This window comes from Pedobacter paludis, assembly GCF_003173575.1.
Lineage (GTDB): Bacteria > Bacteroidota > Bacteroidia > Sphingobacteriales > Sphingobacteriaceae > Pedobacter > Pedobacter paludis.
In genome coordinates this window covers 1-57,671 of the sequence record NZ_QGNY01000004.1, presented here as the reverse complement: position 1 = coordinate 57,671, position 57,671 = coordinate 1, and the positions used below count along the sequence as shown (strand labels likewise).

The 57,671-nt window shown below is 35.4% G+C and carries 56 protein-coding genes and 2 tRNA genes (1 of these 58 running past the window's edge); 38 read left to right on the top strand and 20 right to left on the bottom strand.

The features are described from left to right. From DF947_RS11430 to DF947_RS11365, 14 genes are all read left to right on the top strand, one after another. A protein-coding gene (locus DF947_RS11430) for a hypothetical protein (RefSeq protein ID WP_109929886.1) crosses the window boundary here: on the top strand, positions 1 to 146 show its end. It extends 247 nt beyond the left edge of the window; 146 of the gene's 393 nt are visible here — the last part of the coding sequence; its start codon lies off the left edge, out of view; its stop codon occupies positions 144 to 146. 8 nt (positions 147 to 154) lie between these two features. After that, positions 155 to 853, top strand: a complete 699-nt coding sequence (locus tag DF947_RS11425; RefSeq protein ID WP_109929884.1) for an ABC transporter ATP-binding protein — start codon at positions 155 to 157, stop codon at positions 851 to 853. A 240-nt stretch (positions 854 to 1,093) separates the two neighbouring features. Further along, complete coding sequence (locus tag DF947_RS11420; RefSeq protein WP_109929882.1) at positions 1,094 to 3,463, top strand: ABC transporter permease; 2,370 nt, start codon at positions 1,094 to 1,096, stop codon at positions 3,461 to 3,463. Between the two features lie 78 nt (positions 3,464 to 3,541). Further along, positions 3,542 to 5,920 carry an ABC transporter permease gene (locus DF947_RS11415; RefSeq protein ID WP_109929880.1) on the top strand — a complete coding sequence of 793 codons (2,379 nt, stop codon included), beginning with the start codon at positions 3,542 to 3,544 and terminating at the stop codon, positions 5,918 to 5,920. Positions 5,921 to 5,973: 53 nt separating this feature from the next. After that, a complete protein-coding gene (locus DF947_RS11410; protein WP_109929878.1) occupies positions 5,974 to 8,394 on the top strand; it encodes an ABC transporter permease in 2,421 nt (806 codons plus the stop codon). Between the two features lie 44 nt (positions 8,395 to 8,438). Next, complete coding sequence (locus DF947_RS11405; protein ID WP_109929876.1) at positions 8,439 to 9,116, top strand: ABC transporter ATP-binding protein; 678 nt, start codon at positions 8,439 to 8,441, stop codon at positions 9,114 to 9,116. Positions 9,117 to 9,267: 151 nt separating this feature from the next. Further along, positions 9,268 to 10,065 carry a helical backbone metal receptor gene (locus tag DF947_RS11400; protein ID WP_109929874.1) on the top strand — a complete coding sequence of 266 codons (798 nt, stop codon included), beginning with the start codon at positions 9,268 to 9,270 and terminating at the stop codon, positions 10,063 to 10,065. Between the two features lie 61 nt (positions 10,066 to 10,126). Then, on the top strand, positions 10,127 to 10,432 hold the full coding sequence (locus tag DF947_RS11395; RefSeq protein WP_109929872.1) for a hypothetical protein: 306 nt from the start codon (positions 10,127 to 10,129) through the stop codon (positions 10,430 to 10,432). Positions 10,433 to 10,584: 152 nt separating this feature from the next. Next, a tRNA-Leu gene (locus DF947_RS11390) sits at positions 10,585 to 10,666 on the top strand. A 176-nt stretch (positions 10,667 to 10,842) separates the two neighbouring features. Next, complete coding sequence (gene tig, locus DF947_RS11385) at positions 10,843 to 12,192, top strand: trigger factor (RefSeq protein ID WP_109929870.1); 1,350 nt, start codon at positions 10,843 to 10,845, stop codon at positions 12,190 to 12,192. A gap of 162 nt (positions 12,193 to 12,354) precedes the next feature. Continuing rightward, complete coding sequence (locus DF947_RS22690; protein WP_205940794.1) at positions 12,355 to 12,498, top strand: four helix bundle protein; 144 nt, start codon at positions 12,355 to 12,357, stop codon at positions 12,496 to 12,498. A gap of 170 nt (positions 12,499 to 12,668) precedes the next feature. Further along, positions 12,669 to 13,376, top strand: coding sequence for an ATP-dependent Clp endopeptidase proteolytic subunit ClpP (gene clpP / locus DF947_RS11375; RefSeq protein WP_109929869.1), 708 nt, complete (start codon positions 12,669 to 12,671; stop codon positions 13,374 to 13,376). Next, the gene (gene clpX / locus DF947_RS11370; RefSeq protein WP_109929867.1) at positions 13,360 to 14,598 is read left to right on the top strand and encodes an ATP-dependent Clp protease ATP-binding subunit ClpX; all 1,239 of its coding nucleotides are present in this window, start codon (positions 13,360 to 13,362) and stop codon (positions 14,596 to 14,598) included. The genes clpP and clpX overlap by 17 nt, the downstream gene beginning before the upstream one ends. 137 nt (positions 14,599 to 14,735) lie before the next feature. After that, entirely contained in the window at positions 14,736 to 15,599 is an 864-nt protein-coding gene (locus DF947_RS11365; protein WP_205940786.1) for an AMP nucleosidase, read from the top strand. A gap of 98 nt (positions 15,600 to 15,697) precedes the next feature. Here DF947_RS11365 and DF947_RS11360 read toward each other — a convergent pair whose 3' ends face one another. After that, positions 15,698 to 16,558, bottom strand: coding sequence for a sigma-70 family RNA polymerase sigma factor (locus DF947_RS11360; RefSeq protein ID WP_010601359.1), 861 nt, complete (start codon positions 16,556 to 16,558; stop codon positions 15,698 to 15,700). A gap of 421 nt (positions 16,559 to 16,979) precedes the next feature. Here DF947_RS11360 and DF947_RS11355 point away from each other — a divergent pair, with 421 nt between their 5' ends. From DF947_RS11355 to DF947_RS22235, 3 genes are all read left to right on the top strand, one after another. Then, positions 16,980 to 17,819, top strand: coding sequence for a DUF2975 domain-containing protein (locus tag DF947_RS11355; RefSeq protein WP_109929865.1), 840 nt, complete (start codon positions 16,980 to 16,982; stop codon positions 17,817 to 17,819). A gap of 92 nt (positions 17,820 to 17,911) precedes the next feature. Further along, complete coding sequence (locus DF947_RS11350) at positions 17,912 to 18,115, top strand: helix-turn-helix domain-containing protein (protein WP_109929864.1); 204 nt, start codon at positions 17,912 to 17,914, stop codon at positions 18,113 to 18,115. A gap of 97 nt (positions 18,116 to 18,212) precedes the next feature. Then, positions 18,213 to 18,566 (top strand): hypothetical protein, encoded by a 354-nt coding sequence (locus tag DF947_RS22235; RefSeq protein WP_158526264.1) that lies wholly within the window; start codon positions 18,213 to 18,215, stop codon positions 18,564 to 18,566. Between the two features lie 551 nt (positions 18,567 to 19,117). On the opposite strand, the gene sucC is transcribed toward DF947_RS22235, so the two are convergent. The 7 genes from sucC to DF947_RS11310 all read right to left on the bottom strand — a co-directional run bounded on the left by sucC (position 19,118) and on the right by DF947_RS11310 (position 24,822). Then, positions 19,118 to 20,317, bottom strand: a complete 1,200-nt coding sequence (gene sucC, locus DF947_RS11340; protein WP_109929860.1) for an ADP-forming succinate--CoA ligase subunit beta — start codon at positions 20,315 to 20,317, stop codon at positions 19,118 to 19,120. 308 nt (positions 20,318 to 20,625) lie between these two features. Continuing rightward, positions 20,626 to 20,934 carry a hypothetical protein gene (locus tag DF947_RS11335; protein ID WP_109929858.1) on the bottom strand — a complete coding sequence of 103 codons (309 nt, stop codon included), beginning with the start codon at positions 20,932 to 20,934 and terminating at the stop codon, positions 20,626 to 20,628. A 126-nt stretch (positions 20,935 to 21,060) separates the two neighbouring features. After that, entirely contained in the window at positions 21,061 to 21,828 is a 768-nt protein-coding gene (locus DF947_RS11330; protein WP_109929856.1) for a ferritin-like domain-containing protein, read from the bottom strand. A 116-nt stretch (positions 21,829 to 21,944) separates the two neighbouring features. Then, complete coding sequence (locus DF947_RS11325; RefSeq protein ID WP_109929855.1) at positions 21,945 to 23,513, bottom strand: DUF4153 domain-containing protein; 1,569 nt, start codon at positions 23,511 to 23,513, stop codon at positions 21,945 to 21,947. A 17-nt stretch (positions 23,514 to 23,530) separates the two neighbouring features. After that, the gene (locus DF947_RS11320) at positions 23,531 to 23,842 is read right to left on the bottom strand and encodes a hypothetical protein (RefSeq protein WP_109929854.1); all 312 of its coding nucleotides are present in this window, start codon (positions 23,840 to 23,842) and stop codon (positions 23,531 to 23,533) included. Positions 23,843 to 23,887: 45 nt separating this feature from the next. Next, complete coding sequence (locus tag DF947_RS11315) at positions 23,888 to 24,184, bottom strand: winged helix-turn-helix domain-containing protein (protein WP_109929852.1); 297 nt, start codon at positions 24,182 to 24,184, stop codon at positions 23,888 to 23,890. A 2-nt stretch (positions 24,185 to 24,186) separates the two neighbouring features. Further along, on the bottom strand, positions 24,187 to 24,822 hold the full coding sequence (locus DF947_RS11310) for a hypothetical protein (protein WP_109929851.1): 636 nt from the start codon (positions 24,820 to 24,822) through the stop codon (positions 24,187 to 24,189). Positions 24,823 to 25,034: 212 nt separating this feature from the next. On the opposite strand from DF947_RS11310, the gene DF947_RS11305 reads away from it, so the two are divergent. The 7 genes from DF947_RS11305 (at position 25,035) to DF947_RS11275 (ending at position 31,579) form a co-directional block, all read left to right on the top strand. Beyond that, positions 25,035 to 25,685 (top strand): ABC transporter ATP-binding protein, encoded by a 651-nt coding sequence (locus DF947_RS11305; RefSeq protein WP_109929849.1) that lies wholly within the window; start codon positions 25,035 to 25,037, stop codon positions 25,683 to 25,685. An 89-nt stretch (positions 25,686 to 25,774) separates the two neighbouring features. Then, complete coding sequence (locus DF947_RS11300) at positions 25,775 to 26,248, top strand: ATP-grasp domain-containing protein (protein WP_109929847.1); 474 nt, start codon at positions 25,775 to 25,777, stop codon at positions 26,246 to 26,248. Between the two features lies 1 nt (position 26,249). After that, positions 26,250 to 26,858: an HAD family hydrolase gene (locus DF947_RS11295; protein WP_109929845.1), complete on the top strand. Its 609-nt coding sequence runs from the start codon at positions 26,250 to 26,252 to the stop codon at positions 26,856 to 26,858. 8 nt (positions 26,859 to 26,866) lie between these two features. Then, on the top strand, positions 26,867 to 28,372 hold the full coding sequence (locus DF947_RS11290) for a S41 family peptidase (protein ID WP_109929843.1): 1,506 nt from the start codon (positions 26,867 to 26,869) through the stop codon (positions 28,370 to 28,372). Between the two features lie 143 nt (positions 28,373 to 28,515). Next, entirely contained in the window at positions 28,516 to 28,782 is a 267-nt protein-coding gene (locus tag DF947_RS11285) for a hypothetical protein (RefSeq protein ID WP_109929841.1), read from the top strand. Positions 28,783 to 28,841: 59 nt separating this feature from the next. After that, a complete protein-coding gene (dprA, locus tag DF947_RS11280) occupies positions 28,842 to 29,936 on the top strand; it encodes a DNA-processing protein DprA (protein WP_109929839.1) in 1,095 nt (364 codons plus the stop codon). A 281-nt stretch (positions 29,937 to 30,217) separates the two neighbouring features. Continuing rightward, entirely contained in the window at positions 30,218 to 31,579 is a 1,362-nt protein-coding gene (locus DF947_RS11275; RefSeq protein WP_109929837.1) for a pyridoxal-phosphate dependent enzyme, read from the top strand. A gap of 392 nt (positions 31,580 to 31,971) precedes the next feature. On the opposite strand, the gene murA is transcribed toward DF947_RS11275, so the two are convergent. From murA to DF947_RS11245, 6 genes are all read right to left on the bottom strand, one after another. Further along, complete coding sequence (gene murA / locus DF947_RS11270; RefSeq protein WP_109929835.1) at positions 31,972 to 33,297, bottom strand: UDP-N-acetylglucosamine 1-carboxyvinyltransferase; 1,326 nt, start codon at positions 33,295 to 33,297, stop codon at positions 31,972 to 31,974. Positions 33,298 to 33,386: 89 nt separating this feature from the next. Continuing rightward, positions 33,387 to 34,070: a DUF4290 domain-containing protein gene (locus DF947_RS11265; protein ID WP_109929833.1), complete on the bottom strand. Its 684-nt coding sequence runs from the start codon at positions 34,068 to 34,070 to the stop codon at positions 33,387 to 33,389. 359 nt (positions 34,071 to 34,429) lie between these two features. After that, positions 34,430 to 34,927 carry a SixA phosphatase family protein gene (locus DF947_RS11260; protein ID WP_109929831.1) on the bottom strand — a complete coding sequence of 166 codons (498 nt, stop codon included), beginning with the start codon at positions 34,925 to 34,927 and terminating at the stop codon, positions 34,430 to 34,432. Then, entirely contained in the window at positions 34,920 to 35,951 is a 1,032-nt protein-coding gene (locus DF947_RS11255; protein WP_109929829.1) for a glycosyltransferase family 9 protein, read from the bottom strand. Before DF947_RS11255 ends, DF947_RS11260 begins: the two co-directional genes overlap by 8 nt. A 78-nt stretch (positions 35,952 to 36,029) precedes the next feature. Then, on the bottom strand, positions 36,030 to 36,632 hold the full coding sequence (locus DF947_RS11250; RefSeq protein WP_109929827.1) for a DUF4254 domain-containing protein: 603 nt from the start codon (positions 36,630 to 36,632) through the stop codon (positions 36,030 to 36,032). Between the two features lie 74 nt (positions 36,633 to 36,706). Continuing rightward, the gene (locus tag DF947_RS11245; RefSeq protein WP_109929825.1) at positions 36,707 to 38,395 is read right to left on the bottom strand and encodes a DNA polymerase/3'-5' exonuclease PolX; all 1,689 of its coding nucleotides are present in this window, start codon (positions 38,393 to 38,395) and stop codon (positions 36,707 to 36,709) included. An 88-nt stretch (positions 38,396 to 38,483) separates the two neighbouring features. On the opposite strand from DF947_RS11245, the gene DF947_RS11240 reads away from it, so the two are divergent. Beyond that, positions 38,484 to 39,113, top strand: a complete 630-nt coding sequence (locus DF947_RS11240; RefSeq protein ID WP_109929823.1) for a hypothetical protein — start codon at positions 38,484 to 38,486, stop codon at positions 39,111 to 39,113. Here the strand turns inward: DF947_RS11240 and DF947_RS22230 are convergent. Continuing rightward, entirely contained in the window at positions 39,086 to 39,241 is a 156-nt protein-coding gene (locus tag DF947_RS22230) for a hypothetical protein (protein ID WP_158526263.1), read from the bottom strand. The genes DF947_RS11240 and DF947_RS22230 overlap by 28 nt on opposite strands. Positions 39,242 to 39,267: 26 nt before the next feature. After that, positions 39,268 to 41,034: a signal peptide peptidase SppA gene (sppA, locus tag DF947_RS11235; RefSeq protein WP_109929822.1), complete on the bottom strand. Its 1,767-nt coding sequence runs from the start codon at positions 41,032 to 41,034 to the stop codon at positions 39,268 to 39,270. Positions 41,035 to 41,085: 51 nt separating this feature from the next. Between sppA and folK the strand changes: the two genes are divergently transcribed. Then, complete coding sequence (gene folK / locus DF947_RS11230) at positions 41,086 to 41,580, top strand: 2-amino-4-hydroxy-6-hydroxymethyldihydropteridine diphosphokinase (protein ID WP_109929820.1); 495 nt, start codon at positions 41,086 to 41,088, stop codon at positions 41,578 to 41,580. A gap of 17 nt (positions 41,581 to 41,597) precedes the next feature. Then, on the top strand, positions 41,598 to 41,975 hold the full coding sequence (locus DF947_RS11225; protein ID WP_109929818.1) for an Hpt domain-containing protein: 378 nt from the start codon (positions 41,598 to 41,600) through the stop codon (positions 41,973 to 41,975). Between the two features lie 6 nt (positions 41,976 to 41,981). Here DF947_RS11225 and pssA read toward each other — a convergent pair whose 3' ends face one another. Together pssA and rho are read right to left on the bottom strand one after the other, a co-directional pair. Further along, positions 41,982 to 42,671: a CDP-diacylglycerol--serine O-phosphatidyltransferase gene (gene pssA, locus DF947_RS11220; protein WP_109929816.1), complete on the bottom strand. Its 690-nt coding sequence runs from the start codon at positions 42,669 to 42,671 to the stop codon at positions 41,982 to 41,984. Between the two features lie 79 nt (positions 42,672 to 42,750). Continuing rightward, on the bottom strand, positions 42,751 to 44,460 hold the full coding sequence (gene rho / locus DF947_RS11215; RefSeq protein WP_109929814.1) for a transcription termination factor Rho: 1,710 nt from the start codon (positions 44,458 to 44,460) through the stop codon (positions 42,751 to 42,753). Between the two features lie 423 nt (positions 44,461 to 44,883). On the opposite strand from rho, the gene pyrF reads away from it, so the two are divergent. The 5 genes from pyrF (at position 44,884) to DF947_RS11190 (ending at position 48,907) form a co-directional block, all read left to right on the top strand. Beyond that, positions 44,884 to 45,714 carry an orotidine-5'-phosphate decarboxylase gene (pyrF, locus tag DF947_RS11210; RefSeq protein ID WP_109929813.1) on the top strand — a complete coding sequence of 277 codons (831 nt, stop codon included), beginning with the start codon at positions 44,884 to 44,886 and terminating at the stop codon, positions 45,712 to 45,714. Positions 45,715 to 45,852: 138 nt separating this feature from the next. Continuing rightward, positions 45,853 to 46,761 (top strand): DMT family transporter, encoded by a 909-nt coding sequence (locus DF947_RS11205; protein ID WP_109929811.1) that lies wholly within the window; start codon positions 45,853 to 45,855, stop codon positions 46,759 to 46,761. Between the two features lie 245 nt (positions 46,762 to 47,006). Then, positions 47,007 to 48,290 carry a DUF2851 family protein gene (locus tag DF947_RS11200; protein ID WP_109929809.1) on the top strand — a complete coding sequence of 428 codons (1,284 nt, stop codon included), beginning with the start codon at positions 47,007 to 47,009 and terminating at the stop codon, positions 48,288 to 48,290. Positions 48,291 to 48,325: 35 nt separating this feature from the next. Beyond that, positions 48,326 to 48,556: a hypothetical protein gene (locus DF947_RS11195; RefSeq protein ID WP_109929807.1), complete on the top strand. Its 231-nt coding sequence runs from the start codon at positions 48,326 to 48,328 to the stop codon at positions 48,554 to 48,556. Between the two features lie 132 nt (positions 48,557 to 48,688). Further along, positions 48,689 to 48,907, top strand: coding sequence for a PspC domain-containing protein (locus tag DF947_RS11190; RefSeq protein WP_109929805.1), 219 nt, complete (start codon positions 48,689 to 48,691; stop codon positions 48,905 to 48,907). Positions 48,908 to 49,023: 116 nt separating this feature from the next. Here DF947_RS11190 and DF947_RS11185 read toward each other — a convergent pair whose 3' ends face one another. After that, on the bottom strand, positions 49,024 to 49,677 hold the full coding sequence (locus DF947_RS11185; RefSeq protein ID WP_109929804.1) for an ankyrin repeat domain-containing protein: 654 nt from the start codon (positions 49,675 to 49,677) through the stop codon (positions 49,024 to 49,026). Between the two features lie 383 nt (positions 49,678 to 50,060). Between DF947_RS11185 and DF947_RS11180 the strand changes: the two genes are divergently transcribed. The 5 genes from DF947_RS11180 (at position 50,061) to DF947_RS11160 (ending at position 54,886) form a co-directional block, all read left to right on the top strand. Continuing rightward, positions 50,061 to 52,652, top strand: a complete 2,592-nt coding sequence (locus tag DF947_RS11180; RefSeq protein WP_109929802.1) for an FtsK/SpoIIIE family DNA translocase — start codon at positions 50,061 to 50,063, stop codon at positions 52,650 to 52,652. Positions 52,653 to 52,712: 60 nt separating this feature from the next. Further along, positions 52,713 to 53,363 carry a LolA family protein gene (locus tag DF947_RS11175; RefSeq protein ID WP_109929801.1) on the top strand — a complete coding sequence of 217 codons (651 nt, stop codon included), beginning with the start codon at positions 52,713 to 52,715 and terminating at the stop codon, positions 53,361 to 53,363. A 297-nt stretch (positions 53,364 to 53,660) separates the two neighbouring features. Next, positions 53,661 to 53,933: a hypothetical protein gene (locus DF947_RS11170; RefSeq protein WP_109929799.1), complete on the top strand. Its 273-nt coding sequence runs from the start codon at positions 53,661 to 53,663 to the stop codon at positions 53,931 to 53,933. Between the two features lie 49 nt (positions 53,934 to 53,982). Beyond that, positions 53,983 to 54,747, top strand: a complete 765-nt coding sequence (locus DF947_RS11165) for an MBL fold metallo-hydrolase (protein WP_109929798.1) — start codon at positions 53,983 to 53,985, stop codon at positions 54,745 to 54,747. Between the two features lie 55 nt (positions 54,748 to 54,802). Beyond that, positions 54,803 to 54,886, top strand: a tRNA-Leu gene (locus tag DF947_RS11160). Positions 54,887 to 55,277: 391 nt separating this feature from the next. Here the strand turns inward: DF947_RS11160 and DF947_RS11155 are convergent. Continuing rightward, complete coding sequence (locus DF947_RS11155; protein WP_109929797.1) at positions 55,278 to 56,048, bottom strand: AAA family ATPase; 771 nt, start codon at positions 56,046 to 56,048, stop codon at positions 55,278 to 55,280. 136 nt (positions 56,049 to 56,184) lie between these two features. Between DF947_RS11155 and DF947_RS11150 the strand changes: the two genes are divergently transcribed. After that, entirely contained in the window at positions 56,185 to 56,961 is a 777-nt protein-coding gene (locus DF947_RS11150; RefSeq protein ID WP_109929796.1) for a hypothetical protein, read from the top strand. Positions 56,962 to 57,671 lie beyond the last annotated feature (710 nt).

Genomic DNA, 57,671 nt, shown 5'->3' with positions numbered 1-57,671 from the left:
TAGAATTGAAAACCGAGACTACTGAGATACCATTACAACCCGGTGTTTATAAATTTAAAATCTACCATAAAAAACTAGGTGAAAAGCATTTTGAAGTAGAACTAAAAAAGGCACAAACGAATAATATTAAACTTACTATCAAATAAATCGCTTCATGATAAAAATAGAAAACTTAGAAAAAGTTTATAAAACTGAAGAAGTAGAAACTACTGCGCTAAACGGAATTAATCTTTATGTTAAAGAAGGCGAATTCGTTTCCATCATGGGCCCATCAGGCTGTGGGAAATCTACCTTGCTGAACGTAATGGGTTTATTGGATAAGCCTGAAAGCGGAAGTTACAAGTTTATTGATACCGAACTTTTAACCTTAAACGACAGAGAACGTTCTAATTTCCGTAAAAGAAACATGGGATTTGTTTTCCAGAATTTTAACTTAATTGATGAGTTAACCGTTTTCGAAAATATAGAATTACCATTGATTTACAATAAAGTTCCAACAGGCGAGCGCAAGAAACTGGTTAACGAAATCATCGAAAGAATGAATATTGTAAACCGTAGTGGGCACTTTCCGCAACAACTTTCTGGGGGACAGCAACAGCGGGTTGCGGTTGCAAGGGCTTTGGTCACCAAACCGAAATTGGTTTTAGCCGATGAGCCTACAGGTAACCTGGATAGTTCTCACGGCAACGAAGTTATGGAATTGCTCTGCGAGTTGAACGAAACCGGAACCACAATCGTAATGGTTACGCACTCAAGCCACGACGCGAGTTTTTCAAACAGAATCATCAACCTTAAAGATGGTCATGTGATTTCTGAAAAGATAAATAAAAGCAGAAACGAGGAATTGATATAAGAAAGGTTTAAGAGGAAAGGTTTAGTTATAAGGCTAAAATACACTAACCTTTCTGCTTTCCATCCATCAACCTCAAAGAATAATTTTAGTTTAATGTTAAGCCTCCGAATCTTTCCGGATGGGAAGATTCGGTTAAGGCGCTTAAATAAAGCATAAAAACTAACGCGATTTGTAAGATCTGGATACCTGATACAAAAAACTTGATATTAATATTTGCTATTAACAACCTTATACTACAACATGTTCAAATTAAACTTAAAAATCGCTTTGCGAAACCTTTGGAAAAATAAAGGATTTTCCTTGATTAATATCGGAGGCTTGGCTATTGGCTTGGCCAGTTGTATGATATTGCTCTTGTATATAGCATATGAGTGGAGTTATGATAAGCAATATACCAATGCTGATAAAACTTACGTGGTCTATCAAAATGCACCAGCAAACGGTAAAATTTTCAGTTGGGCATGGACACCGAATATTATGGCCAACGAAATTGCTGTCAAAATTCCTGGTGTTAAATATGCATCACATGCGAGTTATACAAGCTCGAAGTTAATTTCTGTAGGAAATAATAAAATAAGCTCGAGGCTAAATTTTGCAGACCCCAACTTTATAAAAATTTTCGATTACAAATTTATTAAAGGAAATCCCGATCAGGTACTTAAAGATGTAAATACCATAATTCTAACAAAATCTTTGTCAGAAAAACTCTTTGGAAACGAAGACCCGATAAATAAAACCATAAAGCTAGAAAACCAGGAGGTATTAAAAGTAGAAGCCGTAATTGAGGATGTGCCCGTAAATAGCAGCATCACCTTTGAATGTTTGGCGCCATGGTCACTTTTTATTAAGCGAGAACCGTGGGCCCGCGAACCAAATTGGGGAAATAATATGTGCCTTACCGTTGTACAGCTTAAAGATAATAAGTTTTTAGCTGAAGCAAATGCCGATATGAAAGGCATTTACAAGCGCAACCAACAAGGCAATACAGCAGAGGCGTTGTTGTTTCCATTAACGAAATGGCATTTATACGATGATTTCCAAAATGGAAAATCGGTAGGTGGAAAAATTGAACAACTTAAAATATTTTTACTACTTGCTTTTTGTATCCTTTTAATCGCCTGTGTAAATTTTATGAATTTGTCTACGGCACGCTCCGAACGACGATCTAAGGAAGTAGGTATACGCAAGGCAATAGGTTCTAGCCGTAAATCTTTGATAGGCCAATTCTTGCTTGAATCGGTATTTATCACCTTAATTTCTACCATTATAGCTTTTATTTTGGTTGAAGTTAGCTTACCTTATTTCAACAACTTGCTAAACATAGGTTTACAGATCGATTATAAAAGCATCAGTTTTTGGGGAACACTTTTAATGCTAATGATATTTACAGGTTTCATGGCAGGAAGTTACCCAGCGTTATATCTATCATCTTTCGAACCGATAAAAGTATTAAAAGGATTGAAGATAAAATCTGATGCATCGGTTTCGATCAGAAAAGTTTTAGTCGTTGTCCAATTTGTCTTTGCAGCGTGTTTAATTGTTTGTACTTCAGTAATTTATCAGCAATTAAGATACGTTAAAAATAAGCCCATTGGTTATAATAAATCGAATCTTGTTCAAATTGCGGTTCAAGGTAAAATGGGCAATAACAGCAAGCTTGATTTATTGAAAACTCAGATGATAAATTCTGGCGCTGTTACTGGAGTAACTTTTTTCAGTAAAGACATTACTGAAAGCGGAAATAATACAACAGATGTACATTGGCAAGGAAAGCCAGCGGGAGAATCTATTTTATTCAATAATAGAGGGATTGGAAGCGATTTTATCAAGACCATTGGTACTGAGCTAGTTGCTGGGAGAGAACTTTCAACAATAACCAAAAAAGACAGCAACAGCATTATGTTAAATGAGGCTGCTGTTAAGATGATGAATCTTAAAAATCCTATTGGTGCTAAAATTGGATATTGGGGTGTTGAAAAAACAAATATTGGTGTAGTAAAAGATTTTGTTGTAGAGAGTGCTTACCAAAAGGTAGCTCCGATGATTTTTTACCCAAGTTATATGGATGATGTACAAGTTATCATTGCTCGCTTGAACCCCAATCAAAATATAAGTTCATCGCTCGAAACAATAGATAATTTAGTTAGGCAGATTGAACCAGATTATCCCGTAAACCGAAAATTTGTAGATGAGGCTTTTGAAGGAAAATTCCAGAATGAAAAGCTTTTAGGTACGCTATCCAACTGGTTTGGTGGTTTTGCAATATTTATTTCCTGCTTAGGATTATTAGGATTAGCGCTCTTTATGGCAGAACAGCGCAAAAAAGAAATCAGCATTCGAAAAGTTTTAGGCGCAAGCACGGCAAATATTCTTACACTATTAAATAAGGATTTTATCAAGCTGGTAGCAATTGCCAATGTAATCGCATTTCCATTAGCTTATATAATCATTAATAGATGGCTTTCTGCGTTTGAATACCGCATTTCGATTTCTGCTTTGCCTTTTATTATTGCCATTAGCTTATCAGTTTTGATTGCCATTTTAACAGTCAGCATACAATCGGTAAAAGTAGCAAAAGCTAACCCTGTTGATGCTTTGAAATACGAATAGAAAAAGTAAAAAGTTATACGTTCTAAATTATAAGTATAAAGACTTACAACTTAGAACTTACCACGTAAAACTCTGACAATGTTCAAATTAAACTTAAAAATCGCCTTGCGAAACCTTTGGAAGAATAAAACTTCTTCTTTTATCAACGTAATTGGTTTGGCTATTGGCCTTTCCGCCTGTTTGATGTTGTTGTTATATGTATCATACGAATGGAATTTTGATAAACAGGCTAAAAATTGGAAGAATGTTTATACAGCCATGACGAATGTTCCTGGCGAGGGAAATAAAATTGCCGGCACGTTTAACGGCACTACAACTGCTCTGGGCCCGCTTTTGAAACAAAATTTACCAGAGGTTAAATACGTTGCCCGTATGGATTACGGCAAAAAAAGCTTAATCGCCAACGGACAAAACAGCTTTAAAAAAGATTCGAAGTTTGCGGAGCCTAATATACTGAAGATGTATGATTATGAGTTTATTTCGGGCGATGCTAAAACAGCACTAAGCAACCCACTTTCGGTTGTTTTAACAGAAAGCACAGCAAAAACCTTATTTGGAACGGCTGATGTGCTGAACAAATCAGTTCGTTATCAGGATAAAGAGAATCTTACCATTACAGGAGTAATTAAAGATTTGCCTGAAAATAGTTCTAACCGATTCGATTTTTTAATGCCATGGTCGTTTTACGAAATTCTTGACCCGAGTGTTAAAGATTTAAACTGGAATAATTACAGTTTTGTAACCATGGTTATGCTGAATCCTGATGCCAACATTGATTTGGTGAACCGTAAGGTAGAGGCTTTGGTAAAGGCAAATACGCCACAAACCCCACAATCTCAGCCACATTTTCTATATCAAGCCAGCAAGCTACACCTGTTCGGCAAGTTTGAGAATGGACAGCCCGTGGGAGGAAACATTGAACAAATCTGGCTTTTTATGGGTTTGGCCTTTGGAATATTGTTAATCGCCTGCATTAACTTCATGAATATGGCCACAGCCAAATCAGAGAAACGAGCCAAAGAAGTTGGCATTAAGAAAACAATAGGTGCAAACCGGACTTCACTAATTTTTCAGTTTTTAACGGAGTCGATGGTGCTCACATTGGTTGCAGTTGTACTGGCAATTGCCTTACTCGAAATCTGCCTCCCTGCATTTAACGGACTTTTAAGCATCAATTTAGGCATTTCGTATTTCAATGCCGCAAGCTGGATTGGTATTTTGGGAATTGTTGTTTCCACAGGTTTAATTGCTGGCAGCTACCCTGCATTCTATTTATCATCTTTTAACCCGATACAAACATTAAAAAGAAAAATTAAATCAAGGGGAATTTTAACTGTTAGCTTGAGGCAAGTTTTGGTTATCGGTCAGTTTTGTTTTGCTATAATCCTCATCATCTCCACTTTGGTTATCTATCGCCAAATACAGTACATTAAAAATAAACCGGTTGGCTTTGATGTAAATACTTTGGTAGAAATTCCGCAGGATGGCGAATTAAAAACCAAGTTCGAATTATTCAAAACTGAAATGCTAAAATCGGGTGCTGTTGCCTCCATGTATCAATCATCAGTTAGCCTTTCTCATCACGGCCGCAATTTTATGGATATGAAGTGGGATGGAATGACGAAGCCAGAAAATACCGTGATGTTTAATCAGGTGGCCACTTCTTACGATTTTATCAAAACCAATGGCATTAAATTATTACAGGGAAGAGATTTTTCAAAAACCTTCGCTTCCGATACGAGTGCGGTTATGGTGAGTGCCTCGGCCGTAAAAGTTTTTGGCTATAAAAATCCGATTGGAAAAAAGGTAACAATATTTGGCGATAACGCTTACATTATCGGTGTATTTGATGATTACGTTTGGGATTCACCATATAAATCGAACAACCCACAAGTTGTATTTTTAAATCAGAAACAAACGGGTACAATTACCATGCGCCTTAATAATTCGAATAATTTACAAAGCAATATCGAAACCATTACGAGGATTACAAAAGCTTTTAATCCTGCATATCCAACCGAAATTACATTTATAAACTCACTATATCAGGAGAAATATAAATCAGAAAAAACACTGGGCATCCTTTCCAACCTCTTCGGTGGACTGGCGATTTTCGTGTCGTGTTTGGGTTTATTTGGTCTTGTTGCCTATAGTGCCGAACAAAGAACAAAAGAATTTGGCGTTCGGAAAGTACTTGGCGCATCGGTAGCGAATTTGATGCAATTGCTTTCATTTTCATTTATTAAAATGATTATTATCGCAATCATCATCGCTGTGCCTATAAGTTATTTTGCCATGGGCAAATGGCTAAACAACTTCGAATTTCATACAGAGATAAGTTGGTGGATAATTCCTGTTGCTGCGTTGGGAACATTATCTATGGCTTTAATTACCGTTAGTTTCCAAGCTTATAAAACCGCAAAGGCAAATCCTGTTGATGCCCTAAAATACGAATAATGGATTAAGTAAAAGGCGTATTTTATACGCCCAAACCCTAAACCTTACACCTTATGTTCAAACTAAACCTTAAAATTGCACTGCGAAACTTATTGAAAAATAAAGTTTATGCTATAATTAATATTGGTGGATTAGCGCTTGGGTTAACAGCTTTTGTATTAATGCTTTTATACATCAATCACGAAGAAAGCTATGATACTTGGTCGCAGGATTTGAAAAATGTTTATCAAATTAGAGAAAGGCACAGCTTTTTTACTCCTGATAATAAAGAATATTGGCAGGATTTGAGTAACTCCAGGGTAGCCGGTATTATAAAATCTAATGTGCCACAGTTTAAGGCAATTACCAAGATTGATAAAGAATGGGGGAATGGTTTTTCTGTTAAAATAAATAAAAATGAACCCGTACTTATAAAGTCTATCAAAGATGCTGATTCTGCATTCTTCCACGTTTTTCCGTATAAGTTTATAAAAGGCAATTCAGAAATTGCACTTAAAGAACCCAATTCGGTAGTATTAAAGCAAAGTTTAGCAACAAAACTTTACCATACAACCGATGTTATTGGAAAAGCGTTTAGACTGGTTAGATGGCTAGGCGACAAAGGCATACCCTTAAAAATTACTGGAGTTGTAGAAGATGTAAATACACCCGAAAGTGTGGTTTTTAATGCAATTAGCCACACTGGCGATCAAGATCATGACCCAACAGATCCTGGAAACTCTCATTATGGCGAAATTTATGCAAAATCAGAAAGTTTACTTGATACAACTCTACTCAATAAAAATTTACAAAAGGTTTATGTAGATTTTAAAAAGAAATCATTTTCTGAGCAAAAACTCAACTTTAAAGAAGTTTACGCAGATGGAAAAATGCCTGGTTTAAAGGCAATAACCTTAAAAAGTGTCCATTTAAATCCTCCTTTTGCAACAAACTGGATCGAGAAAATAAAACCTGTTATTGGTATTTCAGTTTTCTTGCTCTTGGTATCCATCATCAATTTTGTTAATTTATCTACTGCGCAATCGGTACAACGTGCTAAAGAAGTTGGCGTAAAGAAAGTTTTAGGTTCCTATAAAAAACAGTTGTTAACACAGTTTTTGTTAGAATCGGCAGCACAAGGTGTTATTGCATTATTTTTAAGTATCATTTTAGTAGAAATGCTAATACCTGCGTTCAATCATCAATTTGATGTTAAATTAAGTTTCTGGCAAAGCGAGCAACTCTTAACCATATTTTCTGAACTACTTTTAGTGTTTGTGTTGATAACACTCTTAGCGGGTTTTTATCCTGCCTGGGTTTTATCGGGTTATAATCCTATATCGGTTTTAAAAGGGAATTACGAAAATGGTTTAAAAGGTATTGCCTTAAGAAATGTATTGGTGGTTTTCCAATTTGTTATTTCTGTAACATTTATTATTGCTATTGGAGTTATGGAAATGCAATCCCGATATATGAATAATAAAGATTTGGGATTTGAACGTGATAAGGTAATTAATCTTAAAACTGGTTATGAAGAAAATTTTGTAAAGAGAATAAAACAAATCCCAGGTGTGAAATATGTTTCGACAACTACACAGGTAATGGGAAATGCCTTTAATACCAGTACTAAAATTACCTTTAAAGGAAACGATATTGAATTGAATAGGGTAAGTGTTACAATGGATGCCTTACAGACATTGGGGGTAAAGGTATTATCAGGAAGGTTATTTTCAAAAGAATACAAGCAGGATACTGTAAACTCGGTAGTATTAAATGAAGCTGCAGCAAATTTGCTGGGTAAGAATTTGGTCGGACAATCTTATGGCTTTAAGTCGTATGATAATAAAATAATCTCCTTTCAAATTGTAGGTATTATTAAAAATTACCATAACGAAGGTTTCGATAAAACTGTATTGCCAACAGTTTATAAGGTTAGCAATTTGGGTGGCAGTGCGAATACCAACAACCTATTGATCAGATTCGACACGGATAATTACAACGGGATATTGAAAAATATAGAAACGGAATGGAAAAGCCTGTATCCCGATTTTCCGATGCAATACGAATCCCTTGATGATGCATTTTCTCAAATTTTGCTAGAGCACAAAAGATTTGTAAACATGATAATTTTGTTCAGCGTAATCTCTGTTTCACTATCCCTTTTAGGATTATTCGCACTTTCTACTTTTGTTGCAAAACGCAGAACCAAAGAAATTGCAGTTAGGAAAGTTCTTGGTGCATCGAACATTCAGATTGTAAATATGCTAAACAAATCGTTTTTGATTCTTGTGATGGTGGCAAATTTAATCAGCTGGCCAATTGCTTACATTATTGTAAAAAAATGGCTCGACGGCTTTGCTTACCGAATAGAAATGCCAGTTTTACCCTTTATAGTCGCTACTATAATATCAGTGGCAGTTGCGGTTTTAACTGTTAGCCTTCAGGCAAGAAAGGCAGCCGTAAGCGATCCTGTAAACGCCCTTAAATATGAATAAAGCAATAAGCCAATGTCTTGATACTTAATACTCGACACTAAAAAATGATAGAACTTAAAAACATAGAGAAATATTACGCTACAAAAGGGGTTAAACATTATGTGCTTCGCCATGTTAGCACGAGTATTAAACAGGGCGAATTTGTGTCTATAATGGGGCCATCAGGAGCAGGTAAATCTACATTGCTTAATATTTTGGGCATGCTAGAAGAACCAACTTATGGCAGTTACGAATTTATGGGTGAGGATGTAACCACCTTAAACGAAAGAAAAAGGATTGAACTTTACCGCAATCATATTGGTTTTGTATTTCAGGCTTATCATTTAATTGATGAAATGACGGTTTACGAAAATATCGAAGCGCCACTTTTGTATAAAAAAATAGGAGGCTCGGAACGCAAAAGTCGCATTGCCGATTTATTAGATCGCTTTAATATCGTAGCTAAAAAAGATCTTTTTCCAAACCAGCTTTCAGGCGGACAACAACAGCTGGTTGGCATTGCCAGAGCTTTAGCGGCTCAACCATCAATTATTCTTGCCGATGAACCAACAGGAAACCTACAATCTGCTCAGGCAGAGGAAATAATGAATCTTTTTCAGAAATTAAATAAAGAAGAAGGAATAACGATTATTCAAGTAACACATTCAGAAAAGAATGCACAATATGGAAATAGGATTTTGCACATCGCAGATGGGGTGATAAAAGAAGATTTGGTTGTTTAATTTTCATTATTTGGATTTTTGGGTATTTGGTTTTTAGATAGTCGTAGTGAAAAAATAATCTCTGCTGAATAAACCGTTATTTGAATAGGTTTTCAAATCTAACCATCTAACCAACTAACCAACTAACCAACTAACCAACTATATTTGCTCCATGCAAAAATCTTTTACCGATCAAATGGGGAGGGAAATAACGATAAATTATCCACCCAAAAGGATTGTATCAATCGTGCCTTCCCAAACTGAGCTTCTTTTCGATTTAGGTTTAGATCAGGAAATTATCGGATTAACCAAATTTTGCATTCATCCGATAGAGAAATTTGCAGAACGAACCAAAGTTGGCGGCACAAAAAAGCTTAACATCGACTTAATCAATGATTTAAAGCCAGATCTAATTATCGGGAATAAAGAAGAAAACACGCAAAGCGATATTGAAGATTTAGCCGAATATTTTCCAGTATGGATGAGCGATATCTTTACTTTAGACGATGCAATGAAAACCATTAGCCAAATTGGGGTTTTAGTTGATCGAGCACCAGAAGCATCTTATTTAAACCACCTCATTTCTGCAGGTTTTAACGATTTAAAAACACTGGCACTTCAACATAATATCGATAAAAAAGTAGCTTATCTAATCTGGCGTAAACCTTTTATGGCCGCAGGCAAAAATACTTTTATTGATGATATTCTCCTGAATAATGGAATGACTAATGTGGTTCTACAAAGCCGTTACCCAGAAATAACTTTAGCTGAACTTAAGGATACTGATTGCAATCTGATTTTGTTATCATCAGAACCATATCCTTTTAGTGAAAAGCACATCAGCGAAATTCAAGCTGCTATACCGAATGTAAAGGTTATGTTGGTAGATGGCGAAATGTTTAGCTGGTATGGCAGCCGGTTAGTCAAGGCGGTACAATACTTTTTCGAGTTTCAAAAAGAACTTTATTAAGCATTCCTTGTTGATTCTTTGTAAATTGTATTGTCAAAAACCATCACCTCAATATTCCATTATGAAAAAGATTTCAATATTGGCGCTATTTGTAGCCGTAATTTCTAGTTGCGGTTCAATGCGAAGCGCTTCCAGTAGCAGTGTTATAACGCTTTCGGGCAATATCCAAAAGATGAATATGTCTACTTATCAATATGGAACACATACCATAAGTGCCAATGGTAAGCCCTATGCACTAAAAAGCTCGTCTGTTATTCTCGATACCTATTTAGATAAACAAGTTACCATAACAGGAACCAAAGTTGAAGGTTATCCATTAGATGGCGGACCGGATCTTATTGAGGTTTCGGAAGTGATCTTGAAGTAGAATATGATAATGTATTAAGAAGGCCAAAAATCTTTCTGGTTTAAAATTAGCCACTTAGCTTTTTAACGTAAAATTATTTAAGAAATTCTTACGTTTCCTTTTTGATAATTGATTCTAATTTCTATCTTTGCAATCCAAAATAAATCCTAATTGCGGATGTGGCGTAATTGGTAGCCGCACCAGACTTAGGATCTGGCGCTTCACGGCGTGGGGGTTCGAGTCCCTTCATCCGCACTACAAATGAAGCCGTTCCGATTTAATCGGAACGGTTTTGTTTTTTTAAATGACATTGGTTAAAATATAAAAATCGATGTGCTGTTTTAATTGGAGCGATATGTGCCATTTGTCTCAAATCATATATCTCGATACTTAAATCTAATTGCACATCTCAATACTCATATCTCAAAAAAATGAATATTACACAGGAAAAAACCGGCAACTTAAATGCTGTTGTAAAAATCAAAATCGCACCTGCAGATTATACTGCAAAAGTAGATAAAGCCATTAAAGACCAAGCTAAAAAAGCACAATTGCCTGGTTTCCGTAAGGGGATGGTTCCTGCAGCACACATTAAAAAAATGTACGGTAAAAGTATTTTGGTAGAAGAGGTTAACAACTTGTTAAACGATACTTTATCAAACTACATAGCCGAACAAAAATTAGAAATTTTAGGCCAACCACTTCCTAAAATGGATGATGACAGAGATTTCAAATGGGATAATACAGATGAGTTTGAATTTGACTATGAATTGGGTTTAGCACCAGCTTTTGATGTAGAAATTACTTCTAAAGATAAATTTACCGAATACGTGGTTAAAGCCGATGAAGAAACTTTAGAAAGCCGCATCAAAAATATCCGTCGTAGTTACGGTAAAATGAGCAACCCAGAAGTATCGGCTGCAGATGATGTTTTATATTCTGAATTAACTCAGCTATCTCCAGATGGTTCTGTTTTTGAAGGTGGCATTACAAGCACAGCAACCATTCGTTTAGATCAAATTAAAGATAAGAAAATCCTTAAATCGTTAATTGGTTTAAAGAAAGATGATGAAGTAGTAATCGATCTTCAGAAAGCATTGGAAGATGTTTCAATTATTTCTAAAGCGTTAAATATTTCTGAGGAAGATGCTGCAGAATTAAAATCTAACTTTAAACTGGTTGTTAAAAACGTTAACCGTTTAGAAGAGTCTGATTTAAACCAAGAGTTTTTTGATAAACTATTTGGTGAAGGAACAGTAACAGATGAAGCCGGCTTTAGAGCTAAAATTACCGAAGAAGTAGAAAGTATGTTTAAGCAAGATGCTGACCGTAAATTATCAAACGATATTTATGAGCAACTTTTAACAAAATATAACTTCGAATTACCGGATGAATTTTTACGCCGCTGGTTAAAAGCTACAAACGAAAAATTAACCGATGAAGAATTGGCAGAAGGTTATGATGATTTTGCTAAAAACCTTAAATGGACTTTAATCGAAAACAAAATCATCAAAGACAATCAAATCGAAATTAAATACGAAGATGTTGTTCAAGCTGCTAAAGCAAAATTAGATGCTCAGTTTAGAATGTACAGCCCGAGTCCACTTCCTGAAGATCAATTGGCGCAGTACGCGGTTCAGTTTTTGCAGGAAAAGGAAAATGCAAACCGTGTTTTCGAAGAAGTTAAAGCTTTAAAAACTTTTGAGCAAATTAAATCTGTTGCCACGTTAGATCAAAAAGAAATTGCTTACGATAAGTTTATCGAGTTGGCTAAAGGTTAAATCGCTATGCGTTTGGCGTAAGGCGTTTTTAAAATGATTGTTCTATTGCCTATGTTTAGCAATGGCTCAATTTAAATTTCAATCGCTCGAAGTTTGGCAGTTATCAATAGCGCTAACCGATAAGTTACTCGATATAGCTGACCGATTGTCAGTAGATAAAAAATACAGATTGCAGAGCAGCTCAATGGGGCTGCTCTTAGCATATCTAATAATATTGCAGAAGGTTCTGGATCGGTTTCTAATAAGGAATTCACTCATTATCTGAATATTGCACATAGATCGGCTTTGAGAATGCAAATATATTAGTAGTTTTAGAACGGAGAAAATATATTTCTGACATTGAACTGAATGATTATCTGGAAGATTTAGATAAATTGGCACGGAAATTAACCAACTTAAGAAAATATTTATTAAAATAACTCGCGTATTGGCTTAGGCTATTAAACGCTTATCGCAAAGCGCCAAACTCATAAACCATGAACATAGATTCACAAGAATTCAGAAAATTTGCCGTTAAACATCAAGGTATTGGCGGTTTACATGTAGATAAATTTATTGCACAGGCTAACCTTTCGCCACAATCGATGACGCCATATATTATTGAAGAACGCCAGCTAAACGTAGCCCAAATGGACGTTTTTTCAAGATTGATGATGGATCGTATTATCTTTTTAGGTGATGCAATTTATGATCAGAATGCAAATATTATTCAAGCGCAGTTGTTGTTCTTACAATCAACCGATGCAGATAGAGACATTCAGATCTATATTAACTCACCAGGCGGTTCGGTATATGCTGGTTTAGGTATTTATGATACTATGCAGTACATCCAGCCAGATGTCGCTACCATTTGTACCGGTATGGCAGCATCAATGGGGGCAGTTTTATTGGTAGCTGGAGCAAAAGGAAAACGTGCTGCATTACCTCACTCAAGAGTAATGATCCACCAACCATCAGGAGGTGCACAAGGTGTTGCATCTGATATGGAGATCAATTTGAGAGAAATGTTAAAATTGAAAAAAGAATTGTACGATATTATTTCGCAGCACTCTGGCCAAACTTATGATTGGGTAGAGAAAGCTTCAGATCGCGATTACTGGATGACTGCCGATGAGGCAAAAGGATTTGGTATGGTTGATGAAGTATTATCGAGAAACTCTAAAAAAGATGGCGAAACAAAATAAAGAATCCCGTTGCTCATTCTGCCATTCTGGCAAGCATGAAACGTTAATGCTGATTGAAGGTATGGATGCATTTATCTGTGATAAATGTGTAACCCAGGCCAATCAGTTATTGGCGCAAGAACTTGGAACTAAAAGTACCAAAAATATACAATCGGCAATTTCGCTGTTAAAACCACTTGAAATTAAAAATCACCTGGATCAGTATGTTATTGGGCAGGATGATGCGAAGAAGGTTCTGTCTGTTGCAGTTTATAACCACTATAAACGTTTAAATCAAAAAATCGATAAGGATGAGATTGAGATTGAAAAATCTAACATCATGTTGGTTGGCGAAACCGGAACAGGTAAAACGCTTTTAGCAAAAACCATTGCTAAAATTTTGCATGTGCCTTTTTGTATTTGCGATGCTACAGTTTTAACTGAAGCCGGTTACGTAGGCGAGGATGTAGAAAGTATTCTAACCCGCTTATTACAAGCTGCAGATTACGATGTTACATCTGCAGAACGCGGAATTGTATATATTGATGAGGTAGATAAGGTTGCTCGTAAAAGCGATAATCCCTCAATCACACGTGATGTATCAGGCGAAGGCGTACAGCAGGCATTACTGAAGATTTTAGAAGGTACAGTAGTAAATGTTCCACCTCAAGGCGGGCGTAAACATCCAGATCAAAAAATGATTCCAGTAAATACAAACAACATCTTGTTTATTTGCGGTGGAGCTTTTGATGGTATAGAGCGCAAAATTGCCAATCGCTTGCGTACTCAGGCCGTTGGTTACAAAGTGAAGAAAGATGATACCGTTTTGGATTTAAAAAATCTTTACAAATACATTACGCCACAGGATCTGAAATCATTTGGTTTAATTCCCGAATTAATTGGTCGTATACCGGTTTTATCGCACTTAAATCCGCTAGATAAAGAATCGTTAAGAAATATTTTAACTGCACCTAAAAATTCGTTAATTAAACAATACGAAAAGCTTTTTGCTTACGAGGATGTTAAGTTGGTTTTTGACGATGAAGTTTTAGATTTCATTGTAGATAAAGCAATGGAATACAAGCTTGGAGCAAGGGGGTTGAGGTCTATTTGCGAAGCAATTATGCTCGATGCGATGTTTGATACCCCAACACAGACAGATGTGAAGGAACTGAATATCACTCTGGATTACGCAGTAGAAAAATTTGAAAAGGCCGACTTTAAAAAGTTGCAGGCCGCATAAAAAAAAAATCAAATCCTCTCGCGAAAAACGAGGGGATTTTTTTTAACTTGTATAATTGGCAGTCATTATATTTTAGTGTTGCCATTTTTTGTACATATGCTTAGTGTTTTTTCACTTAGCACTAAACTTATTATATTATGAATGAAGAAAAAGACGTAAAGAAAGACGAAGCAATAGTAGAACAATCTAAAAAAATAAAAGAAGTAGAATCACCAGTAAAATCGGGTTTAAAATCAAAAGACGAGATTGTTAAAAACTGGTTGCCACGTTATACGGGTAGACCTCTCGATCAGTTTGGGGATTATATTCTATTAACCAATTTTAGTAAATACGTAAGCATGTTTTCCGAGTGGAATGACAATGCTCCAATAATGGGCTTGGATAAGCCGATGCAAAGCGTTACCGCAAATGGAATAACCATAATAAACTTTGGTATGGGAAGTCCGCTTGCTGCTACGATGATGGATTTGTTAACCGCCATTAAACCAAAAGCTGTGTTGTTTTTAGGTAAATGTGGGGGTTTGAAAAAGAAGAACCTGCTAGGTGATTTAATTTTACCAATTGCGGCGATTAGGGGAGAAGGAACATCGAATGATTATCTTCCTGCAGAAGTGCCCGCGTTGCCAGCATTTGCTTTACAGAAAGCAATATCTACTACTATTCGCGATCACGGTAGAGATTATTGGACAGGAACTTGTTATACTACAAACAGAAGAGTTTGGGAACACGATAAGGAATTTAAAAAGTATTTAAAAACATTAAGAGCGATGGCTGTTGATATGGAGACAGCTACAATTTTTACAACTGCTTTTGCGAACAAAATTCCTGCAGGCGCCTTACTCTTAGTTTCTGATCAGCCGATGATTCCAGAAGGCGTAAAAACCGCTGAGAGCGATAGTAATGTAACAGAAAAATACGTAGAAACACATTTAAGAATTGGAATAGATTCTCTTAAACAGCTAATCAATAATGGGTTGACTGTTAAGCACTTGTTGTTTTAATATTATCTTCACTGCAAAGAAGAATAAGTCTCCATAAACAAAAAAGACCGACAAATATGTCGGTCTTTAAATATTATGATTATTCCATTTTGAATAATTTAGCCTAAATAAGATTTTAAAATCTTGCTTCTTGAAGTATGACGCAAGCGTTGTAACGCTTTATCTTTAATCTGTCTAACACGTTCTCGTGTTAAGTTAAATTTCTCGCCGATTTCTTCTAGAGATAGTGGGTGATTAGAGCCTAAACCAAAGAACAGAACGATAATTTCTCTTTCTCTTTCTGTTAAGGTAGATAAAGAACGTTTAATTTCTTCTGATAACGATTCATTAATCAATGAACTATCTGTATTTGGCTCGTGGTTTTCCAATACATCCAATAATGTATTTTCTTCACCTTGAACAAAAGGAGCATCCATTGAAACGTGGCGACCAGAGTTACTCAAAGTATCTGAAATCTTATCAACTGTAGTCTCTAAAATATCTGCCAATTCTTCTGGAGAAGGTTCACGCTCGTATTCTTGCTCTAATTTAGAGAAAGCCTTACTGATTTTGCTTAATGAGCCTACCTGGTTTAAAGGTAAACGTACAATACGGCTTTGCTCAGCAATTGCCTGCAAAATTGACTGACGAATCCACCAAACAGCATACGAAATGAATTTAAAACCTTTAGTTTCATCAAAACGCTTAGCCGCTTTAATCAAACCCAAGTTTCCTTCGTTAATCAAATCACCTAAAGTTAAACCTTGATTTTGGTATTGTTTTGCAACAGAAACAACGAAACGTAAATTGGTTTTGGTAAGTCGCTCTAATGCAGCTTGGTCACCCTCACGAATCTTCCTTGCTAAAATTACTTCCTCTTCTGCTGTTATTAAATCTACTTTACCAATTTCATGTAAGTATTTGTCTAATGATTGACTTTCACGGTTGGTAATGGATTGCGTTATCTTGAGTTGTCTCATTTATACGTATTGTGTGCTCTTTAATTATTGAGTGTGCAAAGCTACGAAATTGAATAGCAATTTGAAAGGATAAAATGCTGAAAATGTAGGTGTTTGCACAAGTATTTTACAGTTTTACTTACAACAAAAATCATTCCAATAAAGTTTTTGACATTATTTTGGACTGAATGACAATTATAATTGATAATCAAAATATATTTATTGTAATTCAATAAATATATTTTGATTTTTAATAAATAATTATTTATGTTTGTCTTATAATTATTAATTAAATATGACGATTCGGGAATTTTCGTATGGACAAGGAAAGCTGGTTCAATGCCATTTCCATTGGTCGTATTTTATTTGGCGATTTTAATTTATAAAGATGATGGTTTATCAATTAAGCTTCAGCAAGAAAAGGATTTAACAATATAATAATATGAGAAATAGAAGTAAATCACTAATTGGGGATATTATAATAGCTGTTTTTATAGGGTGTATTCTAACACTGGCATTTTGGTTTTTCTTTATCGCTAAAACGGATGTGCACAGTTTTAGTTCCAGTGGATCTGATGAAGGTAGTTACGAAAGAGTGGGAAAGACACTAAAGTTTGACTTGTTGGATGATAGTATTATGATGCTCGAAAATAATCTGAATCAACTTAAAATGAATGCTGAAGTCCATAGAACAAACCTTATTAGTAGTAATGGAATGCATGGGAACGGTTTGGGCATTTTCACATACAGCGATTCAGCAAGAAAAAGCCATCAGAAGTTTCTTGTATTGACTGATTTCGGTTTAAACCAAAATAGATATGATTTCCAAAATGGTTCTAGTTATTACTATAAAGATGGTAAATCCTATTTAAGAACGCCGATTTTGAATAAAATTAGGGCTCGCCATTTTAGAGTTAATTATGAAGATAAGGTGGTTAAATACCGTTATGATACCAAAGCAAATAAAGTTTTAATTCCTTTATCCAACGGTACTCAATTAATTTTAGCAAAAATTTTCTGTTATACCATAGTTGGTATGATGCTTTTTATTTATGTTTTTGGCTTTCTTTTGGTGCTGAAGTTTTTAATAGGAATATCCCAAAATAAAATCTTCGAAGAAATTAATATCCGTAGATTATTTTGGATAGCTATATGCTGTTTTGCTATAGTACTCTTGCCGTACTGTGTATCGTTTATAATTTATCTCTTTTATATGAAAACCCTATCAGATGGTGCAATTTACACAAAAGCTATTTCATCAAATGATTTTACTTTATTTTAGTTGGTACATTGTTTTTTGCAATTTACACCGCTTTTAAAAGAGGGTATAGGCTTAAACAAGAAAACGATTTAACCATTTAATTATATCTAAATATGCCCATAATTATAAATTTAGATGTAATGCTTGCCCGTCGTAAAATGTCGCTAACTGAGTTAAGTGAGCGGGTTGGGATTACGATGTCTAATTTATCTATCCTTAAAACAGGTAAGGCCAAAGCCATTCGTTTGGAAACTTTAGATGCCATTTGTAAAGTATTGGTATGCCAACCGGGAGATATTTTGGAGTTTAGAGAATAAGTAATAAAAATTACTATGCATTTATTTAACAAGTTACTTAAAATAGATACAAAAAGATACCTTTTGGTTCTTATTGATTTCGACCGTAGTAATTGTTTTGCTCACACTATTTCAAGCTGCTTTTATGCTGGCTTCACCTTTAATTTTTAGTATTGCAATAACGCTTTCTAATAGACGACATAGGAGGTATGACTATAATTTTATTCTTCTAACTTTTTTGTTTTACACACTTTATCTTTGGGCTACTGTACCTTTTTATCTACCGCTTGGACAATTACAAAGCTTTTATGAGAAAAATCCATTTTTTAAATTTTTAGCTGCTTGGCTTGGCTGCTTTAGCGCAATTTCTTTTGTCTTAATACTTATTAAATTCACATTCAAAGGTATTAAGCTTGGTGTAGTGCAGTTTTTATTAACTACATTATTAAGTTTATATCTATTTCCTCATTAACTCTAATGTTCAAAGGTAATACCCATGATGCTTTTGAAAATTTTTGGAGTATTATATTATTTTATCAAACAAGTATGACTATTGTAATTGTCTCTTCAATAAAAAGAAATACTGATAGTGAGAATTATTAACGATATAATTAGTCATCCGATGAATATAGGCAAAGGGCAAATATTCATCGGATGACTAAATCACTTACGATTTTCAAAGGGTAGAAGCAGAGTAGAAACTTCGTTAGTTTCTTGTGATTACTTTTAACCTAATAGCGGTTTACCAGTGTTAAATAAACCTGATAGGATGGATGCCGATTTTTTCTGTCGGCAGGAAGTATAGCAGAACTATCAGAACCGAAGCTTACAGAAACCCGATTTTCAAATTATTCTCACCACTTAAGACACCTTAGAACATTTAAGCATATGTCCAAAATTGGCATAAAGTTTTCGATGGTGTTTTAAATGGTGTGCATAAAAAAATCCTTCTAGTGTTAACTGGAAGGATTTTTTTATGTTGTTTTATTTCTTTTAGCCGTAAGCTTTCTGCTTTAAGCTTTATTATGCTTGCTCAGCCAAAACTTTGGTTACTAAATCAGCAGCTTCTTTTAAAGCTATTGCAGAGTAAACCTGAAGTCCAGACTCATCAATTAATTTCTTTGCTTCTTCTGCGTTTGTACCTTGTAAACGACAGATAATTGGAACAGGAATATTTCCGATTTCTTTATAAGCATCGATAACACCTTGAGCAACACGATCGCAACGAACAATACCGCCAAAAATATTTATCAGGATTGCTTTAACGTTAGGGTCTTTCAAAATAATATTGAAAGCCGCTTTAACCGTTTGTGCATTTGCAGTTCCACCAACATCCAAGAAGTTAGCAGGCTCACCACCGGCTAATTTAATAATATCCATTGTTGCCATTGCCAAACCAGCACCATTAACCATACAACCTACGTTACCATCAAGGTTAACAAAGTTTAGGTTAGATGCACTTGCCTCAACTTCCATTGGATCTTCCTCTGTAACATCACGCATTGCAGCGTAATCAGCATGACGGAACAATGCGTTTTCATCTAAATTAACTTTAGCATCAACCGCAATTACCTTATCATCAGAAGTTTTTAGTACTGGATTAATCTCGAACATCGAAGAATCAGTAGCTTCGTAAGCTTTATATAAAGCAGAAACAAATTTAACCATCTCTTTGTGTGCAACACCGCTAACACCTAAATTGAAAGCAATTTTACGTGCTTGGAAACCCTGTAAACCAACTTTCGGGTCGATTTCTTCTTTAAAAATTAAATGTGGGGTATGTTCAGCAACTTCTTCAATATCCATACCGCCTTCGGTACTGTACATAATAATGTTGCGGCCTTTTGCACGATCTAATAATACTGAAATGTAGAATTCTTTAGTTTCAGAAGCGCCTGGATAATAAACATCCTGAGCAACTAAAACCTTACTCACTAATTTACCTTCTGGTCCGGTTTGAGGAGTAACCAATTGCATACCAATAATATCGGTTGCGCGTTGTTTAACTTCATCAAGGTTTTTGGCCAATTTTACACCACCACCTTTACCGCGACCACCAGCGTGGATTTGCGCTTTAATTACAACCCAATCAGAATTGTAATCAATTTTCAGTTGCTTAGCAGCCTCAACAGCTTGCTCCGGAGTATCGGCAACAATTCCTTCTTGAACGTTTACACCGAAACTTTTTAATATTTGTTTACCCTGGTATTCGTGAATATTCATTTGCTACAAAATTTGCCCAAAGCTACAATTTCAAACCCTTTAAACAAATAGCAATTGCCGATTTTTTCGAGAAAATGAACGTTTTATGTTAATCGGGAAATACGGCCCCGCCAACGCTACAATCTTTTAAAAACTTCTGTCATCCTGAGGTATGAAGAATCTGTTTCATTGGTGGCAGATTCTTCGTGCCCCAGAATGAAAGCAAATTCAAAGCTGATGCAATTTTAAAAGTATTTCCGCTTATCTCGGGTTTATCTAACAAAGATTATGGTTCTTGGCATATCGGTTTCTGCAAAGTTTCAAAATAACTAGCTTCCTTCAAATGGGGTTCCGAAAATGCCCACGGCTAATTCTGCCCAAATTAGAAACAATGCCAGTAATATAATTATCAATAGAACTGTTCGAAAAGTGCCGTTTTTCATATTTCTAACAACGAGTTCTATCGCTAAGCCTGTACTTAGCAATAATATACCGGCGGTAATAAAGTCGTTTAAGGTCCATTTTACCTCACTGCTAAACTGCATTGCAATTAACGGAATGCTCAATATTATGGCCGTTACAGTTAAAATAATTGTAATTCTTCGGGTTGAAGATTTAAATACTTCTTGGGTTTTCATGATGTTTAAAATTAATAATTTTGTTTAAAAAATACTTAACCTTTGCTTCCCGATGCAGGGCACCGGGAAAAACTAAATCCAACAAAAGTTTAGCAAAGGGGAGAGGTTAATTGTAAAGGATTTTATTCAAACGGTTTTGGGTAATGCAATGAGTTCAGCTTTTTCTGTATGGAAATCGTACAAAATCGATCTGCCGGCAACTTTGCCAAGTTTAAACTTCATCTTATTAAAGTACCGCCAAAAACTTAGCCTACCCGCTTTAAATAATGTTTTATGGGCAAACCACACTACCAAACTGGTGCTGATAAAAAAGCAAGAGTATGCATAATAAGCAACCCACTTTGAAAAGAAATTTTTCTGACTAAAAATAATGTACAAACGTTCTCTTTGGAATGTGATATGCGCAGCCTCATCAATTAAAATATCCGTACATATCTGCTTAAGCAATTTGCATTTTGTGGCATCTTTTAAAGCTTGATAAAAAATTTGTGCAGCGCTCTCTACGGTAATTACAGCAATCGTCCAAAGTTCCATATTGGTGTTAAAGTATCTTATCCTGCGAAAAAGGCTATCACCCCAATCTTTTTTAATTCTAGGCGCATCGATTAAATCTAAGTACCTACCAAGATTATTGCCGTGTTTTTGTTCTTCCTTGATAAACAATTTAACGGCCTCTGGGTATTCAGCATCATTTATGGCTTTAGAATATTTTTTAGCCGCATGAAGCAAATGTTCACCTTCAGAAGTTTCGCCAAGTTGCCATGCTTGCAAGGATTTAAGGATTTTTGCGCTTTCTTCACCAGAGATTTGTGGGCTAATTGTCCAATCGACTCTTTTTATCTTTGAGTTACCTGCAAAATAGCGAGTCCAGTATGTTGAGCTATGTATTTTCATGTTCTTTTTTAGTATGGTAAACTGTAAACATTGAATCAATGAGGCATCTTAAATTGAAGCCTAGCAGGCTAACAAGTGCTGAAATTATTGCGTTTAACTTATGGAGTCTTTTCATCTTATTTTCCATTTAGTCCAAAATATTCTGCAGTGTTCCAGTCCTGTAAATTCCAAGACACCCAGCTCGCTTTTTCATACCTTTCTTTAAAAAAATCAATTCTTTGATCCAGCTTATTCATCAAGATATCTTGTGGATTTGCATAAATTCTGGTTCGTGTTTCAGATTCGTTAGTTGCTGATTGATTGATTTTCGCACGGTTTTTATCAAGCAGTGGCAAAGTTTTTTCAGATAAGGAAATTAAATAATCGGGATCTATCGAAACTGAATCTGTATGGTTAAGATTGTATTTTACAATTAAAACATCCCAATTAATGGTGCTGAATACAAGCAGAAGTATAAACCAGATATTGCCGTTCGTTTTAAAAAGATAGAATAAGGTTTTTTGCTTTGCAACCTTTATGTAAACAGTCGCTAGGCCTATAATACAAAGAATGGCAAATACCAAAACCCCAATTCGCTTGTGCGTTAAGCCATGAAATTCGATATAATACCCATCGCGGATCAATACAGATATAATGAGGATGCAATTTTGAATCATCCATGCAAAAGCCAAAAAGCGCAATGTTTTACTTTTGCTAAAAAAGTTTAAATTTCCTCTAAAGAAATAGGTAATAACAAACATCGCCATAACTATACTAAAGATTAGAGAATTGGTACCTTGATGCAACTCGCTAGAAAAATTACCAGAAGGTTTATACCCAAACCAAAGTGTTGTAATATCTATCGCATTTAAAAATAGGAGCAAAAGATTTAATGAACCGAAAGAGATTAATCCGATAATATATTCTGTTTTTAAGGCCAGTTTTCTATATAATAAACCTCCAGTAAAAATCTGTAAAAACTCAAACCAGGCTGTTCTTTGGTTAATTTTTCTTCTAACCCTTAGCAGCTGCTCTTTGCACTTAAGCTCGGCATTTTGCAAACTCTTATCAAAAAATGTTAATAATATGCCGCTTGTTACAAGTAAACCAAAACAAAAGAAAGCCACACGACCAAAATTTAAATCTTTAAAAAAGAAATTGATCACATCTCCCAAAGAATTTGCAATGCTGTTTAAAACCAATTCTACGTAATGTGCAAATACAGTGCTGGCTGCAGAATATAAGCAGGTAAAAACAGTTACAATTACAAACGGTATTAAAACATATTTAAGCAATTTAAAGAAGGGCTTTAAATTGAAATTGCCAATCCGAACCTCAGTTAGGTTTTTAATGGCATTAAATGGAACGGTTGCCAATTGTAAAAAGGCAGCTAAAATGGCAACGAAAACAGTTCTAATTTGTTGGTTATGGGCAATACCAATAAATAAAAGCATGCTGATGTAATAACTTGCCAGCGTTAAGTCTGAATTGTTTATCACAACCAAAACCGCTGCGGATAGGTGGGCGAGTCCATAAATTTTTAATTTACTGCTTTTGATAACTTCTGGATTTACAAAAGTTATCATCAATAAATAAACGCTGTAAATAAGCAAGTTCAGCGCTAACCTTTCTTCCCAGAAGAGAAAGTTAAAAAGCAAGCCACCCAGTAGGGCAGACAACATCAAAAAGTTGGATTTATTTTTCATTTTTTTTATGTTAAGAATTACGATTGTACTTGAGTAACCAAATAGAAGCAGATAAAAAAGGCAGGGATATTTGCCAATAATATTAAGATGGAAATGGAAATATCTTTCCAGTAATCCTGATGGATAATCATTGTTCCAAACAACATCAGCAAAACAATTATATTGGCAAAGAATGCGATAGCCGAGTATAAAAGACCAAAACCCATTAAAGAATCTTCTTTAGTTACAATGTAGATTATGGTAATTAAAACCCCACTTAAAAAGGAGTAAAGAGCAAGTTTTCTAGAAAAACTAACAATATAAAGCGGGTAATCATTTTTTGTTTCCATAATTAAAAGTGCTTTGTATTTCAAAGTAATTAATTAAAAAAATATTTATAATTTCTTGATCATTTTTTCAAGTGCATCCAAATGTGCCTTAAAGGCCTGTTTGCCCAAAGGCGTAATCGAGTAGGTAGTATTGGTTTTTCTTCCGATAAAGCCCTTATGTACTTTAATAAACTCAGCCTGCTCTAAAGTATTTAAGTGTGAAGCTAAATTGCCATCGGTTAATTCCAGCATCTTTTTTAAATCGTTAAAACCAATTTCGTTGTTTACAACAAGCATAGACATTACGCCTAATCTGATCCGGCTATCAAATATTTTATTTAAATCTGCAATGGGGTTTTTCATTCTTATTGGCCTCTCTCATATTTAAAATACATTACCAACCCATAAATAATGTGTAAAATACCAAAACCTACAGCCCAGAAAATTAATCCATAGCCAACGTAAAACATACAAACCAAACCTAAAAAAACTTCGCAAAAGCCAAGATATCTAATGTCGCTGTAGGTGTATTTACTAGCGTTTATAAGCGATAAGCCATAAAAAATTAAACAACTCGGCGCAATAATGCTATAAGTATTCGGGTGGTTAATCAGCAAGGCAATGATAAATAACCCACCTGCAAATAAAGGAACAAATAAATTGATCAATAAAGATTTTGATGTCTTATCCCAAATTGGAAGGTTGTTTTGTTGGCTTTTTCTGTATGTAAATAAAATTCCGCCAGCCAAAGCAATTACCAAAACAAAAATACCAAGCTTTATTAGGTTAAATTCCAAATCCATTTCTCCATCAACGCCGTACCCATAACCTCGCTTATTTATAAATTTTTCGATTTCCTGATTCGCAAAGTAGGCGCCAATTAAAGCAATAACGCCAGCAAAAACTCCAGATAAGCCACTCAAAGAAATAAATCTCGATGATCGATCCATCATTTGCCTAATGTCTTTTAAGGTATTTAATTGTTCTTCTGGAGTGCTCATTTTAAAAGTGCTTTGTTTTTCAAAGTTAAATAAGAAAATGATAATTGCAAATTTTATTTTTAATAAGATGATTTAATTTATTTTTTCTTTCGGATTGATTATACGGATTAATCGATTGCACAGAACTAGGCTTTGTTTTTAACTTTGAACTTTTAGCTTTAGCCCTTCCTCTTTTTGCTTTAGTCTTTGCGCTTTTTTACTAAATTTGAAGCATGCTAAAAGCCACTGATATTAAAAAATCGTATGGGAATTTATCCATTTTAAAAGGAGTAAATTTTGAAGTACAAAAAGGAGAGATTGTAAGCATAATAGGTCCATCTGGAGCTGGGAAAAGCACTTTATTGCACATCTTGGGGTCTTTAGATAAGCCTGATGAAGGTACTGTAGAATTAAAGGATACCATGATTAGTAAGCTAAGTGGCGATTTGCTAAGCAGTTTTAGAAATCAAAACATCGGCTTTGTTTTTCAATTTCATCATTTGCTACCCGAGTTTAGTGCTATAGAGAATGTATGTATACCAGCATTTATAGCTAAGAAATCAAAAAAACAGGCAGAAGCTAGAGCGTTAGAATTACTGGATCTTTTCGGACTAAAGGATCGGGTTAACCATAAACCAAGTCAGCTTTCTGGTGGCGAACAGCAACGTGTAGCCATTGCGAGAGCTTTAGTCAATAATCCCTCCATAATTTTAGCAGATGAACCTTCTGGTAATTTAGATTCAGAAAATGCCTCGTCACTTCATCAGCTTTTTGTTAGTCTGCGAGACAATTTTCAGCAAACATTTGTAATTGTTACGCATAACGAACACTTGGCAAAAACAAGCGATAGGGTAGTGACCATGAAAGATGGGTTAATCGTATAGGATCAGGATTTTTCAGGTTTTAAGGATGATATGATCATAGCAAAAACCTTCATTAATCCGTTTACAATTATTATTCAACACAAATTAATTTGAAAATACTCATTACAGGCGGAAATAATTCTAAAGCCCTTAAACTTTTAAAAGCATTTCCAAATCACTTTGTTTTACTAGCAGACTATGGAGAAATGCCTTCTGTAATCACCGAAAAATATGCCTTTGCAAGTTTAGGTAAGCTAAATGAGGATAGCATTGCGCACATTCTTTTAAATTTTTGCATAACCGAATCAATTGATTGTATAATTCCATTACACAATTTTGAAGTTCAGCCGATTTCGAAATCTTCTGTTTTGTTTGGAGAATACGGCATTCAGGTTTTACTCCCCGAGGCGGATAGAATTGAGAAATACATAAAGACCGAAAACGATTTGCAATCAGATTTCGCTGTTTTTATTGGTGGAGAATGCATTTTTTCTACAAATCAAAGCTTTCCAAAAGCAGAGTATAAAGAACTGAATGGCGTCTTTGGTTTTGATAATCAATGTTTTAAACTTTTTACGGTATAATATGGATGCATATCAATTCGCTAAAGATAAGCAGGCTGTAATATTCGAACTGGATAACGTGCTTTTTCCAGAAAAGGATTATTTATTGCAGGTATACTATCTTTTTGCACAATTTATAGAATATTCTGAGCAAAAGAACGCACAGGTAATTTTAGAATTTATGCGTTTGGAATATGAATTAAATGGCAGCGATAATTTATTTCAGAAAACAGCTGCCAAATTCGATCTTGCAGAAAGCTACCAGTACAATTTCGATCTGTTGCACCAAAATGCCCGATTGCCATTAAAACTTTTGCTTTACAAAAACATGTTGGAATTTATGCAGGAGTTGGTTGTAGATCGCAAGAAAATCTTTATTGTAACCACTGGAGATCCCGAACAGCAGCTTAATAAAATAAAGCAAACAGAGTGGAATGGGCTTGAAAAATATCTTACGGTTTTCTTTGCTGATGAACTACAGCAGCCTAAATCAGAAATTTTTATAAACATACTAAGTAACAACAATTTATCGTCAAATGAAGCGTTAGTTGTTGGTGCAAATAAATTTGATGAGGAGCAATCCAAATTAATTAATTTGCCGTATATTGTGTCACTAGAAATTTACAGATAATATAAAATATGCTTAGAAAAATTACTGCGCAAAATGCCTTTTTGTGCTTTATGTTAATTGTGTTGGGGATTACAACATCTTGTAAAAAAAATGACGCTGCTGCAGATGCAGACAGTTCCGTTTCTGAAAGTAATACTTTACAAACACCAACAACCAATCGGGATTATTTAACCAGAGATTCAATTTTTCTTTATGCAAAGCAAACCTACTTTTGGAATGTAGGTATGCCGAGCTATGATGCTTTTAATCCACGGAAATATTCAACAAGCGAGCAAGTTGTAACGGCTATTAGAGCTTTATCAAGCAATGGTGGAAAGGATAAATATTCTTTTATTGATGATGGATCTGTTGCTGGTCAATTAGGTGGCGTAGGTGGTGATTATGGATTTTCTGCAAACTTTGATGCCAATAACCTATTAAAAATTAAATATGTTTATGCAAATTCTCCTTCTGCTGCAGTGAATTTAAAAAGAGGGTTTACCATTACAAAGGTTAATGGCAGTGTGGTTTCAAGGGCATCTCAAGCTGATGTTGATTTTTTAAACGCTGCAATATTTGGAAGTAATCCATCTGTTACCTTAACAGTAGAAAAACCCGATAAAACAACTGCAGAGGTTACCGTGAATCGCGGTACTTATGCAATTAATCCAATTTTGTATACCAATACTTATACTGTTGGAGCTAAAAAACTGGGATACATAGTGTTCAACAGCTTCACAACAAACGCATCTGCATTATTGGATCAGGCATTTGCGAAATTTACAGCTGATGGTGTTACCGAGTTGATTGTAGATTTAAGATACAATGGTGGTGGCTCGGTCGGAACAGCAGAAGTTTTAACGAATTTAATTGCTCCATCTGCACAAACGGGTAAGATAATGTACACCACATATTATAATCAGACCATGCAAAATGCGCAGGCTACGATTTTGGAAAATCAAAAATTCTATGCACAGGGTACAGATGGGGTAACAAGATTATATTCGTTTTTCGATTACTCTTATAAACCAACAATGGCTGCGGGCAATCAAGAATCGTTTAAAAAACGTGGTTCGTTGAATGTATCTAGAGTGTATTTTATTGTAACCGGCTCTACCGCATCGGCAAGTGAGTTGTTAATCAATAATCTGAAACCCGTAATGGATGTTAAGCTTATCGGTCGTAAAACATATGGTAAGCCAGTTGGTTTTTTCTCTATCCGGATTAATAAATCAGATTTGTATATTCCTCAGTTTCAGACTAAAAATTCTGTAAACTTTGGCGATTATTTCGACGGGATGACTGTAGACAAGGATGTTGTAGATGATCTTAGCAAAGACTTTGGCGACCCTGCTGAACCTTTATTGGCCCAAGCGCTTTATTTTACCGCAAACGGTAGCTTTACATCTTATTTAAAAGATAATTCCTTAAGCAGTACTTCTGCTGCATCAAGAGCTTTAATTGATAATACAAACGAGAAATTAAATCATGAATTTAAGGGCATGATTGAAACCAGAAAAATGAATTTTAAATAAAAGAATTTGCTTAAAATTAAGGGCCAGCATAATTAATGCTGGCTTTTTTATTATCCTAAATATTACAAGAAAGGCAATTTAAAGGTTGTTTTTTTTATAAAAAATTGATAAGCTTGTTTAACATTAATCGTTAAAGAGATACTATGCCGATAGAAATTGTAGAAAAAGAACATATAAGCTACCTAAATATTATAAATGCCAAAGAAGATCATACCGATGAACTGAAAACAAAGCTTGCCGAAGCTCAGCGATTGGGAAACGAATTCAAGGCTAAAGCAACCATTACTTTTAATACCACCATTGGCCCAAAAAGAGTAGACACTACAGTTTGGGCGGTTACAGAAAAATATATCCAGCTAAAAAACAACATTCATATTCCGCTAAAAAGTTTAATCGACATTGATTTTTAGGCAACGATAAAAAGGAAATAAATCATCCCAAGCATTTATTCACCTTAGCTTAAATATTAATGAGTACGCTCCATAAAATTGCCTTAACATTTATAAAATCTATTGGTCCGGTTACAGCCAAAAATCTGCTTGCTTATTGTGGCAGTGCTGAAAACGTATTTTCGGCCAGCCGAAAGCAGTTGCTTCAGATTCCCGGAATTGGTGAAAAAACAGTTGAAGCTATTTTAGGGACCAACGCTTTAACCCGAGCAGAAGAAGAATTGAAATTTGTTGAAAAGCATGGAATAGATGTGCTTTTTTTCTCGGATGATAATTATCCGAAACGGCTAAAAAACTGCTTCGATTCTCCGATACTTCTATATTTTAAAGGTATTGCAAATTTAAACCATCCCAGAATTCTCAGCATCGTTGGAACTAGAAATGCAACAGAGTATGGTCGGAATCTCTGCAAGCAGTTAATTGAGGTACTGGCGCCTTACAATGTCTTGGTAGTAAGTGGATTGGCATATGGGATTGATGTGTCTGCGCATAAGGAATGTATTGCGAACGAAGTTGCGACAGTAGGTATTTTAGGGCATGGATTGGATCGATTATATCCTCAGCTGCACAAAACAGTATCCCAAAAAATGGTTTTAAATGGAGGTTTATTAACCGAGTTTCCAACACTTACCAATCCTGATCGTCAAAACTTCCCACAGCGGAATCGAATTATTGCAGGCATAGCAGATGCTACGATAGTTGTTGAAGCATCATTAAAAGGCGGGGCCTTGATTACCGCTGAAATTGCCAATTCTTACAATAAAGATGTTTATGCATTTCCAGGCAGAACAAATGATTTATTTTCTGAAGGATGTAATTTTCTTATTAAAACAAACCGGGCAGGGTTGATTAACAATGCTAACGATTTGATTTATTATTTAGGTTGGGATGATGAAATAAAAGAAAAGAAAAAACAGGCTCAAACAGCTTTACAGATTAACTTGACCAGTAATGAGCAGAAAGTTGTTGATGCGCTCAAAAATGGCCAATTGGCCATTGATGAACTTGCTATAGAATTAAATATTCAGCAAAGCAAACTGGCAATTATAATTCTCACCTTAGAAATGCAGGGCATTATAGTTTCGTTACCTGGTAAGGTTTATAAACTTGCATAAGTTTGTCCACAGATTTACAGATTAAACTTCTTATTACAAAAATTGATTAAAAATGCTATGTTAAATTAATCTGTTAATCTGCGGCAAAAATATAAACACATATCAATGATAATTTGCGAAAACTTAGATGCAAAGTTGCTTTTCCCCCAATAATCAATCTATAATGCCTATCATTATTATAGATTATGCAATAAAATTCTATTATATTTTCATTTTCGAAATTATGTTTCAAATAAAATATAGTTTGTAAAATACTAAATGCCTTTGCTTAATTTTGCTGCATGTGGTACAATAATATTTTAGAAACCATCGGCAATACGCCGCTGGTTAAATTAAATACAATAACAAAGGGAGTTCCAGGAACAATTCTGGCTAAAATAGAGACAACAAATCCTGGCAACTCAATTAAAGACCGTATGGCGGTTAAAATGATCGAAGATGCGGAGAAAAGTGGCAAGCTTAAACCAGGTGGTACTATTATAGAAGGAACTTCTGGAAATACAGGAATGGGACTTGCGATGGCCGCGATAATTAAAGGTTATAAATGTATTTTCACCACTACAGATAAACAATCAAAAGAAAAAGTAGATGCATTAAGGGCTTTCGGTGCTGAGGTAATTGTATGTCCTACTAATGTTGAACCTGAAGATCCGCGTTCTTATTATTCAGTTTCATCTCGATTGGAGCGTGAGGTTCCAAACTCTTGGAAACCGAATCAGTATGATAATTTAGCCAATTCTCAAGCACATTACGAACAAACTGGTCCTGAAATTTGGGAACAAACCGAAGGTAAGATTACACATTTGGTTGTAGGTGTGGGCACTGGAGGTACAATTTCTGGAACTGGAAAATATTTAAAGGAGAAAAATCCTAACATTAAAGTTTGGGGAATTGATACTTATGGTTCAGTTTTCAAAAAGTATAAAGAAACCGGGATTTTCGATAAGGATGAGATTTATCCATACATAACTGAAGGTATCGGGGAAGATTTTCTTCCTGCAAATGTAAATTTTGATGTAATCGATTTGTTCGAAAAAGTAACCGATAAGGATGCAGCTTTAATGACCCGCGATATCGCTCGTAAAGAAGGTATTTTTGTAGGTAACTCTGCGGGTGCCGCCATAGGTGGTTTAATCCAATTAAAAGATAAATTAAAGCCGGAAGATGTTGTTGTCGTTATCTTTCATGATCATGGAAGCCGTTATATGGGCAAAATGTATAATGAAGATTGGTTACGCGAACGTGGATTTTTACAAGATGAAAAATTAACCGCGAAATCAATTTTAGCTAAGAAAGAAAATACAGAGATTGTAACCCTTGATGCAACAAAATCTGTTTTAGAAGCAATTAATACCATAAAATCGATGAATATTTCTCAGATTCCGGTTACCCAACAAGGAATGATAGTCGGAAAAGTTGCGGAGAGCGATATTCTTACGGCCTTATTGGAAAACCCTGGTTTGAAATCTGCAGCAATTTCAGAAATCATGACCGCTACCTTTCCTTTTGTTGATTTAAATACATCAATTGATAAAATATCATCTTTGATTAATAAAGAAAACTCTGCCGTATTGGTAGAAGATGAATCAGGTAAGATCGAAATCATCACACAATATGATATTATTAACGCGATTTCGGGGTAATTAATTGTAATCGCCATTGCAAGGAAAGCAGTCTTAATGCTTTGGTTTCAAAATAGCGACTGTTGTAAGATTGCTTCGTGCCTCGCAATTACGTTATACTATAAAAACGCTCAAATAAAAAATTATTCGAGCGTTTTGATTTCCACGATTTTTTCATTTGGTCGAGATTTGTAATCTCGATCCTTAGTTTTTAGGACGGGATTGCAAATCACGACTAGCTAGGGCTAATTTTTAAAACGGTGGTCATTGCGAGGTACGAAGCAATCTTAATGCTGTGGGTTTCAAAATAACGAACGTTTTAAGATTGCTTCGTGCCTCGCAATGACGAATAACAATAAAAACGCCCAAGTAATTTCTTGCTTGGGCGTTTTGAATTAAGCTATTTTTAACTTTTAATGGCTTGGTGCATCAGCGTTTACACGCTTAATTTGAGCACCTAGTGCACGTAAGCGAGTATCAATATCCTGGTAACCACGCTCTATTTGTTCGATGTTATAAATGGTCGATTTTCCTTCGGCAGATAAAGCGGCAATTAACAAGGAAACACCCGCTCTAATATCGGGCGAAGTCATGCTGATACCACGAAGTTTATATTTTTTATCAATACCATTAACCGTAGCACGGTGCGGGTCGCAAAGAATAATTTGAGCACCCATATCGATCAGTTTATCCACAAAGAACAAACGGCTCTCAAACATTTTCTGGTGGATTAAAACGTTCCCTTTCGCTTGTGTGGCCACAACCAATACAATACTCAATAAATCGGGAGTAAAACCTGGCCATGGAGAATCGGCAATGGTTAAAATTGAACCGTCAATAAAAGTATCAATTTCGTAATGTTTCTGAGAAGGAACATAAATATCATCACCTCTACGTTCTAATTTTATACCTAATTTTTTGAAAACCTCAGGTATTACACCAAGCTCATCATAAGAAACATTTTTAATGGTGATTTCAGATTCTGTCATTGCAGCCATACCAATGAATGATCCAATTTCGATCATATCAGGCAACATTCTGTGTTCTGTTCCACCTAAAACTTTAACACCTTCGATGGTGAGCAGGTTTGATCCAATTCCAGAGATTTTTGCACCCATTCGGTTCAGCATTTTACAAAGTTGCTGTAAATAAGGTTCGCAGGCAGCATTGTAAATTGTGGTTGTTCCCTTTGCCAAAACCGCTGCCATAACAATGTTAGCCGTTCCGGTAACCGAAGCTTCGTCTAATAGAATATAAGCGCCTTTTAAATCTGTTGCATCAACATTAAAAAAAGCTTTTTTGCTATCATAAACGAATTTTGCACCGAGTTTTTCGAAACCTATAAAATGCGTATCCAGTCTTCTTCTCCCAATTTTATCGCCTCCGGGTTTAGGTATTGCGGCTTTACCAAAACGGGCCAATAATGGACCAACAATCATAATCGATCCACGTAAACCACCGCCCTTTGCTTTAAAAGTATCCGATTCGAAAAAATTTAAATCGATATTTTTAGCTTCAAAGGTATAAGTGTCTTTGTTAATACGTTCAACAGCAACTCCCAAATCGCCTAACAGTTCAATTAATTTATTTACATCCTTAATATCGGGAATATTGCTGATCGTAATTTTCTGCTCTGTAAGCAAAACTGCTGATAAAATCTGTAATGCTTCATTTTTGGCACCCTGTGGAGTAATTTCGCCTTTTAATTTAATTCCGCCCGTTATTTCAAATGCGTTCATATATCTTTTAGTATTTAGTATTAAGTATCAAGTATAGAGATGGGCAGAAACTTAAACTTTCGTTCCACTTTATGCCTTTTACCTTTCCTTTAATATTTAGGTTTATTGTTGTTGTTTGGTCTGCGATTATTATTGTTATTGTTCTGACGGTTTTTACCGTTGTTGTTGTTATTATTTGTTCTTCCCCGATTGTTGTTGTTGTTCTGACGAGGGTTTGGCGCTCTAAATTCTACTTTGGCCAAGTTAACACCCTCATCAAGAGAGAGTAATCCGCCAGAAAGATATTTTAAATCTTTAATTATGGTATCATCGCTTACATTATCCTTATTCCAAGTAACGTATGCCATCTTCATAAAGTTTGCAATTCCCTGAACCATTGCCTTTTTATGCTCTGGATTTTCCTCACGCATTGCTTTTTCGATTAACACCTCAACAGTTTTACCGTAATGTTTATACGTAATTCTTTGTTGTGGATAAGAAAGAGGCTCAGGTTTTATATAAGCATTTTCAATCAGCGGTTTTGGATAAGGACTGTCTACATCAATCTGATAACCAGAAATAATGTGTAGGTGATCCCAAAGTTTGTGCTTAAAATCAGCAACATCACGCAAATGTGGTTGCAAAAACCCCATTAGGTCTATAACCGCCTGGGCATATTTATTACGTTCTTCAATGGTTGGCAATTCGCAAATATACTTCACCATATTTTGTACGTTACGGCCATATTCAGATAAAATTAAATGGCTACGCGTAGTATTATAATCAAAATTCATGTACAGATAAATTAATGGATAAATTTTCTGGCGATACGAATTATGAAATAACCAGAGGAGTTTAGGTTATGAATTCACCGAAATGTCTATTGCCAGATTTCGTTTTTATAAATTCAAAGATAGTAAAATAAAATATAAATTCTATTTGGAAATGTTCGCTCAGTAATTCTTTTGATTTTTCAGCCCTGCTTTTCATTTCAAGCCCAATAAAAAACTGGGGCTTTTCATTGCAATCAGGTTTAATTAACCAAGGCGGTGCTTTTTGCTTAAATCCATGCCCTTTAATTCCCTCAATCAGCGGGGAATACTGGGAGCAAACTCAGTATCGTATCGAAAATTCTCCGCTTCTTAGCTATGCCTTAAACTTCCTGTTTGTTTTTTGGGAAATCGAAGAAAACCAGGTCACCAGTTCCTCTGCTTATCATCTGCCAAGATTCAAAGGGAAAAGAAATCAGTGTCATACCAGCCGTCGGAATGTTATAAATGTCGCCATCACACAGTTCGTTTGCAAAATCGGTTAAGCCACCATTATGTCCAAATAAAATAACGGTCTCTGCCTGGTCGCTTAAACCATTAACAACTTTTAAAAGTGCATTTGTATTTGCTTCGTAAATACTGGGCTCTAGCTGGATTTCGTCAATCTGATAGGCTTCTGCAAAATATTTAGCTGTAGTTAAAGCTCTTTTTGCAGGGCTGCTTACCATTAAATCGAATTTAAAACCTCGCTTTAACAGGCGTTGTGCCATTTCTGGAGCATTTTCCTTTCCTCTTTTATTTAGCGGTCTATCAAAATCTTTTAAATCTATATTTCCCCAGTCTGACTTAGCATGACGTACCAAAAGCAAGTTTTTAGCCATTTAATTTTTCTTTTATTTTGTTTACAATCGTTTCGGGCTTGATTAAGTCCATACAACTTTCAACACCACAGATACAGGGTTTGTTTCCATAAATAGAATTTGGCCGAACGGGATCATCAATTTGGATACAGTCACTTTCTAACTGCCCATACCCCAAAAAACCAGCATAAGGGTGTGTAGGTCCCCAAATCGAAACGACTGGAATTCCTTCTAACGATGCCATATGCATGCCGGATGAATCCATGCTTAACATCAAATCGAGATTTGAAATAATGGCCAATTCTTCAGATAATTTAAAGTTCCCAATTAAATTATGTGTATTGGGATGAGCTTTAGCCCATTTTTCTGCAGTATCCTGTTCAGTTTTTCCCCCACCAAATATGAAAAGCTCATAACCTAAAAGACTTAATGAAGAAATTACTTGTTCCATTTTATCTAAAGGATAGACCTTATAAAGGTGTTGAGCGAAAGGGGAGATGCCTATTTTTTGTGTTGCATCTTTCTTAAAGAACGCTTCTGCTTTTTGCGGAAGATTTTTTGGTGATTTTTTTAGTTTATGGCTAAGCCTGATGGTAAATCCTAATTCCCTAAAAACATCAGCGTAACGTTCTACAGTTGGACGGAGTGGTTTAAATATTTTATTTGTTGTTCGTGTTAAAGCTTTTTTTTCAGCCCTGCCTTTGTCAATTCGTTTAATTTTTATTCCAGCTAAACGGAAGAATAAAGAAAGGGTTCTACTTCTTAAGTTATCGTGCAGATCTGCAATGGCATAGGGCTTGTATTTTTTTAATGCTGTATAAAGTTTAAATAGCCCAGAAATGCCTTTATGAATTGTTTTTGGCTGAATTGGGTGAAAAATCAAATTATCTATGCCATCAAAAAAGGGTTTAAAGGCCTCGCGACTAACCATGATAATTTCTACAGATGGATTTTGAACACAAAATTCCTGTAAAACAGAAGCTACCATCGCAACATCGCCCATGGCTGAAAAACGTAAAACAATAATTTTTTCTGTTAATGCCATAGGCTTGTTCATCACAAAGACACAAAAAGCACCAAGATTTTCCTTTGTGTTCTTCGTGCCTTTGTGGTTGATTAATTTCTACGCTTTTTTATACAAAACCGGATTTAAGCTCGGGTCGTTATACATTTTCATCTGCTTATACACTTTCATGTATTTTTTACCAGCCTCAATATCGCTCAATAACTCATCAATACTCTGAGATAAATCATCCCTTTGGGATAAAAGAATATCTAGTTTGGTTTGACATTGTGCACGATGCTCTACAGATGCGCTTTCACGCTCTGCTTCCTCCTTCATGTGGTAAATTTTCAATGCCAAAATTGAAAGTCTATCTATTGCCCATGCAGGGCTTTCGGTATTTATTTTAGCATCTGGTAAAGCAACGACACCTTGATAAAGATTTAAAAAATATCCATCAATAAATTCTACCATATCTGTACGAACTTGATTTTGTGCATCAATTCTTCGTTTCCAGCTTAAACCTTCAACCGGATCAATTTGCGGATTGCGTACTACATCTTCCATGTGCCATTGAGCAGTATCAATCCAGTTTTTAACATAAAATAAATGCTCTAAACTCTCGGCATCGTAAGGGTTTTCTACAGGTTGGTCAATGTCATCAAACTTATGGTAATCTACAATGGCTTGATTAAATATGCGGTTGGCAATTTCACTTATCATGGCACAAAGTTATGGTTTTTTGCCACAGATTTTCACAGGTGGACACATATTGTCTAAATCTGTGTTTATCCTTTTTATCCGTGGTAGTTTTGCTTTTTACTATCAAAATATTCAGTAATTTCTTCTAACGAAAAAGCATTTAAACATTTATCGGCACTTAAACCACCTTTACGGGCGACCAAAATACCATAGTGCATATCATTAAAACCTTCGGTTCTATGCGCATCTGGATTTACAGAAAGCAATACACCTTTTTCTAAAGCATAACGGTGCCAGCGCCAATCTAAATCCAATCTTAAAGGGTTTGCATTAATTTCTATTACCACTTTGTTTGCTGCGCAAGCATCTATAATTTTTTTATAATCTATTGGATAGCCTGCACGGCTTAATAATAATCTTCCTGTTGGATGGCCTAGAATAGTTGTATACGGATTTTCAATCGCCTTTAATAAACGGGCAGTTGCCTTAGCTTCATCCATGCGTAAATTGCTGTGAACAGAAGCCACAACGAAATCGAAGGTTTTTAAGATTTCATCAGAATAATCCAAAGATCCATCGCTTAAAATATCGCTCTCTATACCTTTAAAAATTTTAAATGGAGCAAGCTTTTCATTTAAAGCATCAATTTCTTGATGTTGACCAAAAACACGCTGTTCGTTTAAGCCTTTAGCATATACCGCTGTTTTAGAGTGATCGCAAATGCCAAGATATTGCAGATTTAATTGCTCTTTACAATAAAGTGCCATTTGTTCTAAAGTATGTACGCCATCTGACCATGTTGAGTGATTGTGTAAACTGCCTTTTAAATCCTCATATTTAATTAATGTTGGAAGTTTATCGGCTTTTGCCAACTCAATTTCATCAAAATCCTCACGCAGTTCTGGTTCTATAAAAGCAAGTCCAGCTTTTTTATAAATTTCATTTTCATTTATAAAAGGACCCTGTCCTGCCAATTTTAAAACTTTTTCAACGTGTTCAGAATTTCCAGTGATCTTAAACCATTCAAGATAAAAAGCTGATTTTTCTACAACATAAATTTTTATTCTAAAACCGGCTTCAGTTGTTGCAATAAATGAATCTTCTGCTTGAATTAAAGATAAAGGGCCAAATGAAATGATGTTATTGATAACTGCATCTAAATTTTCTGCACCGATAACGATCTCCAGCTCATCAATAATCTCACAGCAACGGCGGTATTGACCTCCAAAGCCAAGCAAAGCATCATGATCTACTTTAACCAGCCATGCAGAAAGTTGAGATGATAATGTCTCCGCAAATCCTTCAACTTGGGCATATAAAAATCTGCCGTTCGCTGCCAGCTTAAATTCAATTGCATTTTTGATCTCCTCTTGAGTTTTTAAACCAAAGCCCTTGGCTTCAATTAAGCGATTCTCATTACAGGCATAATAAAGTTCTCCAATGCTTTCGATGCCAAGTGTATTCCAGATGATGGAGATTTTTTTTGGACCAATGCCTTTAATGGCAAGCATTTCTACAACACCTTCTGGCGTTTGCCGAATAATATCGTTGAGTTCCTTAAGTTCTCCAGTTTGAAGTAATTCGATAATTTTCGATGCCAGACCTTTACCAATTCCTTCAATTTTATCAATATCCTCTACGGGTTTATCCTTTAATGCAAAAGGCAATTTATCAACCTTAAAATAGGCATTGGCAATAGATTTAATTTTGAAAGGATTTTCATTGTGCAGTTCCATTAACTGCGACAATAGGCGTAAAGTACGGGCGATGGTTTTATTTTCCATAAGTTGTAAAATTAGAAAATAATGCCTTAAAACTTCATTTAGTAATTAGATTCTGCACACAATTTTCCTAAACCATTGTTCTTTAAATATGAAATCAGTAAAAATTATACTTTTAGGATTAAGCGTAGGTTTATGTGCCTGTCAGTCGTCAAAAACAAACGATACCAATAAAGGCGATTCTATTGCAAGCATTGAATCGGGACCGGGAAAAATCATTGATGAAAGATATTTAATTGTCCCTGGAAGATCGGTAGGGGATATTTCTCTAGGTGAAAATATAGAAAACGTTGGTAAAAAATTGGGTAAGCCAGATGCCGGCGATGCTGCAATGGGCAAAGCCTGGGGAATTTGGTATAGTAAAGATTCTGCCCAAAATGGTCGAAACGAGATTGCTATTTATTCTTCCTATAAGGATACTACCCTAACCACCAAGGATGTTAAACAAATTAGAATAACATCGAAGCAGTTTAAAACCCAAGATGGTTTTGGAACCGAAAGGAGCATGGAAGACACCCGAACTAAATTTCCCGGAATTATTCAGATTGCAACTTATATCAATGAAGTAAAAGATAGTGTTCTGGTTTATGATTCCAAGACCGAGGGGATAGGTTTTGAGTTTGTTAAAGGGAAAAGCATTTCACTAACCGTACATCCAATAAATGTGCCTGTTAATGGTACTTATTTAACGCTTCATCCAGAATGGAAATTAGTTAAATAATGGAAAATGGATAATGTAAGATGGAATAAAATCAGATAAGTTCCCTGTTCATCTACACCAGCAATTCTGATGATGTTGTTTTTGGTTTGTGGCAATGCTTTTTGTACATCAGCAACACTATTTCCCATCTTACATTTATCTTTTCCGTTAACCCTTATTTTATTACCGCTTCAAAAGGCATTCTCGCTTGGATTCCGGAGCTTGCTACAACTTTTTTCATCTGTTGGTAAAGCATGTAGTTATCGCCCAGTTCCTGCTTGGTATAATACGTTTTAATCCGATCGGTACTTTCTTCCAAGAACGATTTTAAAGGGTCGATGACATCAGGATATTCTACTACTTTATAATCTTTAAGTTTAGCCTTTTTTGCTGCCGCTTTTATGGCATCGTTAAAGCTTCCGATTCTATCGGCTAAACCAATTTGAACGGCATCAGTTCCAATCCAAACGTGGCCACCGCCGATGCTATCAATGTACGCTTTGCTTTTCTTTCTTCCATCAGCCACGCGGCTAACAAAACCACTGTAAATTCTATTTAATTCATTTTGAATGATAAATCTTTCGCCCGGTGTCATTGGTCTGTTGGTGGCCATAATATCAGCGTATTTTCCTGTTTTTACGCCATCAAAAGTAATCCCAAGTTTATTTGTCATTAGGTTTTGGAAGTTTGGGATAATTCCAAAAACCCCAATAGAACCTGTAATCGTATTTGGCTGAACAAAAATACTATCGGCAGCGCATCCGATATAATATCCGCCAGATGCGGCAACATCTCCGAAAGATGCAATTACCGGTTTCACTTTTTTGGTTAAAACCACTTCTCTCCAAATTACATCAGATGCCAATGCGCTTCCGCCCGGAGAATTTACACGCAAAACAATTGCTTTAATGTCATCATCCAATCGTGCCTTACGGATTGCTCTTGAAATTCTTTCAGAACCTATTGATATATCAGAGCCCTCACCACCGTTAATTTCACCGTTTGCATAAATAATGGCAACTCTATCTTTTCCAGAACCTGTTGAAGTATTGTTTTTGATGTAATCGTTTATAGACACCGAGATGATGTTTTCTTTTTTTGATCTGCCAGACAAATCTTTTATTTCTTCTAAAATCTGATCCTTATATTTTAATCCATCAATCATTTTAAAATTAAGGGCATCCTGAGGTTCTCTTATTTTATAATTATCTGCTACAGAAAACAAACTATCTTTTTGAAGTTTTCTTGTTTCGGCAATATCAGTTAAAAACGTGTTGTACAAACCACCAACGTAAGCTGTAACTTGCTTGCGGTTATAATCGCTCATTTTATCAAGAATGAAGGGTTCTACGGCGCTTTTATAATTTCCAACGCGGATAACCTGCATTTCTACTCCAATTTTTTCTAGCGTTCCTTTAAAAAAGGTAAGTTCAGAACTGAAACCTTTAAATTCTAATGATCCCTCTGGATTTAAATAGACCTTATTTGATGCAGAAGCCAGATAATATGCACCTTGAGTGTAAACTTCGCTATAGGCGATAATCTGTTTCCCAGATTTCTTAAAATCGATTAATGCATTTCTAACTTCACGCATGGTTGCAAAACCTGCATTCGGACTGCTTACATTTAAATAAATACATTTAATGTTATCGTCTGTTTTGGCTCTTGCAATTGCTTTAAGCAAATCGTTTAAACCAATTCCATCCTTTTCTTCTCCACCTAAAATTGGCAAATTGCCAAATGGATTTTTAGGAGTACGTTCGGTAATGGCCTGATCTAGATTTAAAAACAAAACAGAATTATTGCCAACAACAATGGTTTTATCGCTATCCATTGATGAGATGGCTATGGTTATAAACGCTACAAAAATGATAATTACAATAACAATAGAAAGGAAAAAGCCTAGCATTGAGGCAAATAGATATTTAAAAAAATCTCTCATTTAAATGTTTTAATTTTGAGTTGTAAAGATATAAAAATACACGAGGCTAATATGGCATTAGAGTTTACAACTGCTTATTTGTTACTGGGAAGTAATTTAGGAAACAGGTCAGAAATTCTGGAAAAAGCAATCGAACTAGTGCGTGAAAATATAGGCAAGGTTTCAAAAAAGTCTTCTCTATATGAGACCGATGCCTGGGGGAAAACAGATCAGCCAGTATTTTTAAATCAGGCAATTGCTGTTAAAACTACCTTAACCGCTCTCGAAGTTTTGGACAAGGCTTTAGCAATTGAACAAAAACTGGGCAGGGTACGCAAAGAAAAGTGGGGTGAAAGACTAATTGATATCGATTTGATTTTATTTGGTGAAGAAGTAATTAATATTGAAGACAGGTTGCAGGTTCCCCATCCGCAGATGCAGTTCCGAAAATTTGTGATGGAGCCATTAAACGAAATCGCCTCAGAAAGCATCCATCCAATTTTAAATCTCACTATTTCGGAAATCACTAAAAATATTACAGATAATTTAGAGGTAAAGAAATTGTAATTAACTAGATTTGCTTTATGCAAGATAACAATGATAATCATCCCTTAGATTTATCATATCTTACAGAAATGGTAGGCCATAATCCTGAGTTTATGGTCGAAGTTTTTGATACGTTTATTGAACAGACACCTTTTTATATAGCTGAGCTAGAAGATGCTTTATCCGTTGAAAACTGGGATAAGGTGGCGAACTGTGCGCACAAAATAAAACCGACATTTAGTTATGTTGGGAGAGGTGATGTAAAAGACTTTGTTCAAACTATTGAAGATCACGCCCGGAAGCAAATTGATGTAGAACAGATTCCGGCTAATGTAGAACGGCTTAAAGTTTTGCTGGTTGTAATTTACCAACAGCTTGAAAATGCAAAAAAGAATATCCTCTCTGATTTGGAATAAGGAGTTTTATTGAATTTCTTTGCCTACACTTTTAAAGTGTAAAACAGAAAGTGCTATATACAATATCAAAACAAATGGGATTGCAGCGAATTGTAAAAAACCAATAAGCAAGGCTGATAGAATCAGGAAAATAAATTTAATCTTATTTTTCGCCCAACTTAAATTACTAAACTTTAAGGAAAATATTTTAATCTCGCTAATTAACAAATAGCTGGTTATGGCTACTGTGGAAATTAATAGAATGGTTGATCCAATAACTTCGGGATAATCTTTTGCAATAAAAGGCAAGGAACAGATGAATAAGGTATTCATGGGGGTGTTTAAACCAATAAAATCTTCAGTTTGCCGAGCATCGTTATTGAATTTAGCTAGGCGCAATGCAGAAAAAACCGTAATAATGAAACCCAGATAAGGTAAGTACGCTGAAGGATAATCGCTCCCTTTTAAAAGCTGAAACATGATTACTCCCGGTAAAAAACCAAAGCTTACCATGTCAGCCAATGAATCCAAATCTTTTCCGATAGCCGATTTTACATTTAAGGCTCTAGCCGCCATTCCATCGAAAAAATCGAAAATTCCTGACAGAATTACAAAATACGCGGCTGTTTGTAAATCACCTTTAAATGCAAAAACGATTCCTATACAGCCGGAAAAAAGGTTCGCGCAGGTAATCGCATTGGGAATATGCCTTTTCATATGATGTAAGATGGGAGATGGAAGATGGGATACGGAAAAGAATACCTGATCCATTTACCATCTTCCATTTTACTTATTTTTAGCTGTTCATCGAAATTAAGAATTCTTCGTTGCTTTTTGTACCCTTTATTTGAGCTTGTACAAATTCCATCGCTTCTTGACTGTTCATATCTGCAAGGTGATTACGTAAAATCCAAACGCGTTGTAGGGCATCTCTATCCAATAATAAATCATCACGACGAGTACTCGATGCTGTAATATCGATAGCAGGGAAGATACGTTTGTTGGATAATTTACGATCCAACTGAAGTTCCATATTACCAGTACCTTTAAATTCTTCGAAGATCACTTCATCCATTTTCGAACCTGTATCAGTTAATGCAGTCGCTAAAATGGTTAATGATCCGCCATTTTCGATGTTACGAGCCGCACCGAAGAAACGTTTAGGTTTGTGTAATGCATTTGCATCAACACCGCCTGATAATATTTTACCTGATGCAGGCGCAGTTGTGTTATAAGCTCTTGCCAAACGCGTAATCGAATCTAACAGAATTACTACATCATGGCCACTTTCTACCAAACGTTTTGATTTTTCTAAAACTATATTGGCAATTTTTACATGTCGCTCAGCCGGCTCATCAAAAGTAGATGCAATAACCTCAGCTCTTACACTACGGGCCATATCAGTAACCTCTTCCGGACGTTCATCAATTAAAAGAATAATTAAATAAACTTCTGGATGGTTTTTAGCGATTGCATTGGCTACTTCTTTAAGTAAATTGGTTTTACCTGTTTTTGGTTGCGCCACAATTAAACCACGCTGACCTTTACCAATCGGTGTAAATAAATCCATAATACGGGTAGAATAATTGTTGTTATCCGTAAATAAATTTAATTTTTCAGTTGGGAAAAGTGGTGTTAAATAATCAAAAGGAACACGGTCGCGAACTTCTGCCGGAACTCTGCCGTTAATGGTTTCTACACGAACCAAAGGAAAATATTTTTCCCCTTCTTTTGGAGGGCGGATGCTGCCTTTTACCGTATCACCAGTTTTTAAGCCAAAAAGTTTAATTTGCGATTGAGATACGTAAATATCATCAGGAGAGGTTAAATAGTTGTAATCTGCCGAACGTAAGAAACCATAACCATCTGGCATAATTTCTAAAACGCCCTCGTTTGTAATCACATTATCGAAATCCAAGTTGGAATAACTGTTTTCGTTTTTATGATGATTTCCACCACCTGGTTGTTTCTGCTGGCGGTTGTCCTCACGTTGAGGTTTTTCTTTTTGTTCTTGTCTTTGCTTTGGCGCAACGGCTACAGGTTCTGCACTTTCTTCTATTAAAGCCGAAATTGGTTTGCTGCTTCCTTCTTCCGATTCAATAATTCTATCGGGCTGTCTTTCGGGCTGTTGTTGGTGTTGAGGCTCATCAAATAAGGTAACCGAATCTCTTCTTCTTTCAACTGGAGCAACAGGTTCATCTTTACTTAAGCGGGCTCTTTTCTTAACCGGCTTATCTATGGTAACCGCTTCTGTTGTAACTTTCGGTGCTTTTTCTGCTTTTGGTGCCTTTGCTTTTTGAACTGGAGCAACTTTTGCGGTTTCTGCTTCAGGTTCGCTATATGGATCTGCGCCAGATTTGGCTGCACTTATAATTTCTTGCTGATGTAAAAGCACTTCAACAAGATCAATTTTTCTAAGGGAATCGGCAGCTTCAATGCCATAGGTTTTTGCAAGCTCACGTAATTCTGATGTGAGCTTATCATTTAATTCTGTTTTACTGAACATTCTAAATATATATGTTTCAAGAAATTTTCATTTTGTTTATAACGGATGTTTCTGCTATAAATCTGCACAGGCTTAATATTTGTGTTCGTGTAAGCCCTTGCGGTTTCATTGTGTATAAATTCTAAGGCTATAAAACTTGTATGAGTTTGTTTATGGAAATACTCAAAATGGTTTCATAAAGTGTTTATAAGCTGAATAAAAAACGATAAATCGCTTTTAAAAAATGGTAACAAAAAACAAGTCTTGATAAATTTTTCTGGGATATTCAGATAAACGATTGAGAAATTATGTTGCAATTGTATGTATTTGAAACGTAATCTGCAAGGAAAAGTTTAAATTGTTTATAAAAATAATTCATGTTGGGATAATTTTATCGTTCTAAAAACTTAAAAATCTTCATATTTGCAGCAGATAAGCCCTTATATGACTAAGCAACAACTCTTCGAGCAGATCCAAAAAAAGCGTTCATTTTTATGTGTTGGATTAGATTCCGCTCTTGATAAAATTCCTCAGCACCTGTTAAAATACGAAAATCCAATTTTAGAATTCAATAGACAGGTTATAGATGCGACGAAAGATTTATGTGTAGCTTATAAACCCAATACAGCATTTTACGAGTGTTACGGCAAAAAAGGATGGGAGACATTGATCGATACCTGGAAATATATTCCCAAAGATATTTTTTCTATTGCAGATGCTAAACGTGGAGATATTGGTAACACTTCTGCCATGTACGCTGAAACATTTTTTAATGAAGCATCATCGGACATGAGTTTCGATTCGGTAACCGTGGCACCATATATGGGTAGCGATTCGGTTACGCCATTTCTTACTTTCAAAAATAAATGGGTAATTCTTTTGGCCCTTACCTCAAATTCTGGTCATGCCGATTTCCAATTACAAGAAATGGGTCAAGAACGTCTCTTCGAAAAGGTTTTAAAAACTTCTCAAACTTGGGCAACCGATGAACAAATGATGTATGTAGTTGGCGCAACCCGTGGTTCGGCATTTGCAGATGTACGTCAGGTAGCTCCAGATCATTTTCTTTTAGTTCCCGGTGTTGGTGCACAAGGCGGCGATTTACAAGAAGTTTGTAAATATGGTTTGAATTCGAAATGTGGATTGTTGATCAATTCTTCCCGCGGAATTATTTATGCAGGCAAAGGAGAAGACTTTGCCGAAAAGGCCAGGGAAGAAGCCCTGAAACTACAGAAAGAAATGGAGCAGATTTTAATTGCCGCTAATTTAGTTTAGCCACAGATTCGCAGATTATTATCAATTATTATTTTTGCCACGGAAACACTAACTACACAGAATAGTATTTCCCTTGAAAATATTTCTTCATTTTCTTTGCGTATAGCTTAGCGTTCTTTGCGGTTAAATTATCCAACAATGAAAACCAAAATAGATTTAAAACTTTTTCTTGCATTAACCGGTGTTGCCCTAATTTGGGGAACAACCTATTTGGGAATTCGAATTGCCGTAGAAAGCATCCCAGCTTGGTATGTAACGGCTATGCGCCAAACCATTGCATCTTTGGTTATTCTTGTTATTTTAATTAAACAGAAAGAATTAAAATGGATTGGTTGGGATAGCTTAAAGAGACAAATCCTATTGTCTATCCTAATGGTGGTCATTGCCAACGGTATGACCACAGTAGCAGAAAAAACTATACCGAGTGGGCTAACCTCTTTAATCAATGCAACATCGCCCTTATTGGTTTTTTTGGGATGTGTGTTTCTCGGGATTCAAAAACCAAGCTTCAAAGGTTTTATTGGGGTTTTTATAGGCTTCTTGGGAATCGTTTTTATCTTTAGAGATGGAATAAGTGATCTGTTAGAGCCAGGTTATAGAAATGGAATTTTATCTTTAGTTATCGCAGTTTCTGGCTGGACGATTGGAACCATTTACTCTAAAAAACATAGCGGAAAACCACAATATATTTTCCTAAATTTATTTTATCAGTTCGTATTCTCGGCAATAATTCAATTTTTTCTCGCCTTAATATTCTCTGGCAAAGCCGATGTTGCTTCATGGAAAACGGAAAGCATTTTTGCAACCTGCTATTTGGCAATCTTTGGTTCGGTACTGGGTTATTTCTGCTACCATTATGCCCTCAAAAAAGTCTCCGCATCAGAAGTTTCGATACTTACCTACTTTAATACCGTTATAGCCATATTCTTAGGCTGGCTAATTTTAAGTGAAGAAGTTAATATAGATTTAGTTGTGGCTACAGTTTTAATTATTGCAGGCGTTTTCATCACAAATTATAAAAAGAAAGCTGAAGCGAAAGTTGTTTAGAATTCTTATATTTAATTAGGACTAATTTATTTAAACATATTTTAATAGTTTGCCTTGTAAGTAATAACTTGAGCTAGATTTATATTTAAAAATGAATATGCTTTTATTGCTTTAAGACAGCCACCTCGCAATGACGACTATTCTTAACACCATACTATTTGTTAATCGAACTCAGGTCGATAATTATTCAAAAGAAGCAAAAAATATATTTTAGCACTTTTAGGAATATTTCATTATCTTCAAGGATGAACTTTCCTGAAGATTTCCTCCACTACGTATGGCAATTTAAGTCGTTTAATTTTGATAATTTGCAAACAGCGGATGGATTGCCAATTAAAATTATTCATCAAGGTTTTTTAAACAAAAATTCAGGTCCTGATTTTAATAATGCCAAAATTCAGATTGGCGAAACCATTTGGGCAGGCAATGTAGAAATTCACATTCAATCATCCGATTGGTTAAAGCACAATCATCAACTGGATGCGAGTTATGAAAATGTGATTCTTCATGTGGTTTATGATCACGATGTGGAGATTAGAAGAATTGATGGTTCTATTCTTCCTGTTTTGGAGCTGAAAAATAGAATTTCAAGCGATCTGACTCGTAAATATGAAACGCTATTTCTAACCCTGACCGATTTTCCCTGTTTTGCTCAAATTAAATCGGTAGATCAATTAATTGTGGATTCTTTTCTGTCTAGAACACTAATAGAGCGATTTGAGCAGAAAACAATTGCCGTTTTTGAAACCCTTGACGAACTTAAAGGGAATTGGGATGAAACCTTTTATCGGTTTATGGCCAAAAATTTTGGCTTTAAGGTTAATGCCCTGCCTTTTGAGCTTTTTGCAAAAGCAGTTCCTCAAAATATATACTCCAAGCATAAGGATAATGCATTGCAAATTGAAGCCCTGGTTTTTGGTTCCTCGGGCTTTTTAAATGATCAATTTAATGATGAATATCCTCAAAAACTGAAACAGGAATTTGAGTTTCTCCAAAAGAAATATAAAATTAAGCCCATAGAGGTTTCTATGTGGAAGTTTATGCGCATGCGGCCGCAAAATTTTCCAACCGTTCGTTTAGCACAATTTGCGGGATTGATTGTGAATTCAAATCATCTTTTCTCTAAAATTATGGAAATCAAAGAGGTTGATTCTCTGAGAAAATTATTCGAAAATTTACCCATCAACGGTTATTGGAAAACTCATTATCATTTCAAAAAAGAAGCATCAGCCGTAACTATCCAAATTGGTAAAACATCTGTTGATAACATTTTGCTGAATACCGTTGCCTTGTTTTTGTTTGCTTATGGAAAGCACACCGCCACCCAGTATTACATCAATAGGGCAATTAAATTGCTGGAAAGTCTTCCTCCTGAACAAAATGCGATAACAAATAAATTTGAAGAAGCGGGAGTGAAGATGGATAATGCATTTGCATCGCAGGGAATTTTACAACTTAAGAAACAGTACTGCGACAAGAAAAAATGTTTATCTTGTGGCATAGGCATTAAAATTTTGAAACAAAGTTAAAAGGTTTTAAATTTTTGCAAACATTCTATCTTATAATGAGTTTTGTTAATATGGAATTTCCACACGAACTAAAAGAACTTTATCCCGATCAAATTGTCGAAGTTAGAGGTAATTCAGACGCCCTGACCGTGATTTTAAAGGCGGATGTAGATATTGATGCGTTTAAAAATGAAATAAAGAAGAAATACTCAGACTTAGACGATCAGCAGATTTTGTTTATTAAACATGAGGGCAAGCAGGATTTTGAGAAATTAATTTTGGAATAGGTGCCTGCCTCAACAGGCAATTTTTTCTGTTACTTTTAACAGATTAATTTTGCTAAATTAGTCCTTGTAATTTAATAACTATTTTTGCTTTCTATAATTTTTATTGCAATTAAGATTTAAAATAAGCTTAAAATGTTTCAAAGAATCATAACCTATTTTGAACAACGAAGTTTTGGCGTTTCTACCTATCTCGCCAATAAACTAAACATGAGTACAGCTAAGGTTAGATTGTTTTTTATCTATTCGTCTTTTTTAGCTGTAGGCTTTCCAATTTTATTTTATGTTCTTGCTGCCGTGGTTTTGGATATCAGGACTTATATGAAAAGAATGCGATCAAGAATTTGGGAGTAACCCTTATGCCCCTAATGGAGGAACTGATTTCCATTCGTTCATATATACCTTATTTTTGTCGTGATTAATTCTTAAGCCATAGACGAAGTTAGGTTTTTAGTTTTCCCATTAGGGAGCTAATCTTCCCTTAAAATCTCTGCAATTTCGTGAAATCCTTTTTCAGAAGCTAAATCTGCCGGAAGTTTTCCGCCCTCCATTCTTAAAGAAACTTCTGCACCATGTTCGAGCAGAAGAATGATCAATTCGATATCACCCAATTGTGCTGCCGTATGTAAAGGTGCCAGACCTGCTTTTTGGCAAACGTTTGGATAGGCACCATTATCTAGAAGCATTTTTGTAATGTTAAAATTATTTGCTGCAACTGCGGAGTGGATTGGAAATACATTAAACCCATTCTTTGAAGCTAAATTAACATCGGCACCCTTTAAAACTAAAAATCTTGCCAAATCTTCATGACCAAAATAACAGGCCAATCCGAGCGGCGTAAAACCATCATCCGAAAAATCGTTAATGCGATCGGGATTTTGAAAGACCAATAAAGTGGCCGCATCAAATTTGCCAACGGCACAGGCTTCAAATAAAGTTAAATCATCAACAAATTCTGCGATTAAATTAGCAATGTCCTGCTTTTTATAATAGCAGGCAAGCAATAATGGCGAAATCCCATGCGAGGTGTCTGTATTTGCCAATTTAAGATTGCCAATTAAAATTTCTTTAACTGCCTCTGCATTACCGTTCTCAATTTGTTCTTCGAGCTGCGCTATAACCATGTTATGAATCTTATTTCAAAAATCGATTTAAATTAACAAAAAATTAATAGAGTGTAAAATTAAGTGATTAAAATATAATAGAACTGAGGTGCAGTTTGCAAGGTCATTGCGTCCAAACCTCTTAGGTTTTAAAAACCTATGAGGTTTATGCATAAAAAAAATCCCGTTTCACCTCTCCAGGTCAAACGGGATAAACCTAAAACAAAATCCGTTTCATTTGAACAAAACGTAACAACTTTTCAGCTGTTAAAATAATAGACTAAAAATTCTGTTTAAGGTTTAATAAGTGGCAATTATTTTTTAATTGAAACAGATTGTAAAACTCTTAACAGATATAACTATATATTTTATATTTGTTCAATATTAAATACTAAGGATAGAAAATGTCGGTAAGGGGTAACCAATTTAAAACCAATACATTCAGAGATAAAGGTGCAGAAAATGCGTCAGGCAAAACAGCGTCTAGCCGCCAGCCTAGAGAAAAAAAAGAATATTTGCCGAATTTTGATTTGCAAGACGGTCGTGCCATAAAAATTATAGGCTTGTTTTTTGTGATTCTTTCATTATACTTTTTAATTGCATTTACATCGTACTTATTTACCTGGCAAGATGATCAGAGTTACGTAATAGACGCGAACGGAGGATGGGGAAATTTATTTAAAACCGCTGACGAACTGAAAGAAGCCGGCGTAACCACACCTGTTGTACAAAACTGGTTGGGCAAATTTGGGGCTTTACTTTCCCATCAATTTATTTATGAGTGGTTTGGAATTGCCTCATTTCTATTTGTACTGGCTTTTTTCATCATCGGTTATCGATTATTGTTTAAGGTTAAAATTCTTTCTATTTCCAAAACTTTAGGTTATAGCTTTTTCTTTTTGCTATTTATTTCCTTAACATTAGGCTTTGCACATAGCTTTTGGGCAGAATCACCACATTATCTGGAAGGCGAATTTGGTTACTGGAGCAATAAATTACTGGCAGCCCAAATTGGCGCAGCAGGTGTTGCAGGTTTAATTGCTTTTGCCGGCTTAACCATTCTAATTATTGCCTATAATATCGATTTCAAATTTCCCGAGCGTAAAGAAAAAGAAGTTTATCTGGATAATGAAACTCCAGATTATGTAAATGAAGTAAGGGCGCAAAATGCAAAAAAACAAGATTTTGATGAACCGATTGCACCTATAGAATTTCCCATTAGAGAAAAGCCCCCATTAAACAACGAGCGAAGACCACAGAATGTGGTTTTACAGCCCAATCGTTATGAGGAAAAAGAAACTGAAGAAGTTGTTCCTCCTGTGGTTTTATCGCCTTTGGCCACCAATTTACCCTTGGCAACCGCAGCATCTACCATGCCATTGGTTGTAGAACCTACAATAGAAGCAGAAAAAGAGCCTGCCTTTACAATTGAAAAAACAGAAGAAGAAAAAAAATCGGAGGATTTGGTTGAGCAGTTTGGCAATTACGATGAAAAATTGGATCTGGCCGGTTATAAATATCCAACAATTGATTTGCTGGAGAATTATGGGACCAATAAAATATCGGTTAATGCTGAAGAATTAGAAGCCAATAAAAATAAAATTGTAGAAACCCTTAATCATTACAATATCGAAATTGATAAGATTAAAGCGACCATTGGCCCCACGGTTACACTTTACGAAATCATTCCTGCGCCAGGTGTACGTATTTCGAAAATAAAAAACTTAGAGGACGATATTGCGCTTAGCTTAGCCGCCTTGGGAATCCGGATAATTGCCCCAATGCCAGGAAAGGGAACTATTGGAATTGAGGTTCCAAACCAGCATCCAGAAATGGTGCCGATGCGAAGCATTTTAAATACCGAAAAGTGGACTCAAAACACCATGGATTTGCCGATTGCTCTAGGTAAAACCATAAGCAACGAGGTTTTTATTGCCGATTTGGCCAAAATGCCCCACTTGTTGGTTGCTGGTGCAACTGGCCAGGGTAAATCGGTAGGTATCAATGCCATTTTAGTATCGCTATTGTTTAAGAAACATCCTGCGCAGTTGAAGTTTGTACTGGTAGATCCTAAAAAAGTAGAGCTGACTTTATTCAACAGAATTGAGCGTCATTTTTTGGCAAAACTTCCGGGAGAAGCAGACGCCATCATTACGGATACCAAGAAAGTAGTTAATACCTTAAATTCTCTTTGCATTGAAATGGATCAGCGTTATGATCTGTTGAAGGATGCGCAGGTTAGAAATTTAAAAGAGTACAACGATAAATTTATCAAGCGAAAGCTCAATCCAAATAATGGTCACCGTTTTTTACCTTTCATTGTACTGGTTGTAGATGAGTTTGCTGATTTAATGATGACGGCGGGTAAAGAAGTTGAAGCACCAATAGCCCGATTGGCACAGCTGGCCAGGGCCATTGGAATTCATTTGGTTCTGGCTACACAGCGTCCATCGGTTAATATTATTACGGGTACCATTAAAGCCAACTTCCCTGCTAGGCTAGCCTTTAGGGTTTTATCAAAAATTGATTCTAGGACTATTTTGGATAGCGGCGGTGCAGATCAACTGATTGGACGAGGAGACATGCTTTTATCTACAGGGAGCGACTTAATCAGGCTACAGTGTGCTTTCGTTGATACACCAGAGGTGGATAGAATTTCAGAATATATTGGTAATCAGCGGGGCTATTCTGATGCTTATCAGCTTCCAGAATATATTGATGAAGCAGGGGAGGGAACCAAAGCCGATTTCGATCCCAATGAACGCGATAAGTTCTTTGAAGATGCGGCAAGACTGATTGTATTGCATCAACAAGGCTCTACATCCCTTATCCAGCGTAAACTTAAACTTGGTTATAACCGAGCAGGGAGAATTATAGATCAATTGGAAGCGGCTGGCATTGTTGGTCCGTTTGAAGGAAGTAAAGCCAGAGAAGTTTTATATCCCGATGAATATTCTTTGGAACAGTTCTTGAACAGTATGAATGACAAAGACTAGATTAAACCAATATGAAATAATCTACTCTAACGTTTAAAAAGAAAATTTAAAAAAGACAAGATGAAGAAATTAATTTCAGCATTAATGGTTGTAGTTGCTTTTACAACATCAACCTATGCTCAAACTGATGCGAAGGCTAAAGCCATTTTAGCTGATGTGAGTAAAAAATACAAATCGTACAATATTGTTAAAACTGATTTTACTTTCACTTTGGATAATCCCAAAGCTAAGGTAAAAGAAACGCAGCAAGGTACTTTATATGTTAAGGCAAATTCTAATAAGTACAAAGTAGCCATGACCAACCAAGAGTTGTTTAGCGATGGAAAAAGCCAATGGACCTACCTAAAAAAGGATAAAGAAGTACAAGTTAGCAATGTAGATAATAGTGGCGATGCAATTAACCCCGCTAAAATATTTACAGTTTACGAAAAAGGCTTTAAATATGTTTACACAGGTGAAGAGAAAGCTGGAAGCAAAACCTATCAAATGATTGATTTGACTCCGGTGGATGCAAAAAAATCGATCTTTAAAGTTCGCTTAAGTATTGATAAGGCTGCCAAGCAAATTGCCAATGTTGTCTTGTTTGATAAAAACGGAAACAAATACACTTACAATGTGAAAACTTTTTCACCAAATGTAAATGTTCCGGAAACTACATTTGCTTTTGATGCCAAGAAATACCCTGGTGTTGAAGTGGTCGATTTAAGATAATTTTCTTTCCGATTTGCGGATAAGATTTTGAAAGGTTCAGTTGGAAACAGCTGAACCTTTTTTATTTATAAATTTTAGACCAATCAATTTTTGTCATTCTGAACGCAGTGAAGAATCTTTGGCATAGTTTCATTCCCCAAAAATTACGCATTGATTTTCGTGTTATTAGAATATAAAAGCATATTACATTGCTTAGAGGTTCTTCACTACGTTTAGAATGACAGCCCTATTTAATGGTGACAAAAAAATCAGCCAAGTCTTTATGAATGCTCCTCAGATTTCTCTAAGTTTGTTCCAATGTCGTTACCGCTAACAAACCATACCTTAGAAAAATTAGAAGCTTTGCTTTTAGCGATGGGGTTTAAGGTTCGCTACGAAAAGGGAAACTTTAAAACGGGCTCTTGCCTGCTCGAGCATAACAAAGTTATTGTAGTAAACAAATTCTCAAACTTAGAAGGTAAAATTGTAGCTTTAGTTACCTTAGTTAAGCAAACCAAAGCAGATGAAAATCTGTTAGATGAAAAGCAAAGACAATTTTTTCAATCTTTACAGCAAACCGAATTATTTTAATGATGCCACAAATCTTTAATTACAGCTACAGAAAGGACAATTTTAAAAGATGAGGGTTACTTTTTTAGGAACAGGAACTTCTCAAGGCGTTCCGGTTATTGCTTGTAATTGCGAAGTTTGTAGATCTACGAATAAAAAGGATAAACGTTTAAGAACTTCCATCCTAATTGAAACGAATGATAAAACCATTGTTGTAGATAGTGGTCCAGATTTTAGATATCAGCTTTTACGTGAGGAAGTTAAAGATTTAGATGCCGTATTGTTTACGCATGAGCATAAAGATCATATTGCGGGTTTGGACGATATTCGTCCATTTAATTACCTCTTGCACAAAGTGATTGATGTTTATGCCACAGAACGCGTTCAAACAGCTTTAAAACGTGAGTTCTATTATATTTTTGCGGAGACTAAATATCATGGCCTGCCCCAAATCAATCTGCATACGGTAAGCAATGGAACGGAATTTAAAATAGGGGAAAGTACCATTATGCCTATTGAAATTATGCATCATCTTCTACCGATTACTGGATATAGAATTGGCGATTTTACTTATATCACTGATGCTAAAACCGTACCTGATGATACTTTTAATAAAATAAAGGGAACCAAAGTGTTGGTTATAAATGCCTTGCAAAGAGAGGCTCATATTTCTCATTTTACCCTTAGCGAAGCTATAGATTTTGCAAACAAGGTTGGTGCTGAAGTTACTTACCTTACACATATCAGTCACAATCTGGGTTTGCACGATATTGTAGAAAGCGAACTTCCCAATCATGTCAAACTTGCGTATGACGGTTTAAAATTAGAAATCTAGCAAAGTGAAAATCGCTATTCCCAAAATCTAAATTTAAATTATATTTGCAACACAAACTCAGGTGGCGAAATTGGTAGACGCACCAGCTTGAGGGGCTGGCGCCTGTATGGGTGTGGGAGTTCGAATCTCCTCTTGAGTACTTAACGAAGATTTCGTTAATTTTTTAGAGGCCTGCTCGTAAATGAGGAGGCCTTTTTCGTTGACATTCAGTAAGTTATGTTCGAACGTTGGATTGATGTAAGGTGTTCTAAATACCCCATTACTGTAGGCCAACGAATCTTTGAACACCGCTCTAACAATTGAGTGCTTCTGAAAAATATTCCCTTTCTCATATATCCCTAATAGGTTTCTCAAATTCGGTAGGGCCTTTTGGATTATTTCCTGAGTTGACATTTTAGATGAAGATTTAGGTTTAAGTGAATTTTCTAAAACGGCTTTTTCCTCGTTTAACTTTTTGAACCAAGTTTTGTATGTAGAACTTTCAATTTCATTATTCATAAATTTTTCCTCCAGGCCACTGATTTTCGTATTTACTTTTTTTTTCCTTTATTTTCTATGTTGATATTGTTTTCTGTAAGGGTAAGGTCGGTTTCAAGATTGGCTTTATGGCTGTTCCTAACGGAAAAATTATAGTCCACCAACCGGTCGTTGATATTATTAAGAACGCTGCTTTTAAACGTTTCTTTAAATTTCCTATATTCGTTTTGATGTTTATGCCTTTCGCCGTCCTTTGCATTACTGGTGTACATCGCCTTTACATATTCCCTTGTCGCATATTCATTATTGATCTGTGAGTTATCAATCAGAATATGTTTCAAAAACTTCCTGTAGCCGGTATAACTATCGCCTGAGAATGTTTTAAAGCTTATGGTATAGTATTCAAAAGGAAAGTTTGATTCTTCCTGCTCCAGGATTTCTTTTATTTCTTTACCTAAATCATCATTAGGTTCGCAGCATAGCCTTAATCCGTCACAAATTATATTTTCAGAATTGTGCTTGCCATTAACATCTGGATTATGTTGTTCATTTAAGTACAGTTCAATAAATACTATTGGTAAATTCTCGTATTTTTTACTGGATAGCAGGAATTGTTCGACAACATCTATGTTGAAAATGCTTTCAATGCCTAGTGTTTCAATTTTGCTTCGGCTCCCACTTAGAACAATATCAATTGCCGATAAAAGTGAACTCTTCCCAGCCTCGTTATCACCAATTAATAAATTAAGTTCTTCATCGAACTCAACCATAAAAGTTTCAAACCTTTTAAAGTTATGTAACTTAATTTTCTTAATGGATTTCATTTGCTTTAAGGGTGTTCGGTTTACGTTAAAGAATTTGGTAATGCAAGTTATGAAATTTAAATGCACCTTTAAGAATATCAAGATCAGGGGCATAATGAATATGCCGGCACTATAAGATTACGACCAAGAAGAAATAATGAAGGACGCAAAGTATCTACTGTACATCGACATATTAGGCTTTTCAGAGCTTGTAAGAAGCGATACCAAAAAAATAAAAAAACTATTTACAGTCATTGATAGTTTAAACGCCCACGATCACAATGATTTTAAGACACTGGTGTTTTCAGATACAATATTAATTTTCAACAATGCTACCCCTGTTACCGAACATGATCATGAATATTTTGTCATGTTCGCCTGTGAGTTTATACAGGATCTAATGTTCAAGACCATTGATCTGGACATCCAATTCCGTGCAATTCTAACTTATGACCAATTCTATTATCATAACCTAAAGAACATGGAAGCTTATTATGGTACGGCATTGGTTAATTGTTATTACAAGGAAAAGGAAATTAATGCATTGGGGTTATTCATAGATAAGCGGATAAATAAATACAATAAGATCTTCCGTACTACAGAATTTGATAATGATTTAAACTTCGTCTACTTGCTTCAAACCATAGAGTTCTTGCATATGTTTGGTGAGTTTGATCCACCCATAGACGAAGGATATGTTTCAGCAGGCTATGATTTTTTTGGCCTGCAGGATGATGTTAAAACGCTAAAAAATATTTATTCAAATATCACCCTGCAGAAAGATTCAAAAATCAGAGGGAAGTATCTAGAAACCTATTATCAATATCAAAAGCGGTATAAATGGCTTATGGCACTATTTGAGAATAGTAATTTTGACCATACAGTAGTGTCACCTAATGCAGATTGGACCCATTTAAAAAGAGGACATATTTAATAGTGTACCACCTGTATAGGCTTTAAAGCCTGTATGTCCAAACAACTGTTATTGCTAGCTCAGTATGCGTGTCAATGTCGTAAGATCTTATACAATACACATATGCTTTTTCGATCTCTAGGTAAAAACCGTAACAAATACGTAACGGAGCAAAATTTTGCGGTTTAAAAAATACTTCGTAAATTGCTTTTTTAAGTCAGAAAAGCACATTTTGCCTCATAATAAGACGATTAGGCTAGAAGACTCATAATCTTTAGGTTCAAACCAAAATTTGTTTTCGTGCTGTTTAAGAGTTAAAATTAATTATTAACAAGAGTAAAACATGAATGAAGGGTAGGCATACCCGATTAATCACTAAGTTTTTACATATTTTAGCCCAAAGCGATCTCTATGTGCAATAAACTGCCACCATTCCCAAAATCTAAGTGGATTTAAAACAAATGTACGATACAAAGTTCTGTTTGGGTTCTTTGGGTTTTCCTTTTTAAATCTTTCAAAACGGATTTTTCCAACTTCGTAATCAAGTCCCGCTTTTGGCTCCTCTTTAAATTTGAAACTTCCATCTTTGTTCTGATAGGTATATTGGGGATTTCAGCAATAGTATCCACTCGGTTTTATTCCAAAGTGTGCAGCCGACTTTTTGCCTCTGGGGTTTGATTCAAGTAGCTTAAAGGAGGTCAAATATAATCTTCTCTCCCCAATTTTACAGT

Bases quoted from the DNA above. Each gene is read 5' to 3' on its own strand.
- DF947_RS11425 (WP_109929884.1), top strand. From the start codon at position 155: ATGATAAAAATAGAAAACTTAGAAAAAGTTTATAAAACTGAAGAAGTA.
- DF947_RS11420 (WP_109929882.1), top strand. From the start codon at position 1,094: ATGTTCAAATTAAACTTAAAAATCGCTTTGCGAAACCTTTGGAAAAAT.
- DF947_RS11415 (WP_109929880.1), top strand. From the start codon at position 3,542: ATGTTCAAATTAAACTTAAAAATCGCCTTGCGAAACCTTTGGAAGAAT.
- DF947_RS11410 (WP_109929878.1), top strand. From the start codon at position 5,974: ATGTTCAAACTAAACCTTAAAATTGCACTGCGAAACTTATTGAAAAAT.
- DF947_RS11405 (WP_109929876.1), top strand. From the start codon at position 8,439: ATGATAGAACTTAAAAACATAGAGAAATATTACGCTACAAAAGGGGTT.
- DF947_RS11400 (WP_109929874.1), top strand. From the start codon at position 9,268: ATGCAAAAATCTTTTACCGATCAAATGGGGAGGGAAATAACGATAAAT.
- DF947_RS11395 (WP_109929872.1), top strand. From the start codon at position 10,127: ATGAAAAAGATTTCAATATTGGCGCTATTTGTAGCCGTAATTTCTAGT.
- tig (WP_109929870.1), top strand. From the start codon at position 10,843: ATGAATATTACACAGGAAAAAACCGGCAACTTAAATGCTGTTGTAAAA.
- clpP (WP_109929869.1), top strand. From the start codon at position 12,669: ATGAACATAGATTCACAAGAATTCAGAAAATTTGCCGTTAAACATCAA.
- clpX (WP_109929867.1), top strand. From the start codon at position 13,360: ATGGCGAAACAAAATAAAGAATCCCGTTGCTCATTCTGCCATTCTGGC.
- DF947_RS11365 (WP_205940786.1), top strand. From the start codon at position 14,736: ATGAATGAAGAAAAAGACGTAAAGAAAGACGAAGCAATAGTAGAACAA.
- DF947_RS11360 (WP_010601359.1), bottom strand. From the start codon at position 16,558: ATGAGACAACTCAAGATAACGCAATCCATTACCAACCGTGAAAGTCAA.
- DF947_RS11355 (WP_109929865.1), top strand. From the start codon at position 16,980: ATGAGAAATAGAAGTAAATCACTAATTGGGGATATTATAATAGCTGTT.
- DF947_RS11350 (WP_109929864.1), top strand. From the start codon at position 17,912: ATGCCCATAATTATAAATTTAGATGTAATGCTTGCCCGTCGTAAAATG.
- sucC (WP_109929860.1), bottom strand. From the start codon at position 20,317: ATGAATATTCACGAATACCAGGGTAAACAAATATTAAAAAGTTTCGGT.
- DF947_RS11335 (WP_109929858.1), bottom strand. From the start codon at position 20,934: ATGAAAACCCAAGAAGTATTTAAATCTTCAACCCGAAGAATTACAATT.
- DF947_RS11330 (WP_109929856.1), bottom strand. From the start codon at position 21,828: ATGAAAATACATAGCTCAACATACTGGACTCGCTATTTTGCAGGTAAC.
- DF947_RS11325 (WP_109929855.1), bottom strand. From the start codon at position 23,513: ATGAAAAATAAATCCAACTTTTTGATGTTGTCTGCCCTACTGGGTGGC.
- DF947_RS11320 (WP_109929854.1), bottom strand. From the start codon at position 23,842: ATGGAAACAAAAAATGATTACCCGCTTTATATTGTTAGTTTTTCTAGA.
- DF947_RS11315 (WP_109929852.1), bottom strand. From the start codon at position 24,184: ATGAAAAACCCCATTGCAGATTTAAATAAAATATTTGATAGCCGGATC.
- DF947_RS11310 (WP_109929851.1), bottom strand. From the start codon at position 24,822: ATGAGCACTCCAGAAGAACAATTAAATACCTTAAAAGACATTAGGCAA.
- DF947_RS11305 (WP_109929849.1), top strand. From the start codon at position 25,035: ATGCTAAAAGCCACTGATATTAAAAAATCGTATGGGAATTTATCCATT.
- DF947_RS11295 (WP_109929845.1), top strand. From the start codon at position 26,250: ATGGATGCATATCAATTCGCTAAAGATAAGCAGGCTGTAATATTCGAA.
- DF947_RS11290 (WP_109929843.1), top strand. From the start codon at position 26,867: ATGCTTAGAAAAATTACTGCGCAAAATGCCTTTTTGTGCTTTATGTTA.
- DF947_RS11285 (WP_109929841.1), top strand. From the start codon at position 28,516: ATGCCGATAGAAATTGTAGAAAAAGAACATATAAGCTACCTAAATATT.
- dprA (WP_109929839.1), top strand. From the start codon at position 28,842: ATGAGTACGCTCCATAAAATTGCCTTAACATTTATAAAATCTATTGGT.
- DF947_RS11275 (WP_109929837.1), top strand. From the start codon at position 30,218: ATGTGGTACAATAATATTTTAGAAACCATCGGCAATACGCCGCTGGTT.
- murA (WP_109929835.1), bottom strand. From the start codon at position 33,297: ATGAACGCATTTGAAATAACGGGCGGAATTAAATTAAAAGGCGAAATT.
- DF947_RS11265 (WP_109929833.1), bottom strand. From the start codon at position 34,070: ATGAATTTTGATTATAATACTACGCGTAGCCATTTAATTTTATCTGAA.
- DF947_RS11260 (WP_109929831.1), bottom strand. From the start codon at position 34,927: ATGGCTAAAAACTTGCTTTTGGTACGTCATGCTAAGTCAGACTGGGGA.
- DF947_RS11255 (WP_109929829.1), bottom strand. From the start codon at position 35,951: ATGGCATTAACAGAAAAAATTATTGTTTTACGTTTTTCAGCCATGGGC.
- DF947_RS11250 (WP_109929827.1), bottom strand. From the start codon at position 36,632: ATGATAAGTGAAATTGCCAACCGCATATTTAATCAAGCCATTGTAGAT.
- DF947_RS11245 (WP_109929825.1), bottom strand. From the start codon at position 38,395: ATGGAAAATAAAACCATCGCCCGTACTTTACGCCTATTGTCGCAGTTA.
- DF947_RS11240 (WP_109929823.1), top strand. From the start codon at position 38,484: ATGAAATCAGTAAAAATTATACTTTTAGGATTAAGCGTAGGTTTATGT.
- DF947_RS22230 (WP_158526263.1), bottom strand. From the start codon at position 39,241: ATGGGAAATAGTGTTGCTGATGTACAAAAAGCATTGCCACAAACCAAA.
- sppA (WP_109929822.1), bottom strand. From the start codon at position 41,034: ATGAGAGATTTTTTTAAATATCTATTTGCCTCAATGCTAGGCTTTTTC.
- folK (WP_109929820.1), top strand. From the start codon at position 41,086: ATGGCATTAGAGTTTACAACTGCTTATTTGTTACTGGGAAGTAATTTA.
- DF947_RS11225 (WP_109929818.1), top strand. From the start codon at position 41,598: ATGCAAGATAACAATGATAATCATCCCTTAGATTTATCATATCTTACA.
- pssA (WP_109929816.1), bottom strand. From the start codon at position 42,671: ATGAAAAGGCATATTCCCAATGCGATTACCTGCGCGAACCTTTTTTCC.
- rho (WP_109929814.1), bottom strand. From the start codon at position 44,460: ATGTTCAGTAAAACAGAATTAAATGATAAGCTCACATCAGAATTACGT.
- pyrF (WP_109929813.1), top strand. From the start codon at position 44,884: ATGACTAAGCAACAACTCTTCGAGCAGATCCAAAAAAAGCGTTCATTT.
- DF947_RS11205 (WP_109929811.1), top strand. From the start codon at position 45,853: ATGAAAACCAAAATAGATTTAAAACTTTTTCTTGCATTAACCGGTGTT.
- DF947_RS11200 (WP_109929809.1), top strand. From the start codon at position 47,007: ATGAACTTTCCTGAAGATTTCCTCCACTACGTATGGCAATTTAAGTCG.
- DF947_RS11195 (WP_109929807.1), top strand. From the start codon at position 48,326: ATGAGTTTTGTTAATATGGAATTTCCACACGAACTAAAAGAACTTTAT.
- DF947_RS11190 (WP_109929805.1), top strand. From the start codon at position 48,689: ATGTTTCAAAGAATCATAACCTATTTTGAACAACGAAGTTTTGGCGTT.
- DF947_RS11185 (WP_109929804.1), bottom strand. From the start codon at position 49,677: ATGGTTATAGCGCAGCTCGAAGAACAAATTGAGAACGGTAATGCAGAG.
- DF947_RS11180 (WP_109929802.1), top strand. From the start codon at position 50,061: ATGTCGGTAAGGGGTAACCAATTTAAAACCAATACATTCAGAGATAAA.
- DF947_RS11175 (WP_109929801.1), top strand. From the start codon at position 52,713: ATGAAGAAATTAATTTCAGCATTAATGGTTGTAGTTGCTTTTACAACA.
- DF947_RS11170 (WP_109929799.1), top strand. From the start codon at position 53,661: ATGTCGTTACCGCTAACAAACCATACCTTAGAAAAATTAGAAGCTTTG.
- DF947_RS11165 (WP_109929798.1), top strand. From the start codon at position 53,983: ATGAGGGTTACTTTTTTAGGAACAGGAACTTCTCAAGGCGTTCCGGTT.
- DF947_RS11155 (WP_109929797.1), bottom strand. From the start codon at position 56,048: ATGAAATCCATTAAGAAAATTAAGTTACATAACTTTAAAAGGTTTGAA.
- DF947_RS11150 (WP_109929796.1), top strand. From the start codon at position 56,185: ATGAAGGACGCAAAGTATCTACTGTACATCGACATATTAGGCTTTTCA.